General features: G+C 72.4%; 48 protein-coding genes, 2 pseudogenes and 1 riboswitch (1 of these 51 running past the window's edge). Of the genes and pseudogenes, 28 read left to right on the top strand and 22 right to left on the bottom strand.

Annotated features, from left to right (window positions below):
* Window positions 1–910 carry the 3' portion of an aspartate aminotransferase family protein gene (locus ACZ5OX_RS23965; protein WP_465632801.1) on the top strand. The gene continues 491 nt to the left of window position 1, outside the view, so only the last 910 of its 1,401 coding nucleotides appear in the window; its start codon lies off the left edge, out of view; it ends in the stop codon at window positions 908–910.
* Between the two features lie 71 nt (window positions 911–981).
* Here the strand turns inward: ACZ5OX_RS23965 and ACZ5OX_RS23960 are convergent, their stop codons facing one another.
* Window positions 982–1,254 (bottom strand): DUF6343 family protein, encoded by a 273-nt coding sequence (locus tag ACZ5OX_RS23960; protein ID WP_392875620.1) that lies wholly within the window; start codon window positions 1,252–1,254, stop codon window positions 982–984.
* 72 nt (window positions 1,255–1,326) lie between these two features.
* On the opposite strand from ACZ5OX_RS23960, the gene ACZ5OX_RS23955 reads away from it, so the two are divergent.
* Window positions 1,327–1,605, top strand: coding sequence for an I78 family peptidase inhibitor (locus ACZ5OX_RS23955; protein ID WP_465632799.1), 279 nt, complete (start codon window positions 1,327–1,329; stop codon window positions 1,603–1,605).
* Window positions 1,606–1,728: 123 nt separating this feature from the next.
* Here the strand turns inward: ACZ5OX_RS23955 and ACZ5OX_RS23950 are convergent, their stop codons facing one another.
* Together ACZ5OX_RS23950 and fabG are read right to left on the bottom strand one after the other, a co-directional pair.
* The gene (locus ACZ5OX_RS23950; RefSeq protein WP_402408551.1) at window positions 1,729–2,391 is read right to left on the bottom strand and encodes a phosphatase PAP2 family protein; all 663 of its coding nucleotides are present in this window, start codon (window positions 2,389–2,391) and stop codon (window positions 1,729–1,731) included.
* A 378-nt stretch (window positions 2,392–2,769) separates the two neighbouring features.
* A complete protein-coding gene (gene fabG, locus ACZ5OX_RS23945) occupies window positions 2,770–3,537 on the bottom strand; it encodes a 3-oxoacyl-ACP reductase FabG (RefSeq protein WP_449788742.1) in 768 nt (255 codons plus the stop codon).
* A gap of 446 nt (window positions 3,538–3,983) precedes the next feature.
* On the opposite strand from fabG, the gene ACZ5OX_RS23940 reads away from it, so the two are divergent.
* A complete protein-coding gene (locus ACZ5OX_RS23940) occupies window positions 3,984–4,808 on the top strand; it encodes a MarR family winged helix-turn-helix transcriptional regulator (RefSeq protein WP_392875632.1) in 825 nt (274 codons plus the stop codon).
* Between the two features lie 179 nt (window positions 4,809–4,987).
* On the opposite strand, the gene ACZ5OX_RS23935 is transcribed toward ACZ5OX_RS23940, so the two are convergent.
* Entirely contained in the window at window positions 4,988–5,854 is an 867-nt protein-coding gene (locus ACZ5OX_RS23935) for an aldo/keto reductase (RefSeq protein WP_465632796.1), read from the bottom strand.
* A gap of 686 nt (window positions 5,855–6,540) precedes the next feature.
* Here ACZ5OX_RS23935 and ACZ5OX_RS23930 point away from each other — a divergent pair.
* From ACZ5OX_RS23930 to ACZ5OX_RS23880, 11 genes are all read left to right on the top strand, one after another.
* Window positions 6,541–8,316, top strand: coding sequence for an ABC transporter transmembrane domain-containing protein (locus ACZ5OX_RS23930; protein ID WP_465632794.1), 1,776 nt, complete (start codon window positions 6,541–6,543; stop codon window positions 8,314–8,316).
* Window positions 8,317–8,359: 43 nt separating this feature from the next.
* Window positions 8,360–10,132, top strand: coding sequence for an ABC transporter ATP-binding protein (locus ACZ5OX_RS23925; protein WP_449788739.1), 1,773 nt, complete (start codon window positions 8,360–8,362; stop codon window positions 10,130–10,132).
* A gap of 168 nt (window positions 10,133–10,300) precedes the next feature.
* Window positions 10,301–10,546, top strand: coding sequence for a LapA family protein (locus tag ACZ5OX_RS23920; RefSeq protein ID WP_449788738.1), 246 nt, complete (start codon window positions 10,301–10,303; stop codon window positions 10,544–10,546).
* Complete coding sequence (locus ACZ5OX_RS23915; RefSeq protein ID WP_465632791.1) at window positions 10,543–11,322, top strand: amino acid ABC transporter ATP-binding protein; 780 nt, start codon at window positions 10,543–10,545, stop codon at window positions 11,320–11,322. Before ACZ5OX_RS23920 ends, ACZ5OX_RS23915 begins: the two co-directional genes overlap by 4 nt.
* A gap of 126 nt (window positions 11,323–11,448) precedes the next feature.
* Window positions 11,449–12,384, top strand: a complete 936-nt coding sequence (locus tag ACZ5OX_RS23910) for a glutamate ABC transporter substrate-binding protein (RefSeq protein ID WP_465632789.1) — start codon at window positions 11,449–11,451, stop codon at window positions 12,382–12,384.
* A gap of 11 nt (window positions 12,385–12,395) precedes the next feature.
* A complete protein-coding gene (locus ACZ5OX_RS23905; protein WP_465632787.1) occupies window positions 12,396–13,040 on the top strand; it encodes an amino acid ABC transporter permease in 645 nt (214 codons plus the stop codon).
* On the top strand, window positions 13,037–13,906 hold the full coding sequence (locus ACZ5OX_RS23900) for an amino acid ABC transporter permease (protein WP_465632785.1): 870 nt from the start codon (window positions 13,037–13,039) through the stop codon (window positions 13,904–13,906). Before ACZ5OX_RS23905 ends, ACZ5OX_RS23900 begins: the two co-directional genes overlap by 4 nt.
* A 331-nt stretch (window positions 13,907–14,237) precedes the next feature.
* Window positions 14,238–15,143: a LysR family transcriptional regulator gene (locus ACZ5OX_RS23895; protein WP_449788878.1), complete on the top strand. Its 906-nt coding sequence runs from the start codon at window positions 14,238–14,240 to the stop codon at window positions 15,141–15,143.
* Between the two features lie 89 nt (window positions 15,144–15,232).
* Complete coding sequence (locus ACZ5OX_RS23890; RefSeq protein WP_392875662.1) at window positions 15,233–15,814, top strand: cysteine dioxygenase family protein; 582 nt, start codon at window positions 15,233–15,235, stop codon at window positions 15,812–15,814.
* Between the two features lie 70 nt (window positions 15,815–15,884).
* Window positions 15,885–17,024 (top strand): YeiH family protein, encoded by a 1,140-nt coding sequence (locus tag ACZ5OX_RS23885; RefSeq protein WP_465633117.1) that lies wholly within the window; start codon window positions 15,885–15,887, stop codon window positions 17,022–17,024.
* 103 nt (window positions 17,025–17,127) lie between these two features.
* A complete protein-coding gene (locus ACZ5OX_RS23880; RefSeq protein ID WP_465632783.1) occupies window positions 17,128–17,838 on the top strand; it encodes a spermidine synthase family protein in 711 nt (236 codons plus the stop codon).
* A 188-nt stretch (window positions 17,839–18,026) separates the two neighbouring features.
* On the opposite strand, the gene ACZ5OX_RS23875 is transcribed toward ACZ5OX_RS23880, so the two are convergent.
* The 3 genes from ACZ5OX_RS23875 to ACZ5OX_RS23865 form a co-directional block, all read right to left on the bottom strand.
* Complete coding sequence (locus tag ACZ5OX_RS23875; RefSeq protein ID WP_465632781.1) at window positions 18,027–19,892, bottom strand: hypothetical protein; 1,866 nt, start codon at window positions 19,890–19,892, stop codon at window positions 18,027–18,029.
* A 230-nt stretch (window positions 19,893–20,122) separates the two neighbouring features.
* Entirely contained in the window at window positions 20,123–20,983 is an 861-nt protein-coding gene (locus ACZ5OX_RS23870; RefSeq protein ID WP_465632779.1) for a TetR/AcrR family transcriptional regulator, read from the bottom strand.
* 95 nt (window positions 20,984–21,078) lie between these two features.
* Window positions 21,079–21,618 carry an NUDIX hydrolase gene (locus ACZ5OX_RS23865; protein WP_449788730.1) on the bottom strand — a complete coding sequence of 180 codons (540 nt, stop codon included), beginning with the start codon at window positions 21,616–21,618 and terminating at the stop codon, window positions 21,079–21,081.
* Between the two features lie 121 nt (window positions 21,619–21,739).
* On the opposite strand from ACZ5OX_RS23865, the gene ACZ5OX_RS23860 reads away from it, so the two are divergent.
* Complete coding sequence (locus tag ACZ5OX_RS23860; RefSeq protein WP_465632776.1) at window positions 21,740–22,963, top strand: serine hydrolase; 1,224 nt, start codon at window positions 21,740–21,742, stop codon at window positions 22,961–22,963.
* Window positions 22,964–23,049: 86 nt separating this feature from the next.
* Here the strand turns inward: ACZ5OX_RS23860 and ACZ5OX_RS23855 are convergent, their stop codons facing one another.
* The 3 genes from ACZ5OX_RS23855 to ACZ5OX_RS23845 all read right to left on the bottom strand — a co-directional run bounded on the left by ACZ5OX_RS23855 (window position 23,050) and on the right by ACZ5OX_RS23845 (window position 26,725).
* Window positions 23,050–23,373 (bottom strand): nuclear transport factor 2-like protein, encoded by a 324-nt coding sequence (locus ACZ5OX_RS23855; protein WP_449808413.1) that lies wholly within the window; start codon window positions 23,371–23,373, stop codon window positions 23,050–23,052.
* A 311-nt stretch (window positions 23,374–23,684) separates the two neighbouring features.
* Window positions 23,685–25,208: an acetaldehyde dehydrogenase ExaC gene (gene exaC, locus ACZ5OX_RS23850; protein ID WP_392875681.1), complete on the bottom strand. Its 1,524-nt coding sequence runs from the start codon at window positions 25,206–25,208 to the stop codon at window positions 23,685–23,687.
* Window positions 25,209–25,777: 569 nt separating this feature from the next.
* Window positions 25,778–26,725: a terpene synthase family protein gene (locus ACZ5OX_RS23845; RefSeq protein WP_465632774.1), complete on the bottom strand. Its 948-nt coding sequence runs from the start codon at window positions 26,723–26,725 to the stop codon at window positions 25,778–25,780.
* Between the two features lie 310 nt (window positions 26,726–27,035).
* On the opposite strand from ACZ5OX_RS23845, the gene ACZ5OX_RS23840 reads away from it, so the two are divergent.
* Together ACZ5OX_RS23840 and ACZ5OX_RS23835 are read left to right on the top strand one after the other, a co-directional pair.
* Entirely contained in the window at window positions 27,036–30,050 is a 3,015-nt protein-coding gene (locus ACZ5OX_RS23840) for an ATP-binding protein (protein ID WP_465632772.1), read from the top strand.
* A 274-nt stretch (window positions 30,051–30,324) separates the two neighbouring features.
* Entirely contained in the window at window positions 30,325–31,392 is a 1,068-nt protein-coding gene (locus ACZ5OX_RS23835) for an aldose epimerase family protein (RefSeq protein ID WP_449788726.1), read from the top strand.
* Window positions 31,393–31,468: 76 nt separating this feature from the next.
* Here the strand turns inward: ACZ5OX_RS23835 and ACZ5OX_RS23830 are convergent, their stop codons facing one another.
* Window positions 31,469–31,972, bottom strand: coding sequence for a GNAT family N-acetyltransferase (locus ACZ5OX_RS23830; protein ID WP_465632769.1), 504 nt, complete (start codon window positions 31,970–31,972; stop codon window positions 31,469–31,471).
* 312 nt (window positions 31,973–32,284) lie between these two features.
* On the opposite strand from ACZ5OX_RS23830, the gene ACZ5OX_RS23825 reads away from it, so the two are divergent.
* From ACZ5OX_RS23825 to ACZ5OX_RS23805, 5 genes are all read left to right on the top strand, one after another.
* Window positions 32,285–33,562: an extracellular solute-binding protein gene (locus tag ACZ5OX_RS23825; RefSeq protein ID WP_465632768.1), complete on the top strand. Its 1,278-nt coding sequence runs from the start codon at window positions 32,285–32,287 to the stop codon at window positions 33,560–33,562.
* 227 nt (window positions 33,563–33,789) lie between these two features.
* A complete protein-coding gene (locus tag ACZ5OX_RS23820; protein WP_449788723.1) occupies window positions 33,790–34,791 on the top strand; it encodes a carbohydrate ABC transporter permease in 1,002 nt (333 codons plus the stop codon).
* Between the two features lie 39 nt (window positions 34,792–34,830).
* A complete protein-coding gene (locus ACZ5OX_RS23815) occupies window positions 34,831–35,736 on the top strand; it encodes a sugar ABC transporter permease (RefSeq protein WP_465632765.1) in 906 nt (301 codons plus the stop codon).
* Between the two features lie 73 nt (window positions 35,737–35,809).
* On the top strand, window positions 35,810–37,507 hold the full coding sequence (locus ACZ5OX_RS23810) for a glycoside hydrolase family 13 protein (RefSeq protein ID WP_465632763.1): 1,698 nt from the start codon (window positions 35,810–35,812) through the stop codon (window positions 37,505–37,507).
* A gap of 25 nt (window positions 37,508–37,532) precedes the next feature.
* The gene (locus tag ACZ5OX_RS23805; protein ID WP_465632762.1) at window positions 37,533–38,552 is read left to right on the top strand and encodes a LacI family DNA-binding transcriptional regulator; all 1,020 of its coding nucleotides are present in this window, start codon (window positions 37,533–37,535) and stop codon (window positions 38,550–38,552) included.
* Between the two features lie 96 nt (window positions 38,553–38,648).
* On the opposite strand, the gene ACZ5OX_RS23800 is transcribed toward ACZ5OX_RS23805, so the two are convergent.
* The 3 genes from ACZ5OX_RS23800 to ACZ5OX_RS23790 form a co-directional block, all read right to left on the bottom strand.
* On the bottom strand, window positions 38,649–38,849 hold the full coding sequence (locus ACZ5OX_RS23800) for a hypothetical protein (RefSeq protein WP_392875710.1): 201 nt from the start codon (window positions 38,847–38,849) through the stop codon (window positions 38,649–38,651).
* 230 nt (window positions 38,850–39,079) lie between these two features.
* Complete coding sequence (locus tag ACZ5OX_RS23795) at window positions 39,080–40,390, bottom strand: transglycosylase family protein (RefSeq protein ID WP_465632760.1); 1,311 nt, start codon at window positions 40,388–40,390, stop codon at window positions 39,080–39,082.
* Window positions 40,377–40,548: riboswitch (cyclic di-AMP (ydaO/yuaA leader) on the bottom strand. It overlaps the preceding gene by 14 nt.
* A gap of 583 nt (window positions 40,549–41,131) precedes the next feature.
* Window positions 41,132–42,091 (bottom strand): sirohydrochlorin chelatase, encoded by a 960-nt coding sequence (locus ACZ5OX_RS23790; protein WP_449788717.1) that lies wholly within the window; start codon window positions 42,089–42,091, stop codon window positions 41,132–41,134.
* A 558-nt stretch (window positions 42,092–42,649) separates the two neighbouring features.
* On the opposite strand from ACZ5OX_RS23790, the gene ACZ5OX_RS23785 reads away from it, so the two are divergent.
* Window positions 42,650–42,913 carry a DUF397 domain-containing protein gene (locus tag ACZ5OX_RS23785; protein WP_392875719.1) on the top strand — a complete coding sequence of 88 codons (264 nt, stop codon included), beginning with the start codon at window positions 42,650–42,652 and terminating at the stop codon, window positions 42,911–42,913.
* A 458-nt stretch (window positions 42,914–43,371) separates the two neighbouring features.
* Here ACZ5OX_RS23785 and ACZ5OX_RS23780 read toward each other — a convergent pair.
* Window positions 43,372–43,842: pseudogene (locus tag ACZ5OX_RS23780) on the bottom strand (ATP-binding protein); the annotation flags it as partial.
* Window positions 43,843–44,260: 418 nt separating this feature from the next.
* On the opposite strand from ACZ5OX_RS23780, the gene ACZ5OX_RS23775 reads away from it, so the two are divergent.
* Complete coding sequence (locus tag ACZ5OX_RS23775; protein ID WP_188297256.1) at window positions 44,261–45,127, top strand: helix-turn-helix domain-containing protein; 867 nt, start codon at window positions 44,261–44,263, stop codon at window positions 45,125–45,127.
* A gap of 79 nt (window positions 45,128–45,206) precedes the next feature.
* Here the strand turns inward: ACZ5OX_RS23775 and ACZ5OX_RS23770 are convergent, their stop codons facing one another.
* Together ACZ5OX_RS23770 and ACZ5OX_RS23765 are read right to left on the bottom strand one after the other, a co-directional pair.
* Window positions 45,207–45,812, bottom strand: a complete 606-nt coding sequence (locus ACZ5OX_RS23770) for a TetR/AcrR family transcriptional regulator (protein WP_465632758.1) — start codon at window positions 45,810–45,812, stop codon at window positions 45,207–45,209.
* Between the two features lie 245 nt (window positions 45,813–46,057).
* Window positions 46,058–47,627, bottom strand: a pseudogene (locus tag ACZ5OX_RS23765) (MFS transporter).
* Between the two features lie 85 nt (window positions 47,628–47,712).
* Here ACZ5OX_RS23765 and ACZ5OX_RS23760 point away from each other — a divergent pair.
* Entirely contained in the window at window positions 47,713–48,147 is a 435-nt protein-coding gene (locus ACZ5OX_RS23760; protein WP_465632756.1) for a MarR family winged helix-turn-helix transcriptional regulator, read from the top strand.
* A gap of 66 nt (window positions 48,148–48,213) precedes the next feature.
* Here the strand turns inward: ACZ5OX_RS23760 and ACZ5OX_RS23755 are convergent, their stop codons facing one another.
* The 5 genes from ACZ5OX_RS23755 to ACZ5OX_RS23735 form a co-directional block, all read right to left on the bottom strand.
* A complete protein-coding gene (locus tag ACZ5OX_RS23755; RefSeq protein WP_392875731.1) occupies window positions 48,214–49,161 on the bottom strand; it encodes a M56 family metallopeptidase in 948 nt (315 codons plus the stop codon).
* Window positions 49,162–49,339: 178 nt separating this feature from the next.
* Window positions 49,340–49,894: a DUF5134 domain-containing protein gene (locus ACZ5OX_RS23750; protein ID WP_465632754.1), complete on the bottom strand. Its 555-nt coding sequence runs from the start codon at window positions 49,892–49,894 to the stop codon at window positions 49,340–49,342.
* 340 nt (window positions 49,895–50,234) lie between these two features.
* Complete coding sequence (locus ACZ5OX_RS23745; protein ID WP_449788712.1) at window positions 50,235–50,993, bottom strand: amino acid ABC transporter ATP-binding protein; 759 nt, start codon at window positions 50,991–50,993, stop codon at window positions 50,235–50,237.
* Window positions 50,990–51,868, bottom strand: coding sequence for an amino acid ABC transporter permease (locus ACZ5OX_RS23740; RefSeq protein WP_465633115.1), 879 nt, complete (start codon window positions 51,866–51,868; stop codon window positions 50,990–50,992). Before ACZ5OX_RS23740 ends, ACZ5OX_RS23745 begins: the two co-directional genes overlap by 4 nt.
* A gap of 128 nt (window positions 51,869–51,996) precedes the next feature.
* Window positions 51,997–52,884 (bottom strand): ABC transporter substrate-binding protein, encoded by an 888-nt coding sequence (locus tag ACZ5OX_RS23735; protein ID WP_465632753.1) that lies wholly within the window; start codon window positions 52,882–52,884, stop codon window positions 51,997–51,999.
* 544 nt (window positions 52,885–53,428) lie between these two features.
* Here ACZ5OX_RS23735 and ACZ5OX_RS23730 point away from each other — a divergent pair.
* From ACZ5OX_RS23730 to ACZ5OX_RS23720, 3 genes are read left to right on the top strand one after another with little or no spacing between them, the layout of a single operon-like run.
* Entirely contained in the window at window positions 53,429–54,829 is a 1,401-nt protein-coding gene (locus ACZ5OX_RS23730) for a DUF6421 family protein (protein WP_465632751.1), read from the top strand.
* Window positions 54,826–55,584, top strand: a complete 759-nt coding sequence (locus tag ACZ5OX_RS23725) for an SDR family NAD(P)-dependent oxidoreductase (RefSeq protein WP_449788709.1) — start codon at window positions 54,826–54,828, stop codon at window positions 55,582–55,584. The genes ACZ5OX_RS23730 and ACZ5OX_RS23725 overlap by 4 nt, the downstream gene beginning before the upstream one ends.
* Window positions 55,581–56,657 (top strand): threonine aldolase family protein, encoded by a 1,077-nt coding sequence (locus ACZ5OX_RS23720; protein ID WP_465632749.1) that lies wholly within the window; start codon window positions 55,581–55,583, stop codon window positions 56,655–56,657. Before ACZ5OX_RS23725 ends, ACZ5OX_RS23720 begins: the two co-directional genes overlap by 4 nt.
* Window positions 56,658–56,921 lie beyond the last annotated feature (264 nt).

Here is a 56,921-nt window from a genome sequence, read left to right as displayed (position 1 = left end):
GCTCTCGGTCAACGGGGAGAGCGGCTTCCGCAAGGGCTTCGACCCGCTGCTGCCGGACACCGCCATCCCGCTCGGCGATCTCGGCGCGCTGGCCAAGGAGCTGAAGCGCGGCGACGTCGCGGGGCTGATCGTCGAGCCGATCCAGGGCAAGGGCGTCCAGGCGCCGCCGCCCGGCTGGCTGCGGGCCGCCCAGGCGCTGCTGCACGAGCACCGGGCACTGCTGATCTGCGACGAGGTGCAGACCGGCATCGGCCGCACCGGCGAGTTCTTCGCCTACCAGCACGAGGACGGCGTGCTGCCCGACCTGGTCTGCGCGGCCAAGGCGCTGTCCGGCGGGTACGTGCCGGTCGGGGCCACGCTCGGCAAGAGCTGGATCTTCGAGAAGGTGTACTCCTCGATGGACCGGGTGCTGGTGCACTCGGCCAGCTTCGGGTCCAACGCCCAGGCCATGGCGGCCGGGCTGGCGACCCTGGAGGTGATGCGCGACGAGCAGGTGGTGGAGAACGCCCGCAAGGTCGGCGACCACTTCCGCGAACGGCTGGCCGCGCTGGTCGACGAGTACGAGCTGCTCGCCGAGGTGCGCGGACGCGGGCTGATGATCGGGATCGAGTTCGGCCGGCCCAAGTCGCTCAAGCTGCGCACCGGTTGGACCGCGCTCCAGGCGGCGCGCAAGGGGCTGTTCGCGCAGATGGTGGTGGTGCCGCTGCTGCAGCGGCACCGCATCCTGACCCAGGTCTCCGGGGACCACCTGGAAGTGATCAAACTGATCCCGCCGCTGATCATCACCGAGCACGACGTGGACCGGTTCGTGGACGCATTCACCGCGATCATGGACGAGGCCCACCGGGGGAGCGGACTGATGTGGGACTTCGGGCGCACCCTGGTCAAGCAGGCCGTCGCCGGCCGCTGAGGCGGGGGCCGCGGGTGGCGCGGAGCGGGAAGCCGGCCCGGCCGGCTTCCCACTCCGTGGGAGACACCGCGTCAGAGCTCGGTCCGGCGACGCCGGATGACCACCACGAGATCGACGACGGCGAACAGGGTGAGCAGGCCGCAGGCCACCGCGAACCCCGTGAGGGTGCCCCGGCTGGGTGCGCCGGAGGCGGGCGAGGCCGCCGCCCAGAGCGCGAAGCCCACCGTGGCCAGCGCGAACAGCGGCGTGAAGGTGAGCGAGAGCAGGTAGCGGAGCTTGAGGTCGCTGCGGGCGGTGGCCGGCTCGGTGCCGCTGCGCCACCGGCGCGGGGTGGTGGTGCGCATGCCTTCACCTCCGGACCGCACGGTCGGGCTACGATTCCAGCGTACGTCCGAGGGACCAGCCGGGGAGGCGCCATGTCGGGTTCGGACGCGGGTCCGGACGAGGGTTCGGACGCGGCGGGCTCCGGCCCGGGCTCGGGCCCGGGCGCGGGTTCCGGCTCGGGTGAGGTCGGCCCGGACGGCGAGGGGTACGCGGGGCTGCGGATCGAGCGGGCCCGGGAGCTGGCCCGGCGGCACGGCTGGGCTTCGGTCCGGGTACTGGAGCCGGGGGACCTGATGACCATGGAGTACCGGCGCGGGCGGCTCAACCTCGCGGTGCGTGACGGGGTGGTCGAGCGCAGCTGGGAGGGGTAGGTCCGGGGGCGCCGGGCCGGCTGCCGTCCGGGTCGGTGCGGGCCGCTCGGGCGTAGGTCGGTGCGGGTTCGGGCGGCTCGGGCGGTTCGGGTTCGGGCGGTTCGGGTTCGGGGTGGCCGGGGTTCAGCAGGGCAGGTGGCGGCGGGCGAAGCGCCGGTGGAGCCGCTGTTCGGCGGCGGCGACCAGGGGTTCCAGCAGTGGCAGGGAGAGCAGGACGAGCAGTCCGGCGGCCCAGCCGGCCAGGACGTCGGTGACCCAGTGGGTGCCCAGGTAGACCGTGGTCAGGCCGATCGAGCAGGCGGTGGCGGCGGCGATCAGCGCGCCGGTGCGCCGCCAGCGGACGGCGAGGTAGGCGAGCACCCCCCAGGTGACCACCGCGTTGGCGGTGTGGCCGGAGGGGAAGATGGTGCCGCCGGAGAAGAGCTCGGGTGAGCCGACGTACTGGGCGTAGTGCGGGCCGAGCCGGCCGGTGACGATCTTGACCGCGCCGACGGTGACGTTGAGCAACAGCAGTGCGATGCCCATGACCAGCAGCGGGCGCACCCGGCCGAGGCGGTGGGCCCGCCAGCCGAGCCAGATGAAGGCGGCGATCGCCGAGGGGCCGCGCTGCCCGGCGACCACCCAGGTGTCGAGCAGCGGCTCCAGCCGGGGCCACCGCTCGTAGGGGCGCAGCAGCCGGACCGACCAGTCGAGGTCGACCAGCGCGGTGTTGAGCAGCACCCCGGCCAGCACCAGCAGGTAGCCGGCGAGGGTGACGGCGAGCAGGGCGGCCCGGCGGCGGCTCATCGGGGGCCAGCCGGGCTCCCGGGGCTCGGGGTGGACCGGGGCGAGGGGCCGCGAGGGGGTGGTGGGGCGTTCCCGGCGGCCGGTTTCCGCGGTGGGACGCCCCGGCCCCTGGCGCGGAATGGGAGCGGGGGTACTTCTGGATTGCACGGGGTGACCTTACCCAGCCGGACAGGGCTATTCCGGTGGTAATTGTCATTTTCCCGGGAAATCGACAATCGGGTCGAATCGGGGCGGCTCGGGGGGTGATTTCCGCTATTCCGGGATCGAATGTCAGTGTGGCCGTCGAATGCTTCTGCAAAAGCGCCGGTAAAGCAAGCGGAGTGGGAGGCCGGTGCGCCCGGCTTCCCACTCCGTGGTAACCCTGTGTAGGTTCCGTGCTCAGTCGAGGGGGCCGCCCGCGACGTAGATCACCTGGCCGGAGACGAAGCCGGCGTCCTCGCTCGCGAGGAACGAGATGGTGTGGGCGACGTCCTCAGGCCGACCGACCCGCTGGACCGGGATCTGGGAGGCCGCAGCCCGCTTGAAGTCTTCGAAGTCCATGCCGACCCGGGCGGCGGTGGCGGCTGTCATGTCCGTGGCGATGAAGCCGGGGGCGACCGCGTTGGCCGTGATGCCGAACTTGCCCAGCTCGATGGCCAAAGTCTTGGTGAAGCCCTGGAGACCGGCCTTGGCGGCCGAGTAGTTGGCCTGGCCGCGGTTGCCCTGGGCCGAGGAGGAGGACAGGTTGACGATGCGGCCGAAACCGGCGTCGACCATGTGCTTCTGCACCGCGCGGGTCATCAGGAAGGCGCCGCGGAGGTGAACGTTCATCACCGTGTCCCAGTCGGACTCGGACATCTTGAAGAGCAGGTTGTCGCGGAGCACGCCCGCGTTGTTCACCAGGACGACCGGGGCGCCGAGCTCGGCGGCCACCCGGTCGACGGCGGCCTGGACCTGCTCGGCGTCCGAGACGTCGGCGCCGACGGCCAGTGCCCGGCCGCCGGCGGCGGTGATCCGGTCGACGGTCTCCTTGCCCGCCGTCTCGTCCAGGTCCAGGACGGCGACCGCGTAGCCGTCGGCGGCCAGCCGGACGGCGGTGGCGGCGCCCAGACCGCGGGCGGCACCGGTGACGACGGCGACCCGGGGGGCGGTGCTCTGCTCGGTCATGCTCGCTCTCGTCTCTCTCGGGGTTGCCTCCCGGGGAGAGCCCCCGGAGAGGGGTGGCCACACCCTACCGGCGGGTAGGGGACACGGCCAGGGTGGAGAGACGCAGGTGACGGTGGGTAAGGACCGACCGGTCGGCTTTCTGCTGAGAACGGGTTACTGCAAGGCCTTCGCAGCCCGTAAATATGCCAATGTTGCCGAACCTGCGTCTACTATCCGCCCCTGCCTGCCAGCAAGGGCCCGCCGTTTGTATAGTGTCCGCCAGCAGCCACCGGCTGCACGGCTGGAGCGCCCTCCCTCATAGCTGGACGCCCACTCGCCGTTACTGCCCCACCCGGGTGTCCCACACACGCCGGGTGTGACATCGGGACGGATACATGGTGCTGGGGGAGATCCCGACAACCCGCGTGTCTGCGCGACTTCAGCAGTCGCCCGGACACCTCATTCGCGTGGCACAGCAGGTTCACACCCGCTTGTGGTCCGAACACGTCGGAGCCGATCTCACGGCTCCGCAGTTCGCCGTGCTGCTGGTCCTGGCCCTGGAGCCGGGTGCGGACCAGCGGACGGTCGGCGAGCGTGCCTCGCTGGACAAGGCCACGATGGCCGAGATGGTCGCGCGGCTGGTCCGCCGCGGCCTGGTGCTGCGCAGGCGCGACCCGGCCGACGGCCGGCGCAAGCTGCTGGCGCTCTCGCAGAGCGGAGCCCAGGCGGTGCGCGAGGCCACCGGTGGTGTGGTCCGCGTGCAGCGCGTCCTGTTCGAGCCGCTCACGGCGGAGGAACAGGTCGAGATCGTCCGGGTGATGGCCAAGATAGCCAGGCTGGAGCCCGCGGCGGTCGCCGTCATCACCGACGCGCGGCCGATACTGGACGCCCAACGGGCGATCGGCTACCTGATCAGGGTGAGCCAGCAGGTGCACACCAAGCTCTGGTCGGAGCACGTGGGCGTCGAGCTCACGGCTCCGCAGTACGCGGTGCTGGACGCGCTGGAGCTGGAACCGGGCGCCGACCAGCGCACGGTCGGCGAGCTCGCCTCGCTGGACAAGGCCACGATGGCCGAGATGGTCAGCCGGCTGGTGCGCCGCGGTCTGGTGCAGCGTCGGCGCGACCCCTCGGACGGACGGCGCAACCTGCTCTCGCTCTCACCAGCGGGACAGGACCTGCTGCACCGCTCGGCCGCCGGGGTGGCCGAGGTCCAGCGGCTGCTGCTGGCGCCGCTGGAGGAGGGCGAGCACGAGGCCGCGCTCGCGCTCGTCGCGAAGGCGGCCAGGCTCTAGGTCAAAACTTCGCCGCAGTAGCCAAAACGATTCGCCAAAACGCTGAGGGTCCATGTCATGGGCTTTGGCGGATCGGGGCACACCGAAGGCCGCCCGCTCCCATAGGGGTGCGGGCGGTCTTCGCGTGACCGGGCGTCAGGCGGTTCGGGGACCCGGCTGCCGGGCCCCCGGGCCGGGCGTCAGTTCCAGTCGAACTCCTGCGGGTCCGGGCCGATCCGCTTGCCGGTGGCCACGGCGGCGATCGCCGTGAGGTCCTCGGCGTCCAGCTCGAAGCCGGCGACGTCCAGGTTCTCGCGGATCCGGGACGGGGTGACCGACTTCGGGATGGCGATCACGCCGTTCTGGAGGTGCCAGCGCAGCACCACCTGGGCGACGGTGCGGCCGTGCTTCTCGGCGATCCTCACCAGCGCGGGCTCGGCGAGCAGCTCCTTGCCCTGGCCCAGCGGGCTCCACGCCTCGGTGGCGATGCCGTGCTCGGCGTGGAAGGCGCGCAGCTCCGTCTGCGGGAAGTACGGGTGCAGCTCGACCTGGTTCAGGACCGGGGCGACGGTGGCCTCGTCGAGCAGGCGGGTCAGCTGCTCGGTGCCGAAGTTGGAGACGCCGATCGACCTGACCCGGCCGTCCGCCTTCAGCTGCTCGAACGCCTTCCAGATGTTCAGGTAGCTGTCGCCGTGCATCGGGCGCGGCCAGTGGATCAGGTAGAGGTCGAGCTGCTCGAGGCCGAGCTTGGCCAGCGAGGCGTCGAACTCGCGCAGCACCGCGTCGCGGCCCTGCTCGCCGGACCAGTCGCGGGTGCCCGAGTTCCACAGCTTGGTGGTGACGTAGAGGTCCTCGCGGGCCACGCCGCCCGCCAGTGCCTCGGCGATCGCCGCGCCGGTGCCGGCCTCGTTCTCGTAGATGGCCGCCGTGTCGATGGAGCGGTAGCCCGCCTCGATCGCGGCGCGGACGGCCGGGGTGGCCTCGGCGTCCGGGACCTGCCACACGCCGAAGCCGAGCTGCGGGATCTGCGCGCCGTCGTTGAGGGTGACGGTGGGGATGGTGCTCACGGGAAGGGGTGCCCTCCTGATTGTCCTGTGGTTCCAGTGGGGGCAACTGGTGTCCCGGTGTGATTGTTCCCGTGGAACGGGCGAAACTTGAGTGAAGCTTTGCGAGGGTTTGCCCTGGGTGGCGGCCCCCGCCGGTGGCGGGGCGGAGACCGCCCTGGTGGGGGACCGTCGGGGAGCCGTGAGGACCTCCGGGGGCGTGTGGGGGCTTGTGGACTCGCGTGCGCGGAGCGTGCGGAGACTGTGCGCGGGGGCGTGCGGCCCGGCGTGCAGGGGGCGTGCGGGCCGTGGGGTGCGGCGGTGTGCGGGGTGTGGCGTGCGGGGGTTGCGCGGGCCGTGGAGTGCGGGGGTGCGGGGGTGCGGGGGTGGGAGGCCGCGGTGGAAAAACCTGTTGCGCGGATCACACGGAGCTTGGCAGGCTCGCGGGCATGACCTCCTGACTTCCGGGCCCTTCGTGCCCATTCCATCTCCGTCCGGTGTCTCCTCCGGGCGCATCGCCGATGTCGCGCCGCCGCCGTGCCGCCGCGCCGCGCATCATCCGTCCGTCGGCTCCGGCCGCCTGCCGTTCGGCCGCCGCCCGCGCTGCGCGCACGTCACCGAGGCGTTCCGCGCGCCCTGTTCCCCCGAACTCCCCGTACCCCGTGCGCCCGTGCACACCCGCACCCGCGCACCGCTCGCATCGGAGTGTCATGCTGCTCACCCCTCTGCCGCTGGCCGACCCCGGCAGTCCCGACCTCTCCTCACCCCTGGCCTTCCTGCGCTGGCTGCAGCGCAGCCAGCGGCGCGGGCAACTGCTCGCCACCTTCTGGGCGCTGATCGAGACGGGGTGCCAGGCCGCCCTGCCGGTACCGCTCGGGTTCGGCGTGCAGGCCGCCGTGGACGGCGACGCCGGCGGGATCTGGCGCTCCGGCGGGCTCCTGCTGCTGCTGGGCGCGGGTGCCTCGCTCGGGACGGTGCTGCTGCACCGTCAGGCGGTCTGGAACTGGATCCACGCGGCCACCCACGTCCGGCAGTTGGTGGCCCGGCAGGCCTCGCACCTGGGGGCCGGACTGTCCCGCCGGATCGCCACCGGCGAGGTCGTCGCGGTCGGCAGCGGGGACGTCGAGCGGATCGGCTGGTACGTCGAGCTGGTCGCCCGGGTCCGGGCCGCGGTGATCGTCTGGCTGGCCGTGAGCGTGGCGGTGCTGACGGTCGATCCGGTGCTCGGGATCGGGGTGCTGCTCGGCGTCCCGGTGCTGGCGGCCTCCGTCTGGCCGCTGATCGGCCCGTTCGAGCGGCGCTACGAGCAGCAGCGCGACCTCGGCGGCAAGGCCACCGAGTTGGCGGCCGACACCGTCGCGGGGCTGCGGGTGCTGCGCGGCATCGGCGGCGAGGAGCTGTTCCTGGAGCGGTACCGCGCCGCCTCCCAGAAGGTCCGCGCGGCGGCCGTCCGCTCGTCCCGGATCTGGTCGCTGATGCAGGCGCAGCAGGTGCTGCTGCCCGGGCTGTTCGTGGTCGGCGTCACCTGGTACGGCGCCCGGCTGGTGGCCGACGGCGAGCTCGCCGTCGGCACCCTGATCGCGGTGTACGGCGCGACGGCCTTCCTGGCCGCTCCGCTGCGCGTCCTGGGCGAGGCGGCGCACGCCTGGAGCGTGGCCCGGGTCTCCGCCGGGCGGGCCGTGCGGGTGCTCTCGCTGGCCCGGACCGCCGGCACCGCCGAGGCCTCGCTGGCCAGGCCGGACAAGGCGGACCTGCACGACCCGGCGAGCGGGCTGACCGCGCGGGCCGGCGAGCTGACCGCGGTGGTCTGCGGGGACCCGGACTTCGCCGGGTCGCTGGCCGAACGGCTGGGCGGGCACGTCCCGCTGGCCGAGGGCGAACGGGCGCAGGCCTCGGTGCGGCTCGGCGGCACGGAGCTGGACTCGGTGCCGCTGGCCGAGGCCAGGGCGGCGGTGCTGGTCCACGACAAGGAGCCGGTGCTGCTCTCCGGCACGCTGGCCGAGCTGTTCGACATCCCGTCCTCGGGGCGGGTCCCGGCCGCCGCGGCCCTGGCGGCGGCCCGGTCCGACGACGTGCTGGAAGCCCTGGTGGACGGCTCGCCCGAGTGCGGGGGCGACCCGATGCGCGCCCGGATCACCGAGCGCGGACGCTCGCTCTCCGGCGGGCAGCGCCAGCGGCTCGCGCTGGCCCGCGCCCTGCTGGCGGACCCGCCGGTGCTGGTGCTCGACGAGCCCACCAGCGCGGTGGACGCGCACACCGAGTCGCGGATCGCCACCGGGCTGCGGGACACCAGGGCGGGCCGCACCACCGTGGTGTTCGCGACCAGTCCGCTGCTGCTCGACCAGGCGGACCGGGTGGTGCTGCTGCAGGAGGGCCGGGCCGTCGCGGCCGGGCGGCACCGCGAGCTGATGCGGACCGAGCCGGCCTACCGGGCCGTGGTCACCCGCGAGGAGGAAGCGGCCCGTCCGGTGGGCGGGGCCGTATGAGGACCGCCGTCAAAATCCCTGCCACACACGCGAGGAGTACGTCATGAAGCCCCCCGTCCAGGAGGAACAGGGGCCCGTCGCCACCCTGCCGGTCGGTTCCCCGGCCGCCGTGCGCGAGTACCTGCTGCTGCTCGCGCGGCGGCACCGCGCCGGGTTCTCCGCCGTGGTGGTGCTGCACTCGACGGCCACCCTGGCCGGGCTGGTCGGGCCCTGGGTGCTCGGCCGCCTGGTCGAGTCGTTGGCCACCGGCACCGCCGGGTCCACCATCGCGGTGGCGGTCACCTGGTACCTGCTGGCACTGGTGGCCCAGGCGGCGTTCACCGGCTGGTCGCGGATGCGCGGCGCGGTGCTCGGCGAGCGGGTGCTGGCCGACCTGCGGGAGGACTTCCTGGTCCGCTCGGTGGCTCTGCCGACCGGCGTGCTGGAGCGGGCCGGCACCGGGGACCTGGTCTCCCGGGGCACCACCGACGTCGACCGGCTGGACAAGTCGGTACGCGAGGCGGTGCCCGAACTCGCCGTCGCCGTGGTGTCGTTGCTGCTGGTGCTCGGTGCGCTGCTGGTCACCTCGCCACTGCTCGCGCTGACCGCGCTGATCGGGCTGCCACTGCTGCTGGCCAGCTCCCGCTGGTACTTCCGGCGCGCGCCGCAGTCCTACCGCAGCGAGGCGGCCGGGTACGCGGCGGTGAGCAACGTGCTGGCCGAGACGGTCGACGCCGGGCGGACGGTCGAGGCGCTGCGGCTGGGCGACCAGCGGGTCCGGTTGACGGACCGCAAGCTGCGCGAGTGGCTGGCCTGGGAGCGCTACACCCTGTGGCTGCGCTCGGTCTGGTTCCCGACCATCGACGCGGTCTACACCACGGCGGTGCTCGCCACCCTGGTGCTCGGCGGGCTGTTCACCCTCCGAGGCTGGATCACCGTGGGCCAGTTGACCACCGGCGTGCTCTACGCGCAGATGCTGACCGGCCCGGTGGACCTGATCCTGCGCTGGTACGACGAGCTCCAGATCGGCCAGGCCTCGCTGGCCCGGCTGGTCGGCGTGCGCGAGGTGCCCGAGCACGAGGGGGACGAGTCCGCCCGGCCGGACGGCCGTCGGGTCGAGGCCAGGGACGTCCGCTTCGGCTACCGCGAGGGCGCCGACGTCCTGCACGGGATCAGCCTGGACGTCGCCCCGGGCAGCCGGGTCGCGCTGGTCGGGCCGTCCGGGGCGGGCAAGTCCACCCTCGGCCGGCTGCTCGCCGGGATCTACGCCCCCGGCCGCGGCAGCGTGACCCTCGGCGGGGCGGCGCTGGCGAGGATGCCGGCCGAGCGGGTGCGCGCGGAGGTCGCGCTGGTGAACCAGGAGCACCACGTCTTCGTCGGCACCCTGCGGGACAACCTGCGGCTGGCCGCGCCCGACGCGGACGACACCGAGCTGCGGGCAGCGCTGGAAGCGGTGGACGCCGGGGCCTGGGTGGACGCCCTGCCGGAGGGGCTGGACACCGAGGTCGGCTCCGGCGGCACCTCGCTGACCCCGCCGCAGGCCCAGCAGCTGGCGCTGGCCCGGCTGGTGCTGGCCGATCCGCACACCCTGGTGCTGGACGAGGCCACCTCCCTGCTGGACCCGCGGGCCGCCCGCCACCTGGAGCGCTCGCTCTCCCGGGTGCTGGAGGGCCGGACGGTCATCGCCATCGCCCACCGGCTGCACACCGCGCACGACGCGGACGTGATCGCGGTGGTCGAGGACGGGCGGATCAGCGAGTACGGCAGCCACCCGGACCTGGTCGCGGCGGGCGGTCCGTACGCGGCGCTCTGGCGGTCCTGGCGGGACGAGCGGTAGTGGGAGGTCCGGGCCGGGGAGCTTCAGGAGAGGTTCCGGGGAGCTTCCCGGGAGCTTCCCGGGAGCTTCCAAACCCGTACGGGGCTCGATTACCCCGTACGGGTTACTCCCCGGCCCGGAATGGCGCGTAATCGGGCAAATCGGCCGTACGGCCCGCAGACTGCTCCGGTGACCAAGATTTCAGACGGCTCGTCCCGCTCCTCCCGCGGTGAGATCGGTGGGATTCCCACGCGCTACATCGGGATCGGCGTCATCGTCGTCCTCGCCGTGTGGTTCCTGTTCGCCAACCTCGACAGGGTGCAGATCCAGTTCTGGGTCTTCACCGTCACCGCGCCGCTCTGGATCGCGCTGCTGGCCACGCTGATCGCGGGCGTCGTGCTGGGCTGGCTGTTGAAGGGGCGGCGCAGCAAGTGACCGCGGCCCCCGGGTCGGCCCCGACCGGTGCCTCGGCCTTCACCCCGCTGATCGAGGTGCGCGGGGTCAACAAGCACTTCGGGGACCTGCACGTCCTCCAGGACATCGACCTGACGGTCGGGCGCGGCGAGGTCGTCGTGGTCATCGGGCCGTCCGGCTCCGGCAAGTCCACCCTCTGCCGGGCGATCAACCGGCTGGAGCCGATCGAGGACGGCACCATCCTGATCGACGGCGAGCCGCTGCCCGAGGAGGGCAAGGGCCTGGCCAGGCTGCGCGCCGAGGTCGGCATGGTGTTCCAGTCCTTCAACCTGTTCGCGCACAAGACCGTGCTGCAGAACGTCTCACTCGCGCAGATCAAGGTCCGCGGGCGGCCCCGGGCCGAAGCGGACGAGAAGTCCCGCGCGCTGCTGGAGCGGGTGGGCCTCGCCTCGCACGCCGCCAAGTACCCGGCGCAGCTCTCCGGCGGGCAGCAGCAGCGGGTCGCGATCGCCCGCGCGCTGGCGATGGAGCCCAAGGCGCTGCTGTTCGACGAGCCCACCTCGGCACTCGACCCCGAGATGATCAACGAGGTGCTGGACGTCATGCGCCAGCTCGCGAGCGAGGGCATGACGATGGTCGTGGTCACCCACGAGATGGGCTTCGCCCGGGCCTCCGCCAACCGGGTGGTGTTCATGGCCGACGGCCGGATCGTCGAGGACCGCGCCCCGGAGGACTTCTTCAGCGCTCCCGAGAGCGATCGCGCCCGGGACTTCCTGTCCAAGATCCTGAAGCACTGAGGCGGCGCCGTGAACCGTGAGACGACGCCCGCGGCTCGGCCCCTGACGACGTCCGTGGCTCGGCCTCTGACGACGTCCGCGGCGCCGCCGGTCGCGAGGCCCGTGACGACGTCGGTGGCGAGGCCGATGGCGCGGGCGGGGAGACCGGTGGCGAGGCCCGCCGCGCGGGCGGGGAGGCGGGTGCTCGCCGCCGTCCTGCTGCTCACCGCGCTGCTGGCGGGCTGCGGCAAGCCCGGCACCCCGCCGCCCAAGGGCCCGCAACCCAGTGCGCTGCCCACCTACCAGGTGCAGGACGCCTCCGCGATCACCGGCTCGCCGACCCTGGACGCCGCCCGCAGCCGGGGCCACCTGGTGGTCGGCGCGAAGGAGGACCAGCCGTACCTGGGCCAGAAGAACCCGGCCACCGGCGAGTACTCCGGCTTCGACATCGAGATCGCCAAGATGGTCGGCGCCTCGCTGGGCTTCCCGCCGGACCGGATCCGGTTCAGGACCATCGCCTCTGCCAACCGCGAGACCGCCCTGCAGAACGGCCAGGTGGACTACTACGTCGGCACCTACACCATCAACGAGAACCGGAAGAAGCTGGTCGGCTTCGCCGGCCCGTACTTCATCGCCGGGCAGTCGCTGCTGGTGCGCAGGAACAACGACACCATCCACGGTCCGGAGGACCTGGACGGCAAGAAGGTCTGCTCTGCGGCCGGTTCGACGCCGTACCAGCGGATCCAGTCGCAGTTCCCGAAGGCCAAGCTGATCGGCTACGACACCTACTCGGCCTGCGTCGACAACCTGATCACCGACCAGGTCGACGCGGTGACCACGGACAACGCGATCCTGCTCGGCTACGCGGCCAAGGTGCCCGACGAGCTCAAGGTGGTCGGACCGCTGTTCTCCACCGAGCCGTACGGGATCGGGGTGCCGAAGGAGGACACCGTGCTGCGCGGCGCGATCAACGACGCACTGGAGCACCACATGCAGAACGGCGACTGGCAGAGGGCCTTCGAGGCGACCCTCGGCCTCTCCGGGGAGCCGGCGCCGACCCCGCCGAAGATCGACCGGTACTGAGAGGCCACGCCGTGAAGACGCTGACCGACAACTGGTCGACCTACTGGGAGGGCTTCCTCGGCACGCTCTCGCTGTTCGTGGTGAGCGCCGTGCTGGCGCTGGTGCTAGGCGTGCTGGTCGCGGGCTTCCGGGTCTCACCGGTCAAGCCGCTGCGGGTGTTCGGGACGCTGTGGGTGACGGTGCTGCGCAACACGCCGCTGACGCTGCTGTTCTTCATCGTGGTGCTGGGGCTGCCCCGGTTCAACATCACCCTGCCCTTCTACACCTTCGCGGTGCTGGCGCTGGGCTGCTACACCTCGGCCTTCGTCTGCGAGTCGATGCGCTCGGGCATCAACACGGTGCCGGCCGGGCAGGGCGAGGCGGCCCGCAGTCTCGGCATGAGCTTCGGGCAGACGATGGGCCAGGTGGTGCTGCCGCAGGCGTACCGCTCGGTGGTGGCACCACTCGGCAGTGTGATGATCGCACTGGCGAAGAACACGGCGATCGCCGGTTCGTTCAGCGTCACCGAACTGCTGGGCACCTACCGGACCATCAACGAGCTGGGCTACAGCATCGTCTGGACCTTCGTCTGGATCGCCGTCGGTTACCTGATCATCACCCTGGCCATCAGCGCCGTCTTCAACCTGCTGGAACGACGAGTGGCGGTGTCCCGATGACCGTTGAATCCTCGGCGCTGTACGACATCCCCGGTCCGAAGGCGCTCGCCCGGCACCGGCTGTACGGCGGGATCGCGCTGCTGCTGATCGCGGCGCTGATCGGCTGGGTCGTCTACATGATGTTCCACACACAGCAGTTCACGTACGAGAAGTGGATGGCCTTCGAGTACCGGGGCGTGCAGGAACTGCTGCTGCGCGGGCTCGGCAACACCCTCAAGGCCTTCGGCTGGACGGTGCTGTTCGCGCTGCCCTTCGGCGCGCTGTTCGCGGCCGGGCGGCTCTCCGACCACCGGGTGGTGCGCTGGTTCGCCACCCTGGTGGTGGAGTTCTTCCGGGCCATGCCGGTGCTGGTGATGATCTTCTTCATCTTCGTCGCGCTCAAGGTGCAGCCGCTCTGGGCGCTGGTGGCCGGCCTGGTGCTCTACAACGGCTCCGTGCTGGCCGAGGTGTTCCGGGCCGGTGTGCTCGCCGTGCCCAAGGGGCAGCGGGAGGCGGCGTACGCGCTCGGCATGCGCAAGACCCAGGTGATGTCCTACGTCCTGGTGCCGCAGGCCAACCGGGCGATGCTGCCGGCCATCATCAGCCAGCTGGTGGTCGCGCTCAAGGACACCTCGCTGGGGTTCCTGATCACCTACGAGGAGTTCCTGCACGCGGGCAAGCTGATCGCCACCAACCTGGACTACGACCTGCCGTTCATCCCGGTGGTCATGGTGATCGCGCCGATCTACATCGGCATGTGTCTGCTGCTCTCCTGGCTCGCCCGCTTCGTGGAGCGGCGCAGCCGGCGCAGCCCGAGCGTGCGCGGCGGGGCGCCGGTGGTCGAGGCCGGGGTGGCGATGGGGCTGCCGCCCTCGGTGCAGCAGTGACGGTGCGGTACGAGACGGTGCGGCACTGAGAACGGTGCGGTATCGGGGCGGTGCGGCACTGAGAACGGTGCGGTACCGGGGTGGTGCGGTACCGAGAAAGAGCGGTCCTGAGCAGGCCGGTTCGAGGCTGAACCATAGGTGCGGGTGGGGTCGGGGCCGATACCTCCAAATTCCTCTTATGATTCTCGGGCGCCCGGACGCGGCCGAAGCACGGCTGCGGCACAGCCGGGGCACGGCCGAAGTGCGGTATCGGCACGGCCGGAATGTGGTCGACGCGTGGCCGGAGCGGGCTGCCGAAGGTGACGAGCGGGTGGGAGGGATCATGGAGCCGGTGTTCGATTCGCGGCACATCAGGACGTTCCACGAGGTCGTCCGGGCCGGCTCCTACTCGGCCGCCGCCCGCGAACTCGGCTACACCCAGCCCGCCGTCACCCAGCAGATGAAGGCGCTCGAACGCACCGTCGGCGTTCCGCTCTTCACCCGGGCGGGGCGCGGACTGCGGCTCACCGAGGCCGGCGAGGCGCTCTCCCGGCACGCCGAGCTGATCCTCGGCAGCATGTCGGCCGCCCAACAGCAGCTCGCCGCGCTCGCCCGGCTGCGCGCCGGGCGGGTGCGGGTCTGCGCCTTCCCCAGCGCCAACGCCACCCTGATACCCCAGGCGATGGCCCGGCTGCTGGCCGAGCACCCCGGCGTGCGGGTGGAACTGCTGGAGGCCGAGCCGCCGGACTCCGTCCAGCGACTGCTGCGCGGGGAGTGCGACATCGCGCTGGCCTTCCGCTACCCGGGCGGGGCCACCGAGGTGCCGGAGGGCCTGGACGAGATCCCGCTGATGGAGGACCTGCTCACGGTGCTGCTGCCGGTCGGGCACCCGCTCGGCCGCCGGCACGCCGTACGGCTGGCCGACCTCGGCGGCGAACGCTGGATCGCCGGCTGCCCGCGCTGCCGGGCCAACCTGCTGCACGTCTGCGCGGAGGAGGGTTTCGCGCCGGACATCGTGTTCTCCACCGACGACAACCTCGCGGTGCAGTCGCTCGTCGCCGCCGGGGTCGGGATCGCGCTGATGCCGGCGCTGGTGCTCTCCTTCATGTGCCACCGCAAGGTCACCGGACGGGCCGCCGAACCGCACCTGCGGCGGCAGGTGAGCGCGTACGTGCTGCGCGAGCACCGCCGGATCCCGGCCACCGGACTGGTGCTGGACCACCTGCGGCAGGCGGCGGCGAGCCGGGTCGGGTGCTGAGCAGCCCGACCGACATATAAGCGTTGATGGGGAGGTTGCTTACAAACCCTCCTTGGACGTGATAGGTCGATCCGTTCGAACCTGTGGGGATGACACCCTCAGCCACGGTCGGCAGCGGCCGACTCACCGAGCGGATGACCGCGCTGATCAGTGAGATCCGCGCCGTCGTGGACCGCGGGCTCCCGCCGGAGCTCACCGCCTACCTGGTCGGCGAACGCCTCGCCCCGCACCTGCACGCCGACCCGGACGGGCCGGACGCGCTGCTCACCGCCGCCCAGCGCGAGGGCGACCCGCAGCGCTACCGCCAGCACGTCCTGCACGCCGAGGAGGACGGCAGCTTCTCCGTCGTCGCCCTGGTCTGGCTGCCCGGACAGCAGACCCCGATCCACGACCACGTCTCCTGGTGCGTGGCCGGCGTCCACCAGGGACAGGAGAGCGAGACCCGCTACCGGCTGGTCTCCGAGGGCCCCACCGCCCGACTGGTCGAGACCGAGCACGTGGCCGGCCCGGCCGGCACCGTGGCCGCCTTCGCCCCGCCCGGCGACATCCACCTGGTGCGCAACTCCTGTAGCAGCACGGCGATCTCCATCCACGTCTACGGCGCGGACGTCTCACGGCTCGGCACCAGCATCCGGCGGGTCTACCGGCTGCCCGCCGACCGGCAGCAGTGAGCGCGGCGTGGCACTGACTCTTCGGCAGACGCTCCGGCATCGCGCCGCCCGTACCCGTTCGCTGCCCCCGATGCGCGGGGACGCCCCCGGGCTGCTGCTCGCGGCGCTCGGAGTGGCCGCCGCTCTGGGCGTCCACGCGCTGGTACCGGCCGTGCCCGAGCTCACCGCCGCCGTCGTGCTCGGCATGGTGGCGGCGCACCTGCCGGGATTGCGCCCGGTGGTCCGCGGGATCGCCCGGCCCGGGCTGTCCATGGCCGGGAAGCGGCTGATGCGGCTCGGGATCGTCCTGCTCGGGCTCAAGCTCAGCCTGGACGACGTGCTCGGCCTCGGCTGGGCCACCGTCGCCATGGTGCTCGCCGTCGTCGCGGCCACCTTCGCGGGGACGCTCTGGCTGGGCCGGCGGCTCGGCCTGCCGGGGGACCAGCCGCTGCTGGTCGCCACCGGCTACTCGATCTGCGGGGCCTCGGCGATCGGCGCGGTCAGCCAGGCGGCGGGCAGCGAGGAGGAGGACGTCGCGGCCTCGGTGGCGCTGGTCACCCTGTGCGGGACGCTGGCGATCGCCGTGCTGCCACTGCTCCAGCATCCGCTCGGGCTCGGCGAGTTGGAGTTCGGGCGCTGGGTCGGGGCGAGCGTGCACGACGTCGGGCAGGTTGTCGCCACCGCGCAGACCGGCGGGCCGGGGGCGCTGCGGGAGGCGGTGCTGGTCAAGCTGATGCGTGTGGTGCTGCTGGCGCCGCTGGTCGCGGGGGTCGCCGTGGTGGTGCGGCGGAACCTGCGGGCGGCGCGGGTGGCGGCTTCGGTTTCGGCTTCGGCGGAGGTTCCGGTGGGGGCCTCGGTGGGGGCCCCGGCGGGGGCTTCCGCGGTCGGCGGGGCGGGCGACGGTGTGGGCGACGGCGCGGGCGGGAAGTCGGGTGAGAAGCCGGGTGGGAAGTCGGTGAAGGCCGGCAGCCGTCCGCCGATCGTGCCGCTGTTCGTGGCGGGGTTCCTCGCGATGATCGTCCTGCGGACCACCGGAGTACTGCCCGAGCGGGCGCTCGGCCTGGCCGCGGACGCCCAGGAACTGCTGCTGGCCGCCGCGCTGTTCGGTCTCGGCAGCGCGGTCCACCTGCCGACCATGGCCCGCACCGGCGGGCGGATCGCCCTGCTCGGGCTCGGATCCTGGGTGGTCGTCGCGGGCGTCTCGTACGCGGGGGTGCTGGTCACGAACTGACGGGCCCGGATGCGGACTCGGCTATTGTCGGGCGGGTGACCGCCCCGCCCCGTAACGGGGCGGCCCCGCAGCCGAGTTCACCCGAGTCCGCCAAGGAGGACGGATGACCACCGCACTGCCCGAACGCGACGGCCACGAGGCCGTTGTCACGCTCGACCGACGGGAGGGCCCGTACGGCGAGGTGGTGCTCCGGCAACGCGGTCGGGACTTCGAGATCATCGCCAACGGCTGCTTCCTGATGGACACCGCCGATGGGCGCTCGGAGCGGCTGCTCATCCAGGCGGCGCTGGACGAGCTGGACCGTACGGGCCGCGCGGCCGAGCGTCCGTCGGTGCTGATCGGGGGCCTCGGGGTCGGCTTCTCGCTGGCATACGCGGCGGCCGAGCCGCGCTGGGGGCGGATCGCCGTCGTCGAGCGGGAGACCGCGATCATCGACTGGCACCGGACCGGCCCGCTCGGCGCCTTCTCGGACGGTGCCCTGGACGACGAGCGGGTCGAGGTGCTCCACACCGACCTGCTGGAGTACCTCGCGGCGGCGGACGGCGAGCGCTACGACGCGCTGTGCCTGGACATCGACAACGGACCGGACTGGACCGTCACCGAATCCAACGACGGGCTGTACGGCGCGGACGGACTCGCGGTGCTGTGGCACCGCCTGCGGTCGGGCGGGGTGCTGGCCGTGTGGAGCGCACAGCCCTCGCCGGCCTTCGAGGATGCGCTGCGGGCGGTGGGGTTCACGGATGTGGTGACGCATGAGATTCCGGTGGCCCGGGGGGTGCCGGACGTGGTGCACCTGGCCCGGCGGGCGGCTTGAGGGTGGAGGACCACTGGTAGGTAACGGGTGACAGCTGACAGCTGACAGGTAACAGATTTCAGATTTCGTTCGCTGAAATCTGAAATCTGAACCTTGTCAGCTGTCGCCTGTCACGTGTCACCTGTCACCCGTTCGTCGCGGCGGCGCGCAGCGGCTCCCCCGCACCAGCAGCTCCCGTACCCTCCGGCTCAGCCGAACGGGCGGTTCTCCGGTGCGGCGTTGGTTTCGTCCGTCTCGTCCGCCGGCTCCGGTTCGGCCGCCGACGCGTCCGCGAAGCCGTCCATGGCGAAGGGGTTGAAGTCCGGCGGTGGGACCATCACCGGGGTGCCCTTGCGCGGGGTCGGTTCCTGGGTGTCCGCGGGCTGCCCCGAACCCTGGTCCGTCGTTTCCGCTGCGACGGGCGGGGCCTGGGCCGGGATGACGGGCGGGGTCGAGGGCGGTGGCGGGACGGCCGGGCCCTGGGCGGGCAGGGTGGTGCCGAACGGATCGGCCTTCTGCTCGGCCGCGACCGTGGTGCCGAACGGGTCGGCGATCGGAGCGGCAGCGGAGGGCTGGGTGGCGGGCGGGTCGCTCGCCACGTCCAGGCTGCCGTCCATGGCGAAGGGGTTGAAGTCCGGTGGTGGGACCATCACCGGGGTGCCCTTCGGCCTGTCCGCGGCATCCTGCGCCGTCTCGTCCCCACCGGCGGCGGGGGCCTCCGCCACCGGCGCGAAGGGGTTGAAGTCCGCGGGAGGCACCCGTACCGGCGTGCCGCGCAGGTGCACGGGCTTCTCCGCCGACTCCTCCTCGACGGCGGCGGGCTCAGGAACGGGCGCAGGAACAGGCGCGGGCTCAGGCTCGGGAAGGGGAGCCGGAGCAGGCGCCTGGGTCGGCACGGTGCCCACCGCGGTCGGCACGCCGTCCCAGCCGAACTGGATACTCTTCAGCAGCTCCGCGAACGCCTCCGTGTACAGCTCCCAGTCCTCCGGCCGCGCCGTGGACAGCTGGGCGCACAGCACCGTCCCACCGTCCGGCAGCGGGACGAAGGCCTGGACGGCCGAGGTGACCACCCAGCGACGCTGCCCGTCGGCGGCCAGCGGGCCTGGCACCGGGACGGTCCGGCCCTCGACCAGGACGGCGGCCGGCCCGGCCGGCAGCAGGACGGTCCACACCTCGGCGTGCCGCCGGACGGTGGCCAGCTCGGTGGCGAGCGCGGTGATCGGCAGCGGGTGCCGGGCGAGCGAGACGACGAGGGTGGCGTCCGAGTTGCGGCCGTCCAGCTCCAGGGCGCAGACGCCGGCGTAGACGACGCCCGCGTCGCGGATCAGGTCGGCCAGGGTGGCGGAGATCACCGCGAAGTCGCGCCGGGGCTCCGGGCCGGTGGCGCTGAACAGTTCCTCGGCGACCTCGGCCAGGTGCCGGGCCAGTTCGTCGGCGGCCGCCACGGTGGCCGGGGCGGCGCCGGTCCGGTCCGTGCCGTCGGGCAGCGGGGGCACCGCCCGGGCGGAGACGCCGGGCGGACCGTCCGGGGAGGTCAGCGAGTGGAAGCCGGGTGGCACGACCAGCCGGACCTCGGCGCCCGCGCCGGTGGGCAGTTCGACCGGCTGACGGGTCTGCTGCCCGGCCGCCAGCGCGGCCAGCGCGGGGGCGAACGGCGGACGCAGCTTGGCGTCGGCGAACTCGCCGGTGACCGGCAGCTGGAACAGCGCGGCCGAGGTGGTGCCCCGGTCGGCGATGGCGCCGCGCACCGCGCCGCCGCCGTAGCGGGTCTGGAGCGCGGCGACCACCCGGTCGGTGAGCCGTGCGCCGGTGCCGGGACGGGCGGTGCCCGCGGTGGTCACCGTGCCGAGCCGGTCGACGGCGGTGTGCACCGGGCCGTTGGGGGCGAGCGGCAGGCCGAACAGCGCCTCGCCGGCCGGGTGTTCGCCCGTCCGCAGGGCGCTCAGTGAGGCCGCCGGGTGGCGCGAGGTGTGCTCGTCGAAGAGGGCGTCGGTGAGGGTGCCGAGGGTCGCGCAGACCTGCTCCGCTGCCGCGAAGGGGTTGGCCTCCACACTGAACTGGACGTCCTGGGTCAACTGGTGAGCCCCCCGCTCTGCTCCGTCTGCTGTCGGTGGTTCGAGTGGGACCGGGCGCGCCGCGGCGGCGTGCCGTCAGATCCCTGCTCATTCCTATCAGAGCCCACCGTCAGGACCGAACCGCAGGATGACCCGATGATCACGCGGACGGCCGTCGCGGAGACGACCTCGGCCTCTCCCCGGTAACCGACCCCGCGACTGACCCGGCGACCGACCGGCGACTGCTCCGGTCACTCCGCGGCGGCTCCGGCGGCCTGCGCGGACCCGTCGTCGGGGGTGCCGGCGGCGAGCGCGGTGACCGCCTCGACGATCCCGGGCACGGCGAACAGTCCCGCGAGGTCCCGCACCAGGCGCCCGGTCGGGCCGTCCGGGCGCTCGTCGGCGAAGAAGGAGGCCAGTTCGGCGGCGAGAGCCGGCTCGCGGGCGGCGGTGAGGGTGAGCGCCGCGACGAACTCCTGCACCAGGTGCAGTTGGAGCTCCTCCAGCGGCACCGAGCGTTCGGCCAGCCACTCCAGCGACGTGATCTCGGCGTTGGCGATCCAGGCCCGGACGGTCAGCCGCAGCCCGACACTCGGCGCGGGGATCGCCAGGTGGGCCAGGATCTGCTCCTGCGCGGCCCGGCGCACCTCGTCGATCACCGCCGAGGTGCCCGCGCTGGCCGCCACCGAGCCGCCGCGCAGCAGCGCGGCGAAGCCCGGCCCGTGGCTCTGCACGAAGTCCAGGTAGCGGCCCATCACCCGGTGCAGCCGCTCCGACAACGGCCCTTCCATCGGCTCCTCGAACCGGGCCGACAGCTCCTTCCCGGCCCGCCGCAGCGACTCCTCGTACAGTGCCTGCTTGCCGGGGAAGTAGTGGTACACCAGCGGCCGGGAGGCGCCCGCGGCGGCGGCGATGTCGTCGATCGACACCTCCTCCGGCGGCCGCCGGGCGAACAGTTCCAGCGCCACGGCGATCAGTTGCTCCCGCCGCTCGTCCACGCTCAGCCGCCGGCGCGGCCGCTCGCCCGCCGGCCGGGCGGAGCCGCCGGCGCCGGCGGCTGCGGAGGTCCGTGCTGCGTGGTCGGCCGTCGGCGACGGCGTACGGGAGGCCATGAGCGCCACCCTAGTTCGTCGAGGGCCGTCCGGTGGAGCCAGGGGCCCGGCGCGACCGGCCCGGGCACGGCTCCCGGGTCCCGCGGTCGCCGGGATCAGGCGGAGCGGAGGCCCAGATAGCGGCGGTAGGCCTCGACGCCGTCGGGGACGAACGGGTCACGGGTGAGGCGGTCGGCGAGTTCGGCGGGGGTGAGCCAGGCGTGCCAGGCGACCTCGGACTCCTGGGGGGAGACCGGGCCGTCCCACTCGGCCTCGTACATGTCGCACCACCAGGAGAGCCGGTCCTGGTCGAACCCGTCCTGCTCGAACCGGTCCTGCTCGAAGAGGAACTTGAACAGCGGGCGCGGGGCGATGCCGTGGACGCCGAGCTCCTCCTCGGCCTCCCGGACGGCGGCCTCGGCGTAGGTCTCGCCGGAGCCGACCACGCCGCCGACGAACATGTCGTACGCGCCGGGGGCGAACAGCTTGGTGTCGGTGCGGCGGTGGACGAAGATCCGTCCGGCCGGGTCACGGACCAGGATGAAGACGCAGCGGTGGGTGAGCCCGCGCCGGTACACCTCGCCGCGCGCGGCGGTCCCGATCACGCGGTCGTGCTCGTCGACGACGTCCAGCAGTTCCTCGGCAGGGTTGGTCATGGGGGACAGGTTAGGGTTTCCGGGCTCGGTTCGAACGAGTTCGGTCGAATACGGTCGAATGACATCGAGAACGAGCGTGAGTGGCACGGGAAACAACGGAACTGGTCGAGGGCGGCGCGCGGTGGTGGAGATCTGGGGCGAGACGGCCGAGGGGTTCGAGCCCGTACGGGCGGCCTTCGCCCGCAACTTCGCCGACTACGGCGAGCTCGGCGCGGCCTTCGCGCTGTACGTGCGCGGCCGCAAGGTGGTCGACCTGTGGGGCGGCGACGCCCGGCCCGAGGTCGGCGGCCGTCCGGCGCCCGCGGTGCCGTGGACGGCGGACACCGCACAGGTGCTGCGCTCGGTCACCAAGGGCCTGACCGCCACCACCGCGCTGCTGCTGGCCGAGCGCGGCCTGCTCGACCTGGACGCCCCGGTCGCCTCGTACTGGCCGGAGTTCGCGGCGGCCGGCAAGGGCCGGGTACCGGTGAGCTGGCTGCTCTCGCACCAGGCCGGAGTGCCCGCGCTGGACGTGCCGCTGCGGCTGGAGGACGTGCTCACCTGGGAGCGCGCGGCCGCCGCCGTCGCCGCGCAGGCGCCCGCCTGGGAGCCCGGCACCGCGCACGGCTACCACCCGTACACCTTCGGCTGGCTGGTCGGCGAGGTGGTGCGCCGGGTGAGCGGCCGGACGATAGGCCGGTACTTCGCCGAGGAGGTCGCCCGGCCGCTGGGGCTGGACATGTGGATCGGGCTGCCGGCCGGCGCCGCGCCCAGGGTCGGCAAGCTGGTCGACCTGCCGGCCCCGGAGGCGGCCAGGACCGGTCCGAGCGGGCTGCGGCTGCGGCCCAAGCAGTCCGTCCGGGACGCCTACCAGGACCCGGCCTCGCTGACCGCCCGCTCCTTCGCCTCGGTGCTCCCCGGCGTGAACCTCAACGACCCGGCGGTGCAGGCCGCCGAGATCCCCGGCGCCGGCGGCATCGGCACGGCCCGGTCGCTGGCCCGGTTCTACGCGGCGCTGATCGGTGCGGCCGACCGCCCGGACGGCTCCGGCGCGCTGCTGCCGCCGCTGCTCGGCCCCGGGGTGCTGGCGCGCGCGGTCGGCCCGGCGGTGAGCGGTCCGGACCGGGTGCTGATCGTCAACTCCACCTTCGGCATGGGCTTCTGGCGGCACGGCCCGACCGCGCCGATGGCCTCCCCGGCGAGCTTCGGCCACCCGGGCCGGGGCGGGTCGCTCGGCTTCGCCGACCCCGACCTGGGGCTGGGCTTCGGCTACGTCACCAACGGCATGCAGCCGGGTGTCACCGGGGACGTCCGCTCGCGGAACCTGATCCGCGCGGTGCGGGGGTGCCTGGGGCTGGACCGGTAGGGCGCGTCGGACGGTCGGCGTCGCGCGCCCGGCGTCGCGCGCCCGGCGTCGGGCGCCCCGCGGGAACCGTCGGGCGCGCCTGGGGCTCAGGCCTGGCCGGTCTCGAAGCGGCTGACCTTCCCGCCGTCCACGGTGAAGCGCCAGGCGGTGCGCATCTCGCCCCAGGTGTCGTTGGTGAAGTTGGCGACCAGCGCGCGGCCGCCGTCGGACTCGGTCTGGACGTCCATCCGACCGTGGGTGGTGAAGATCTCGCGGTCGATCCAGTCCGCCAGGTTCCGGTCGGAGCCGTCGTCGGACATGGTCGCGTCCTCGGCGAGCAGCCCGACGAAGGCCTCGCGGTCGCCCGCGTTGATCGCGGTGACGGCGGCGCGGACGACGGGGTCGCTGAGCTTGGCGGTGGCGATGGTCACGGGGACTCCCGGGAGGGTGAGGGGTTGGGGGGAGTCCTGTCTACGGCGTTCGCGCGGGCTGTCCGGGCATGTCGGCGGCGCGTCGGTGAATCGGCCGCGTTCCTGTGCTTTGATCCCCTGAACAGGCGATCCGCCCCGGAGCCCGCCACGGGGAGTGGCGAGGGAGCGGGAGGCTCCGGTGGGCCTCCCGCTCCGCTTTCCCGCCTGAGCGGTCCTCCCCGGTGCGCTGTTCCTCCCGGGTCCGCTGTTCCTCCCGGGCGTACGGGCCTGAGCGTTGTCGTACGAGCCTTCCGGGGTGTCCGGGCCCCGGCCTAGAAGAAGCCGACCGCGTCGGGGGAGTAGCTGACCAGCAGGTTCTTGGTCTGCTGGTAGTGCTCCAGGAGCGCCTTGTGGTTCTCCCGCCCGATGCCCGAGTTCTTGTAGCCGCCGAAGGCCGCGTGGGCCGGGTAGGCGTGGTAGCAGTTCGTCCAGACCCGGCCCGCCTGGATGGCGCGCCCGGCCCGGTGGGCGGTGTTGAGGCTGCGGGTCCAGACGCCCGCGCCGAGCCCGTACTGGGTGTCGTTGGCGAGCGCGACGGCGTGGTCGAAGCCGTCGAAGCGGGTGACCGAGACGACCGGCCCGAAGATCTCCTCCTGGAAGACCCGCATCGAGTTGTCGCCCTCGAAGACCGTCGGCGTCACGTAGTAGCCGCCGGCCAGCGCGCCGCCGAGGTCGGCCCGCTCGCCGCCCACCAGGACCTTGGCGCCCTCGTCCCGGCCGATCTCGAAGTAGGAGAGGATCTTCTTCAGCTGCTCGACGCTGGCCTGGGCGCCGACCTGGGTCTCGGTGTCCAGCGGGTTGCCCTGGCGCATCGCGCGCACCCGCGCCAGTCCGTCGCCGAGCAGCCGCTCGTAGACCGGGGACTCGATCAGCGCGCGGCTGGGGCAGGTGCAGACCTCGCCCTGGTTGAGGGCGAACATCGCGAAGCCCTCGACGGCCTTGTCGTAGAAGGCGTCGTCGGCGGCGGCGACGTCCGAGAAGAACACGTTGGGGCTCTTGCCGCCGAGCTCCAGCGTGACCGGGATCAGATTGTCGGCCGCGGAGCGGGCGATCAGCCGGCCGGTGGTGGTCTCGCCGGTGAAGGAGATCTTGCGGACCCGGGTGCTGGCGGACAGCGGGGCGCCGGCCTCCTCGCCGAAGCCGGTGACGATGTTGACCACGCCGGGCGGCAGCAGGTCGGCGGTCAGCTCGGCGAGCAGCAGCACCGAGGCCGGAGTCTGCTCGGCGGGCTTGAGGACGACCGTGTTGCCGGCCGCGAGCGCCGGGGCGAGCTTCCAGATCGCCATCAGGATCGGGAAGTTCCACGGGATGATCTGGCCGACCACGCCCAGCGGCTCGTGGAAGTGGTACGCCACGGTGTCCTCGTCCAGCTGGGAGAGGCTGCCCTCCTGGGCGCGCAGCGCACCGGCGAAGTAGCGCAGGTGGTCGACGGCGAGCGGGAGGTCGGCGGCCAGCGTCTCGCGCACCGGCTTGCCGTTCTCCCAGCTCTCCGCGACGGCGAGCTGCTCCAGGTTCGCCTCCATCCGGTCGGCGATCCGCAGCAGGACCTGCGCGCGCTCGGCGGCCGGGGTGCGGCCCCAGGAGGGGGCGGCGGCGTGGGCCGCGTCCAGGGCGGCCTCGATGTCCTCGGCGGTGCCGCGGGCGACCTCGGTGAACACCTCGCCGGTGACCGGGGTCGGGTTGTCGAAGTACTCGCCGCGCAGCGGGGGCGTCCATCCGCCGCCGATCCAGTGCTCGTACCGGGACCGGTAGGCGACGATGCTGCCGGGGGTGCCGGGGGGTTGGTAGACCGTCATGCTGGGTGTCTCCTCGCTGCGTCGGGCACCGCCCGGTGCGGCTCGGGCCACGGGCGGTGCGCCGGGCCGCCCGGCAGGGGCGGTCCGGCGGAGGGTGCGGACACGCAATGGGACCGGCGCTCCGTCGGGGGCGCCCGTCGCGGAGCACGATAGCCGCCGGGCGCCCGGCACGGCTACGGTCCGTGCGCCGGGCGGGTACGGAGGGTGCGCCTTCCGGTCGCTCTCGGAGGTGCGCGGGCGGGAGGGGCCGGAACGGGATCACCGGGGATGCCCGGGGAGGGATCACTGCGGCTGCCCGGGGACGGATCACCGCCGCTGCCCGGGGAGGGATCACTGCGGCCGTCCCGGAACGGATCACTGCGGGGGCGCGTGTCCCGGTCGCGCCCCCGCATGCGCTGTCGCGCGCCGCCGCGTGAAGGCGGGGCCGCCCCCGTGGCGTACCGCCGCACGCCGCCGTGCGTCGGGGGGACCACCCCCGTGGCGTGCCGCCGCACGCCTCCGCGTGGCCGGGGCGGCACCCTCGGGGCGCGCCACCGCACGCCCGTCGGACGGCTCCGGGCGCGTGCCGGTCAGACCGCCTGGTACCGGCCGGTGCGGGCCTCCCAGCTGAGGTAGCCGGCCAGCCAGGTGAGCAGCCCGTCCGCGTATCGTTGGGCGATCGCCCCTTCGATCCGGGAGAGGCCCAACTCGCGGTGCACGTCCGGCAGTCTGTCGCGCAGCTCGGCGCAGCGGTCGACCATCAGCTGGGCCTCGGCGATGACCACGGCGCAGGCCTCCTCGGCCGAGCAGCGCCGCTCCCGCTGGACGATCATGACCAGGTTGTTCACGTCCCCGCGCGGCGCCTCCAGCGGGTAGGAGCGCACGTCGTTGCTGAGTGACGGTATGTCGGCCGCCAGTTGGCGGATTTGACGCAGCACCGGGTGGTGCAGGACGGCGGCCGGGACCTCGAACTGGCCCAGGCGCTCGACCATGTCGAAGATGGTCTCCATGGCCGCGGTGCCCCGTCGGAGCTCCAGGTAGCCGTCGCGGTCCGGTGGCCGGGTGGAGATCCGGCCGGCCGCCTCGGCCGGGTGACTGGCCAGGTAGTACTCCCAGTTGTAGGCGGCGCGGGCCTGCCAGCGGGCCGGCATGCCCTGCACGCTGCGGTTCCACAGGTCGGCGAAGGCGGTCTCGACCGGGGACCCCTGGTCGGGGCGGGCGCCGTGCAGGACGGCGATCAGCCGCTCGCAGATCGGGGCCACCTCGGCGGGGCGGCGGCCGAGCGGGCCGTCGAACTGGTCGTCGAAGAGGAAGTAGAAACCCATCAGGTCGGCGGCCAGGGCGAGTTCGTCCGGACCGGCGTCCGGGTAGCCGAGCGCGGCGAGGTCCACCACCTCCCAGTGCGCGTAGCCGGGGTGGTCGACGTCGGGCAGCAGCGGATGGCGGATCAGCCAGTCCCGGTGCAGTTCGGTGGCGCGCTGGCCGTGCGGACTGCGGCGGTGCGGGAACGGAATCTGAAGTGAAGTGTCGTCAGACATCGGACTCCCGGTGCAGCGGAGGGTGGGGGCGCTTCTTATTCGAGCACTGTCGGTGTGGGGAGTTGACGCGGAGGGGCGCGAGTGCTGGGGGCGGATTTCGCAAGATCATCTGCGCCTCGAAGGCCGTAGGGTATCTGATGCAATGATCGGACGTTAGGGATATAGGGCGATTGCCCTCGACGGTACGCCCGAACCCCCACCGTCCGCCCCAGCCTGCACGAATGCCCCACGGGAAGGTCCGTGCGGCGCTAACCTCGGCTCCACGCAGTGATGGAGCTGTGACGCGAGCGGGCGAGGCGGAGGCGCGAGGGTGACCGAGCAGGAGAACGCAATTGGGGCGGGTGCTGGTTCCGCCCCCGACGGCGACGTCACCGCGCCCCGGGTCCGGCTGCGAGACCGCGACGCCGAACTGCGCTCGGTGGAGGCCGCCGTCGACCGGCTCTGCCGCGGCTTCGCCGCCGGCGGCACCGAGATCGGTGACCTGCTCACCTTCTCCGGCCGCCCCGGCATCGGCAAGACCAGTCTGCTGCACGAGGTCCGGCGGCTCGCCAAGGTCCGCGACGGCGCCACCGTGCTGTTCGCCCGAGGCGGCGAACGGCAGTTCAAGGAGCCGTACCACGTGCTGCGCCAGCTGCTCCAGCCCGTGCTCACCGACCTGAAGCCCGACGTGTTCAGCCAGGTCATGGGCACCTGGGAGGAGGTCGTCGGGCCGGCCATGGGTCTGAAGCAGCCCAAGGTCGGCGCCCGCCGCCTCGACCCGCAGGGCGTGCGCGACGGCCTCGACTACGTCATCACCCAGCTCGCGCCGCGCCGCGCCCCGATGGTGATGATCGTCGACGACCTGCACTGGGCGGACGGGGAGTCACTCTCCTGGCTGACCAAGTTCGCCATCCGATCGAGTGAACTTCCCGTCCTGCTCGTCTTCGCCTTCCGGGAGGACGAGAACGACTGGCCCGCCGAGACCCAGGACTTCCGCCGGGACGTCCTCGCGCTCAAGGGCCGCAAGCACGAACTCAACCGGCTCTCCCTCAACTCCGTCACCGACATGATCCGCGCCGAGCTCGGCGACAAGGCCGAGGACGCCTTCTGCTACGAGTTCTGGAACGTCGTCAACGGCAACCCGTTCGAGGCCAACACCCTGCTCGACCAGGTCCGCGAGCAGGAGCTCGAACCCGTCGAGGAGAACTCCCGGCAGCTGCGCGAACTCGCCGTCGACGCCGCCGGGATGACCCTCAAGAGCTGGCTGGACCGGCTCGGCGCCAGCACCCTGCGCTTCGCCTGGGCCTGCGCGATGCTGGGCACCGACATCCGGGTCGACCTCGCCACCCGGATCTCCACCCTGAGCACCGAGGGCGCCCGCGAGGCCATCAAGCAACTGCGCAAGCAGCGCGTGCTGACCCAGACCCCCAACGGGAACCTGGAGTTCGTCCACCCGCTGATCGCCAGCTCCATCTACAACACCATGCCGGACGCCACCCGCCTCGGGATGCACGGCATCGCCGCCGCCGAGATCGAGAACGCCGGACTCGGCCTGCTCGCCGCCTCCCGCCACCTGGTCGAGACCCACTCCGGCGAGGGCGACGACCGGATCGTCAAGAAGCTCCGCCGCGCCGCCGTCGAACACCAGCTGATCGGCGCCCCCGAGGCCGCCCAGCGCTGTCTGCACCGCGCGCTCAACGAGCCGCCCGCCGACGAGATCAAGGCCGAGGTGCTGTACGAACTCGGCTGCTCCGCACTGCTCACCGACCCCGTCGCCACCGTGAACCAGCTCAAGCTGGCCCTCGACCCCGACGAGGTGCCGCTGCGCCCCGCACTGCGCGTGGACGCCACCTTCCGGCTCTCCGAGGTGCTCGCCCACGCCGGTGAGCTGGGCCAGGCCGCCGTGGTCTGCCAGGACGAGGCCGAGCGCACCGCCGACCCGGCCGCGCGCCAGCGGCTCCAGGCCGCCTCGTTCATGTGGCACGCCTTCCGCAAGTCCGAGGAGGACGGCCCCGGCCGCTCCGCCCGGCTCGGCGAGATGTGCCGCAACCTGGGCGGCCGGGAGGCGGCCGACCGGGCCGTGCTCGCCATGCGCGCCTGGGACCTCACCCTGCGCGGCGCCCCCTCCGCCGAGGCGCTCGCGCTCGCCGACGAGGTCCTCGACGTCGGCCGACTCCCCAAGGGCCTCGGCTGGACCGACACCACCTGGGGCTTCGAACTGCCCTCGATGCTCGGCCTGACGTACATCTACAACGACCGCATCGCCCAGGCCGAGAGGCTGGCCGCGGACGCCATCATCCAGTTCGAGATCGCCGGTTGGAGCGGTGCCCACCGGGGCTTCGCCTACTTCCTGATGGGCCTGGCCCGGTTCCGCCGCGGCCTGCTCGCCGAGGCCGAGGACTTCCTGCGCCGGGCGTACCGCATCTCCGAGCGGATCGGGGAGAAGCTTCCGCTGGCCTGGGACGCGATCGGTGTGCTGGTCGACACCCTGATCGCCCGCGGCCGGGTCGACGAGGCCTGGAACCTGGCCAACGAGTTCGGCTTCCACCCGCCGTACCACTCGACGGCCATGGTGCTGCCGGACGCCGCCTCGCTGTACGGCAAGCTGCTGGTCGCCAAGGACAAGTACGCGGGCGCGGCCGCCGCGCTCACCGAGGCCGGCGCCCAACTGGAGGTCCGCGGCTGGCGCAACACCGTCTGGGCGCCCTGGGCCGGCCACCTCGCCATCGCGATCGCGCGCGACGAGCCCGAGCGGGCCCGCGAGTACGCCCAACAGGCGGTCATGGACGCCCGCGCCTTCGGCACCGCCTCGGCGATCGGCAGCGCGCTGCGCCTGCAGGCCAGGATCGAGGACGGCCAGGCGGCGGTCGAGCTGCTGGAGGACGCCGTGACGTACCTCGGGCAGTCCCCGGCCGGCTACGAGCACGCCGTCGCGCTGGTCGACCTCGGCGCCGCGCTGCGCCGGGTCGGACGGTTGGACGACGCCCAGGAGTACCTGTACCAGGGCATCGAACTGGCCCAGCACTGCTCCGCGGAGGGGCTGGTCGACCGGGCCCGGCGGGAGCTGGCCAACTACGGCCTGCGGCCCAACCGGCTGGGGCTGCGCGACTTCCGGGAGACCATCGACACGCTCAGCAGCGCGGAGTGGGAGGTCGCCAAGCGGGCCGTGCAGGGCGTGCCGCCGCAGCGGATCGCCGACGAGCTCGGGGTGCCGATCGGCCTGGTCAACCGTCGGCTGGCGGCGGTCTACCGCAAGGCGGGCAGCGGGCCGGACGGGCTGGCCTCGGCGCTCGGGCTGCCGCAGCAGCAGCGGGACGCGGGCTGGTTGGAGGACCTGGACGACTAGGAGCGGGTGGCGCGTGGCGGTCGGTGGCGGGCGAGGTCTCGAGCGGCGGGGTCTCGGGCGGCGGTGCCTGACGGGTCGTAGCCGGTGCCTGACGGGTGCCCAGGGGCCCAAGTGGTGGACGGTGGCGCGCGCGGCGGCGCGTGGGCGCGCGGAAGCGCCTGCGCCGCGCCCGCCGTCGCTAGGCTGACCGAGACGGGGCTGCCGCGGTGCCCCCTCGACGGACCCGGAACCGGGCGGCCGCGGTGCGACCGGGCCGCCAGTGAGGAGCAGGCCAATGGCGAGCGAGGCCACCAGCGTGCGGCAGGAACCCCTGGAGCCCTCGGGCGCCGGCGCCGCGATCGGGCGCTGGACGCTCACGGCCGGCCCGTACGAGGCGAGCGTGCTCACCCTCGGCGCGACGCTGCACACCCTGAGCGCGCCGGACCGTGCCGGCCGCTCCGCCCAACTACTGCTGTCCACCGACCGGTTGGCCGAGATCCTCGGCCCGGCCCGGCACTACGGCACGGTGGTGGGCCGGTACGCCAACCGGATCGACCGCTCGTCGGTCACCATCGACGGCGAGGAGCACCAGCTCGCCGGGACCGGTGGCGGCATGACCATCCACGGCGGTCCGGACGGCTTCGCGCACCGGATGTGGGAGGCCGAGCAGGTCGAGGGCGGGGTGCGGCTGGCACTTCACAGCCCGGACGGGGACCAGGGCTTCCCGGGGGCGATGGACGTCACCGTCACGTACACCCTGGCCGCCTCCGGTGAGCTGGTGATCGCCTACCGCGCCGTCACCGGCAAGCCGACCGTCGTCAACCTGACCAACCACGCGTACTTCAACCTCTCGGGTGAAGGCAGCGGCGACGTCCTCGGCCACCTGCTCACCCTGGACGCCGACGCCTACACCCCGGCCGACGAGCGGCAGATCCCGTACGGCAGGACCGAGCCGGTGGCCGGCACGCCGTTCGACTTCACGCTGGCCACGCCGGTCGGCAAGTCGGTGCACGACGAGCACCCCCAGCTGACCGGGCCGGGGGGCTACGACCACAACTGGGTGTTGCGCGCCCGGCCGGCGGACGGCAGCCCGGCGCGGGCGGCGCGACTGGAGGACCCGGTCAGCGGCCGCACCCTGGAGGTGCTGACCACCGAGCCGGGCATCCAGGTCTACACGGCGAACAAGTTCCAGGGCACGGTCACCGGCGCGAGGGGCGTCCCGTACGGGCCGTTCGCCGGGATCGCGCTGGAGACCCAGCACTTCCCGGACTCCCCGCACCACCCGGCGTTCCCCAGTACGGAGCTGCGGCCGGGGGAGGAGTTCCGTTCGACGACCGTGCTCCGGCTGGGGACCGACCGGTAGGGGCCGATCGGTGGGGGCGGACCGGGTGGGGGCCGATCGGTGGGTCGGGCCCTATCGGTCGACCGGTGGTTCGGTCCTACGACCGCAGGTCCCGGCGCATGCAGAGCCGGGGCCAGCGGTCCAGACCGTGCTCGGCCTCCTTGCGGCGGATCTCGCGCAGGCCGGGGGTGAGTTCCTCCCCGGCCAGCGGGCGGAAGCCGCAGCGGGCGTAGTAGGGGGCGTTCCAGGGCACCTCGGCGAAGGTGGTGAGGGTGAGCGCGGGGGCGTCGGCGGTCTCGGCGAGGTGCTCGATCAGCGCCCGGCCGATGCCGCGGCGGGCGTGGTCGGGGTGTACTGAGACCTGTTCGATGTGGAGCGCGCCGTCCACCGGCTCGGCCAGCAGGTAGGCGGCGACGGTTCCGTCGGGGGCCTCGGCGACCAGGGCGACGCCCCGGTCCAGATAGTGCGCCAGCTCCTGCGGCGCGGGGGGTTCGTCCTCGGCGATCTCGGGCATGCCGATCGCGGCGAAGGGTGCGCCGGCGGCCCGCTCCAGCTCGGTGAGCAGCGGAAGTTCGTCCCTGGTGACGGCTCTGATTCGCATGCGTCCAGTCTGCTGCAGGCCGCTTTCGGCCACGGACGGTGGTTTCGTCAGCCAGTCCACAGCGGGGCGAATCGGACGAATTCGGGCAATCGGTGCTGCCATCAACTACCGTGCGGCAACGTCAAGGACACGCGGGCGTAACGATCGCGGTTTCTTGCAGAAACTTGCTGCAAGGACTTTCCGTCCTTCTTGTGCCGCTGTTAACTTCCTTCCCGAGCCCGACGGCAGCAACGGTGCGGTCGGTACGAGGCAGCCACATTATGCGCCTGTCTCCGAACATCTCGGGCACCCCCACCCTCCCAAGGAGTTCTCATGCGGCGTGGCATCGCGGCCTCTGCCCTCGTTGTGGCCCTCGCGGTCTCGATGGCTGCCTGTAGCAGCAGCGGCTCCAGCTCCGACGGCAAGGCCGACGGGCCGGTCACCCTCACGTACTGGGACACGTCGAACGCCACCAACGAGGCGCCGAACTACCAGGAGCTCGTCAAGAAGTTCGAGGCTGCGAACCCGAACATCAAGGTCGACTTCGTCAACGTCCCGTTCGACCAGGCGCAGAACAAGCTGCAGACCGCCATGGGGGCCAAGGGCGCTCCGGACGTGTTCCGCTCCGAGGTCGGCTGGACCGCCGCCTTCGCCAAGGCCGGCTACCTCGAGCCGCTGGACGGCACCCCGGCCGCCGCCGACACCTCCGCCTTCCAGCCGAGCCTGGTCCAGCAGGCCAAGTACGAGGGCAAGCTGTACGGCGTCCCGCTGGTGACCGACACCCTCGGCCTGATGTACAACAAGGAGCTGTTCGCCAAGGCGGGCATCACCGAGGCGCCGAAGACCTGGGACGAGCTGAAGACCGACGCCGCCGCCGTCAAGGACAAGGCCGGCGTGGACGGCTTCTGGCTGAAGGCCGCGGACGGCTACTACGCGCTGCCGTTCCTGTTCGGCGAGGGCACCGACACCGTCGACGCCGCCGGCAAGAAGATCACCATCACCTCGCCGGAGGCCGTCAAGGCCGTCGAGACCTACAAGACGATGTTCACCTCGCCCGGCACCGCCAAGGCCGACGTGACCACCGACGCCTACGCGCACATGATGGACGCCTTCAACAGCGGCAAGGTCGCGGCGATCATCCAGGGCCCCTGGGAGATCACCAACGTCTACAAGGGCTCGGCCTTCGCGGACAAGAGCAACCTCGGCATCGCAGCCGTCCCGGGCGGCTCCGCCGGCAAGAGCGGCGCCCCGACCGGTGGCCACAACATCTCCGTCTACGCGGGCGCCGACAAGGCCCACAAGGCCGCCGCGGAGAAGTTCGCCGCCTTCATGACCTCGGCCGAGAGCCAGGCGTTCATCGCGCAGAAGAACGCCACCCTGCCGACCCGCTCCGACGCCTTCACCGCCGACGTCAAGGCCGACCCGGGCATCGCCGGCTTCCAGGCCGTGCTGAGCAGCGCCAAGCCGCGCCCCGAACTGCCCGAGTACAGCTCGCTGCTGGCCTCGCTGAACACCAACCTGGGCAAGGTCGTCCAGGGCACGAGCACCCAGGACGCGCTGAACACCGTCGCCACCGACTACGCCAAGCTCCTGCCGGGCTTCGCCAAGTAGTCCCTGCGCCCGGCCCGCCGGCCGACGGGTGACGGGTGACCGTGGACGGGTGACGGCGGACGCGGGACGGCGAACGAACAACAGAGAACAGATTTCATCATCTGTCAGTTGTCATCTGTTCGCTGTCCGTCGTCCGCTGTCTCCCGCCACCGCCACCGCCACCCGTCACCCCTCCGGCGGGCCGGGCCGTCGGCTCCCCCGAGAATCCCCCCGAGAAGGTGCAAACGATGTCAGTCGCCGTGCAGGGCGCCACCGACAAGGGCAGCCGGGAGCGCGAGCAGCGTCCGGGCCTGCTGGAACGCGTGAAGCGCTCCTACTCCAAGCACTGGTACGCCTACGCGATGATCGCGCCGGTCGTGCTGGTGCTCGGCGTGCTGGTGCTCTACCCGCTCGCCGAGGGCATCTGGCTCACGCTCACCGACGCCAACAGCCTCAACGTGGCCCGCAAGATCGGCGTCAACGAGATCCCGGCGAGCTACGAGTTCGTCGGCTTCCACAACTACGCCGACATCCTGTGGGGTCCCGGCTCGTACGACCGCTTCTGGTCGCACTTCGTCTGGACCATCGCCTGGACGGCGGTCTGCGTCTTCCTGCACTACACCCTCGGCCTCGGTCTCGCGCTGCTGCTCAACCAGAAGATGCGCGGCCGCGCCGCCTACCGGATGCTGCTCATCCTGCCCTGGGCCGTACCGACCTTCGTGACCGTCTTCTCCTGGCGCCTGATGCTCGCCGACGGCGGCGTCGTCAACGGCATCCTCTCCTTCCTGCACCTGCCCGAGCCGGGCTGGCTCACCGATCCGTGGGCGCAGAAGGCGGCCGCGATCATGGTGAACACCTGGGCCGGCGTGCCGTTCATGATGATCTCGCTGCTCGGCGGCCTCCAGTCGATCCCGGCCGAGCTGTACGAGGCCGCCGAGATGGACGGCGCCAGCGCCTGGCAGCGCTTCCGGTACGTCACCCTGCCCGGGCTGCGCTCCGTCTCCTCCACGGTCGTGCTGCTCGGCGTGATCTGGACGTTCAACCAGTTCAACGTGATCTTCCTGCTGTTCGGCACCGGCGCCCCCGACGCCCAGCTGCTGGTCACCTGGGCGTACCGGCTCGGCTTCGGCCAGATCCCCCGGGACTACGCGCAGTCCGCCGCCTACGGCGTGATCCTGCTGTCCATCCTGATCGTCTTCACCGCCTTCTACCGGCGTTGGCTCGCTCGCAACGAGCAGGCCAACGGCTGAGGCCCCGGACCCAGTTGACCCACGAAGGCAGGTAACCCGATGAGCACCACCACCGAACTCCCGGCCCGCGCTGGGGCCCCGGCCCCGGCCGCCCGGCCCGCCAAGGCCCGCCGCCGCGGCGAGCGCAGCCCGCTGGCCCGGGCGCTGTCCCACGGCACCCTGATCCTGGCCGGCCTGATCGCGCTGTTCCCGGTCGCGTGGATCCTGTTCGTCTCGCTCGGCCCGGACAAGACCGACTACCTCCACCCCGGCCAGATCTTCGACAAGCTGACGCTGTCGAACTACCAGCACGTGCTGTCCGACACCGACTTCTTCACCTGGTTCGGCAACGCCCTGCTGGTCTCCGGCATCACCACCGTGTTCGGCGTGATGCTCGCCGCCACCACCGGCTACGCCGTGTCCCGGATGAAGTTCCCCGGGCACAAGCCGCTGATGTGGTCGCTGCTGGTCACCCAGATGTTCCCGATCGCGGTGCTGATCGTGCCGATGTACACGATGCTCTCCGAACTCGGCCTGCTGGACAGCTACACCGGCCTGATCCTGGTCTACTCGACCACCACCGTGCCGTACTGCGCCTGGCTGCTGAAGGGCTACTTCGACACCATCCCGGTCGAGATCGACGAGGCCGGCCGGGTCGACGGGCTCAGCCCGTTCGGCACCTTCTGGCGCCTGGTGCTGCCGCTCGCCCGCCCGGGCCTGGCGGTGGCGGCCTTCTACTCCTTCCTCACCTACTGGGCCGAGGTGCCGTTCGCCTCCACGTTCATGCTCAGCTCCGACAAGTACACGTTGGCCGTGGGCCTCCAGACCTTCGTCAGCGAGCACGACGCCCAGTGGAACCTGATGGCCGCGACCGCCGTGCTGATCGCGATCCCCTCCGCGGCCTTCTTCTACCTGGTGCAGCGCCACCTGGTCACCGGACTGACCGCCGGTGCCTCCAAGTCGTAGCGCGCCGCCGCGTCGTCACGCGCCTCCACATCCCAGCGCCTTCCGCTCCTCTAGTCCCCAAGGGATACCGTCCATGACCCAGAACCTGGCCGACACCTCCCGGCCTGCCGCCGACACCGCTCACGAGGCGAACGTCAGCGCGTCCAGAGGCTGGTGGCGGGACGCGGTCATCTACCAGGTGTACCCGCGCAGCTTCGCCGACTCCAACGGCGACGGCATGGGCGACCTGCCCGGCATCCGCAGCCGCCTGCCCTACCTGCGCAACCTCGGGGTGGACGCGGTCTGGCTCTCGCCGTTCTACGCCTCGCCGCAGGCGGACGCCGGCTACGACGTCGCCGACTACCGCGCGGTGGACCCGATGTTCGGCACCCTGCTGGACGCCGACGCCCTTATCCGGGACGCCCACGACCTGGGCCTGCGGATCATCGTCGACCTCGTCCCCAACCACTCCTCGGACCAGCACGAGTGGTTCCAGCGCGCGCTGCGCGAGGGCCCCGGATCCCCGCTGCGCGAGCGCTACCACTTCCGCCCCGGCAAGGGCGAGCAGGGCGAACTGCCGCCCAACGACTGGGAGTCCATCTTCGGCGGCCCGGCCTGGACCCGCACCGAGAACCCGGACGGCACCCCCGGCGACTGGTACCTGCACCTGTTCGCCCCGGAACAGCCCGACTTCAACTGGGAGAACCCGGCCGTCGCCGACGAGTTCCGCTCGATCCTGCGGTTCTGGCTCGACATGGGCGTGGACGGCTTCCGCATCGACGTCGCCCACGGCCTGGTCAAGGCCCCCGGCCTGCCCGACCTCGGCGGCTCCGACCAGCTCAAGCTGCTCGGCAACGACGTCATGCCGTTCTTCGACCAGGACGGCGTGCACGAGATCTACCGCAGCTGGCGCAGGATCCTCGACGAGTACCCGGGCCAGCGGATCGGCGTCGCCGAGGCCTGGACCCCGACCGTCCAGCGCACCGCCAACTACGTCCGCCCGGACGAGCTGCACCAGGCCTTCAACTTCCAGTACCTGGGCACCGACTGGGACGCCGCCGCGCTGCGCGAGGTGATCGACCTCTCGCTCGACTCGATGCGCCCGGTCGACGCCCCCACCACCTGGGTGCTGTCCAACCACGACGTCACCCGGCACGCCACCCGGTTCGCCAACGAGCCCGGCCTGGGCACCCAGATCCGCACCCCCGGCGACCGCGAACTCGGCCTGCGCCGCGCCCGCGCCGCCACCCTGCTGATGCTCGCGCTGCCCGGCTCGGCGTACGTCTACCAGGGCGAGGAGCTCGGCCTGCCGGACGTCACCGACCTGCCCGACGAGGTCCGCCAGGACCCGTCGTTCTTCCGCCAGGCCGGCCAGGACGGCTACCGCGACGGCTGCCGCGTCCCGATCCCGTGGTCCGGCACCGAGGCCCCGTACGGCTTCGGCCCGGTGGCCGGCGGACCGTCCTGGCTGCCGCAGCCGGCCGAGTGGGCCGGGCTGAGCGTCGAGGCGCAGACCGGCGACCCGACCTCCACCCTGGAGCTCTACCGCAGTGCGCTGGCCGTCCGCCGGGCCCAGCCCGACCTCGGCGCCGGCACCGGGGTCGAGTGGCTGGAGAGCCCCGAGGGCACCCTGGCGTTCCGCCGCGGCGCCTTCGTCTGCACCGTGAACACCACCGGCGAGCCGGTGCGGATCGCGGCCCCGGGCGCGCTGCTGCTCGCCTCGGCCGACCTCGTGGTGGACGGCGGCGAGACGGTGCTCGCACCGGACAGCACCGGCTGGTGGGCGGTCTGACGTGGTTGGAATAGGCTCTGGGACCGTGACTACGGCGCGACTCTCAGACATCGCGGCGCAGGCGGGGGTCAGCGAAGCCACCGTCTCCCGCGTGCTCAACGGCAAGGCGAACGTTTCCGCCGCCACCCGGCAGACCGTTCTGGCGGCGCTGGACGTGCTCGGGTACGAGCGGCCGACCCGCCTGCGCCAGCGCAGCGCCGGGCTGATCGGTCTGATCACGCCGGAGCTGAGCAACCCGATCTTCCCGGCGCTGGCCCAGGTGATCGAGCAGGTGCTCAGCCGGCACGGCTACACCCCGGTGCTGTGCACCCAGACGCCGGGCGGGTCCACCGAGGACGAACTCGTGGACATGCTGGTGGACCGGGGAGTGGCGGGCATCGTCTTCGTCTCCGGGCTGCACGCCGACAGCACCGCCGACCACGACCGCTACGCCCGGCTGGCCGGGCGCGGGGTGCCGTTCGTGCTGATCAACGGCTACAGCGAGAAGATCGACGCGCCGTTCATCTCGCCGGACGACCGGGCCGCGATGTGGATGGCCGTCCAGCACCTGGCCGAACTCGGGCACGAGCGGATCGGGTTGGCCGTCGGGCAGCGCCGGTACGTGCCGGTGCTGCGCAAGATCGAGGGCTTCACGGCGGCGATGCGCGAGGTACTCGGGCACAGCGGGGAGGCGGCCGAGAACCTCGTCCACCACACGCTGTTCAGCGTGGAGGGCGGGCACGCGGCGGCCGGTGCGCTGCTCGACAAGGGCTGCACGGCGATCGTCTGCGGGAGCGACATGATGGCGCTCGGGGCGATCCGGGCGGTGCGCCAGCGCGGGCTGTCGGTGCCGCAGGACGTGTCGGTGGTCGGGTTCGACGACTCGCCGCTGATCGCCTTCACCGAGCCGCCGCTGACCACGATCCGCCAGCCGGTCGAGGCGATGGCCACGGCGGCGGTCGACGCGCTGCTGGAGGAGGTCGGCGGAAACGCCGTCCAGCGGGGCGAGTTCATGTTCCAGCCGGAGCTGGTGATGCGCGGGTCCACCGGGGCCTGCGCGCGCTGAGCCCCGGCGGCCGCGGCCGACGCGCGGGCCCCGGAGGGCGGTTGCCCTCCGGGGCCCTTCGGCGTGCGCGCGGCCGGTCGTGGCGGCCGGGGGTGGTCAGCCCTCCTGGGTGGTCGGCCGGTCGGCGGTCAGGCGGTGCCCGTCGGCCGCGTCGCCGGTCCGGGTCTCGGTGCGGCGGCCGCGGGCCAGGTAGTCGCGCAGGACCAGTTCGACGGCGTCCTGGGGGTTCTTGGTGCCGGAGAGCATCATCACGTCGATCGCGAGGTTCGCGTCGAGGGTGACGGTGACCTGGGCCATGTGGACTCCTCCTCGGGTGTCCTCGGGTGCAGAGCAGCAGCATGCCCGTCGGAGCGGGGATCCACCACGGGGATATGGCCGGAGGTACGCCGGAACCCCCGGGGAGAGCGACCAGACTCTCCCCGGGGGCGGTGGGTGGTCAGCGTTCGGGCGACAGCTGACAGATGATGAAATCTGTTACCTGTCACCTGTCACCTGAGGCCCGTCGGCTGTCCGACTGCGCGCCGTTCTCAGACCCGGCCGGCGAAGTCCGGGGCCCAGTTGGCGATGCTCTGCTCGCGGACGCCCGAGCTCGGGTTGGCGGCCTCGACATACTTGCCGTTGCCGACGTAGATCGCGACGTGGTAGACGCCGGAGTCCTTGCCGTTGTTGGACCAGAACAGCAGGTCGCCCGGCTTGAGGCTGTCCAGCGAGACGTGGGTGCTGGCGGCGGCCTGGTCGGCGGCGACGCGCGGGACGGAGATGCCCGCGGCGCGCAGCGCGGCCTGGGTGAGGCCGGAGCAGTCCCAGCCGCCGTTGCCGGTGCCGCCGTAGACGTACGCCTGACCGACCTTCGACTCGGCGAAGGCGACCGCGGCGGCCATGCTGCCGGTGGCGGCCGGAGCCTGGGTCTGGGTCTGGGCCTGCGGCGCGGGCTTGGCGGCGGGCTTGGCGGCCGGGGCCGGGGTCTGCGCGGTCGGCTGGGCGTTCACGGCACCGCCGTTCGCGGACTGGCCGGACTTCTGGGAGCGGTCGGACCCGGTGGAGTCCGAGCCGGTCGCACCGCTGAAGGACAGCTGCTGGCCCGGGTAGATGGTGTCCGGGCCCTCGGTCAGGGTGCCGCGGTTGAGCTCGTACAGCCGCTGCCAGCCGCCCTGCACGTTGTGCTGGTCGGCGATCGAGGACAGCCAGTCGCCCTCGACCACGGTGTAGTCGCCGCCCTGGGCCTGCTGCTGACGCTTCTGGACCCAGTCGCCGCGGCTGCCGGAGGCGGTGGAGCCGGCGGTGGCCTGCGCGCCGTCCTGGGCGGGCGCGGCGGGCTTCGTGGCGGGGGCCTGGGGCGTCGCGGCCGGAGTGGCCGGCTTGGCGCTCTGGACGGGCGCGGCGGGCTTGGAGGCGGTCGAGCCCGTGGCCGAGCCCGCCGAGGTGTCGACGGCGGCCGGGGTGCCGCCCTTGGTCAGGCCGGCCTTGACGGAGCAGACGGGCCAGGCGCCCGGGCCCTGCGAGGCGAGGACCTTCTCGGCGATCGCGATCTGCTGGTCCTTGGTGGCCAGGTCGGCGCGCGCCGCGTAGGCGGTGCCGCCGAAGGCGGACCAGGTGCTGGAGGTGAACTGGAGGCCGCCGTAGAAGCCGTTGCCGGTGTTGATGCTCCAGTTGCCGCCGCTCTCGCACTGGGCGACCTTGTCCCAGGTGGCGACGGAGGCGGCCGAGGCGGTGCCCGAGGTGAGGCAGGGGACGGTGAGGCCGACGCCCGCGACGCCGAGGGCGGCGATCACGCGGCGGGTGCGGCTGGGCAGGCTGGTGCCGTTGGTGGGCAGCATGAAGACGGAGTCCTCTCCCACGCCTGCGAGGTGAGCTGTCGGATTCGGGCTGGAGTTGCCCGGCCGCGCTGGTGGGCGCGGCTTCACCCCTAGCCCTGGACCGTTCCGCAGACCGGTCCGGGGCGACTTACCTGTGGGTCCCCCGCTCCTGCCGTGGTGCGTTTTCGCGCTGCCAGGACATCCGACGGCAGGACTCGGCGTTGCGGATGAACCGGGTTCGTGTGGTCACGAACGGGGAGCACGTTAATCAGACTCTAGTTCAAACTGCAAACCACTGTGATGCGCATCACGGTTTAGTGGGAACTGCCAAAATTGCCGCCACCCATGATCGTGAATGATCGTTTTCTGGCAATGTCGTTGCTGAAGTCGACAACTGGCTCCACCTCAGGGCTGATGTGACGGTGCGCCGAGTCGCGGAGTCGGCGCACCCTGGCGGTGGGGGAGTAGTCGCGATTCGAACACCTGGGCCCGCGCTCCCTATTTCCTTTCAAATGCCGCCAGAACGGACATTCCGCGCTATTTTTCGCGTCATCGTCGTCATTGCCGTCCGCATCCGGGCGGGAGGGTGACGCGGGAGGGGCGATCCGGGAGGGACGACGCGCGGGCAGTGGGGAGGGGCGATGCGCGGGCAGTGGGGAGGGACGACGCGCGGGCAGTGGGGAGGGACGACGCACGGGCAGTGGGGAGGGGGTAGAGCGAAGGGCCCGGAACGCAAGCCGTTCCGGGCCCTTCGGAGCGCGCTGAGCGGCGCGCGGAGTCGAACTACTGCCCGGCGGGCGCCTCGGCGGCCGCGTGAGCGCCGCGAGCACCCTCCACGACCCCCTCGGCCTCGGCGGCGGCAGCCGCCTCCGCCTCGGCCCGCGCCAGGTCCTCCGGGGACGGCGTGGGCAGCGCGGCCAGGTACGTGGAGGCGATCAGCTGGCCGACCGACGGGTACGAGCCCAGCGGCGCGGCCGACGGGCAGCCGGTCTCCTCGGCGGCGGTGGCGAGCAGCTCGGAGTCCGCCTCCGGGCCGATCACCAGCGGGGCCAGCGCCGGGCGCTGCGAGCCGGTTTCCTTGAGGTGGTTGACGGCCGCGGCCACCGAGCCGGGCACGTCGAGCGCGGCGGCGACCACCGGCACGGCCAGTCGCGCGGCCAGCAGCACGCCGGTGATGCCGGCCGCGGCGGCAGCGTCCTCGCCGCCGACGGTGGTCAGCACCACGCCGTCCGCGGCGGTCGCGATGGCGAACAGCCGGGCGCGGTCGGCCCGGGCCAGCCCGGCCTCGGACAGCCGGACGTGCACGGCCTCGGCCAGCAGCGGGTGCGGGCCCAGCGGGTCGGTGACGGGCGCGCCGTACTCGGCGGCGAGCGCGTGAAGCTCGGTCAGGAAGGTGTGCGGGCCGGGCACCAGCGGCACCAGGACGGGCATCGGCAGCCCGGCCTCGGCGGCCAGGGTCAGCAGCTCGGCCACGGTGCGGTCCTCGCCGTCCGCGCCCTCGGTGCCGTCACCCGGGAGGTAGCCGACCGCGGTCTGGACGCCGTTCTGCTCGGTGCGGACGATCGAGAGCAGCTCCTCGACGACCGAGCGGGACTCGGGCCCGGCGGTCGCGGGCACGGCGAGCACCAGGGCCGGGGCGCCGGCCGGGATCTCGGGGCGCTCGGGACGACGGTGGCGCCCCCGCGCACGGGAGCCTGGAGTGCGGACGGGCAGTGGCGCGCCCGGGATGGCTGCGGTGCTCATGCCGGAGATCGTAGGACATCTGCCCGTCAGGCTTGCAGTCGGCTGCCGTGCGGGATTCACGCGAGCGCGGTGCGGACCCGGCGCGTCCTCGGCGCCGGTCCGGGCGCTTTGCCTACAATCCGGACATTCTTCACCCAACCCCCGTACGGTCGCCGGTGGTTGCCTCGACGTGATCCGAGGGGCGGGCGTTGCACCCGGGGCGCGTGAGATGTCTCACAGCATGGGGGTGGTTTGACTGAGGGTCACGGGCGTGCGACTCCCGGCATTCGAAGATCAACATTCGGCGGGGAAGCGCTCACGGCCGGTTATCGCTAACTCGGCGATTCCATCGGCTATGTCCGTTTACGTACCGTCAGGAGAAGGGTCCGTGAAGAGTTCGCGCCTGCGAATAAAAGGCCTCGTGCACCTGCAATGTCTCGTGCTGATGCACGTGCACTGCAGCTATCATCGCGTCAAGTGAGGCGTTGTGCCGGACCGGTACGGGGCCGGTCCGTTCGTTTCGGCGGTGCCGGGGGCGCCGCGCTGGACGACAACTCCGGAGCTCTTCGGGAGACTTCTATGCACGACTCGCAGGACACGCACGGTTCGTACGACACCTACAACGGGATGGCCGCCGCCGATCTCCAGGGGGTGGTCTGGCAGAAGAGCCTGCACAGCAACTCCCAGGGCAACTGCGTCGAATTCGCGGCCCTCCCGGGCGGCGACGTGGCGATGCGCAACTCGCGCTTCCCGGACGGACCGGCCCTCATCTACACCCGGGCCGAGATCGCCGCCCTGCTGCTGGGGGCGAAGGACGGGGAGTTCGACCACCTGGCGGTCTGACCGGCCGCAGTGCTCCACCATCGGGGGGCCGTCGTGGGTGCCGACACCACGACGGCCTTTGTCTTTGCCCTCTCCGGGTGACCCCTTCTCCGGAAGGCCCCTTCTACGAACGACCCCCTCTGCGAAGCCCTCGTCCGGCGGCGTCCCAAGGAGCCGTGCGGCCGTCCCGCCGCCCCGGGCCGCTCGCGGGTCGGCGGCTCCGGAAGGTCTCGGCGGAGCCTGGTGGAAGGGCCCGGGGTGTGGTCCTCCCGGGGCTTCCCGCGACCGGCCACATGCCGTCAGGCGCAGGGGCCCGTCCCGGGTGGCGGGGCCCGTCCCGGGTGCACGGGTCCGTTCCGCCTGCGCGGGCCGTCCTAGGCCGAGCGCCGATGCCGTCCGCCGACCTCGACGGGCCCGTCGAGCGGTGAGCGGCCGCCGAGCCCGGGGTGTCCGTCCAGCGGACAGCCGCCGACCGTCTCCGCCTCGAACATCGCCCAGACCACCTTGCCGCTGCCCAGCGGGTGCCAGCCCCAGGAGCGGCTGAACGACTCCACCAGGTGCAGCCCGCGGCCCGACTCGGCGACGAAGTCGGCCTCCCGGGCGACCGGGCCGGTGCTGCTCGGATCGCTCACCGCGCAGACCACCTGGGGTGCGCGGTGCACGAGGCTTATTCGGATCGGGAGCCGGCCGTCCGCGGTCGGCTGTATGGGAAAGTCGTACTCGCCCTGGGCGCCGCCCGACGGGTCGGGCCGTGCGCCGATCGCATGCCGGAGCGCGTTGGTCACGAGTTCCGAGGCCACCAGCGCGACGTCGTCGAACAGCTCCGTCAGGCCCCAGCGCTGGAGCGTGGTCCGAGCGAAGTCGCGCGCGGTTCTGACGGCTTCGAAGCGAGGAGCGAGCGTGCAGGTGACCACAAGGGGGTCAACCGCCAAGGCCGTACCGGTGCTCATGAAGAGCTCCTCCCATAAGGGGGCGGACACGGCTGGACCCGCCGGGGTCATGCCGGTCACCTCCGACTCGCTCGGCCGCTCGGCCGCCCCCTCGACCAGGCGCGCGCGCACTCGAACGCCCGATGACGCGGGGGACGCCGTCGGGTCGGTGCACGGAGTCGCGCGTGGGGTCGACGCGGAGCCCGCGGGATTGCCAGGGATGTGCAGGTGCACGTGCACCATGGTGGTGTGCGCTCACTGCAGATGCAAGAGTCGATTCACGTGCAGTCGCACTATTGGCATATGCAAGCGCCGAATGCACGTGCATCCTGGTGTGTGGAGCGTAGAACTGATAGGAACATCCGTCAGTATCGGCACCGTGAGCGCTCAACTGATGGCAGACTGTGCGCTGTTTGCCCTAGGTGGAGGTTTCGACCGCATGACCACAGTTCAGCCGGGCGGCGGCTCGATGGTCCGCCGGATCCTCCTCGGCTCGCAGCTGCGCCGCCTGCGCGAGGCGCGCGGCATCACCCGCGAGGACGCGGGCTACGCGATCCGGGCCTCCGAGTCCAAGATCAGCCGCATGGAACTCGGCCGCGTCAGCTTCAAGGAGCGCGACGTCGCCGACCTGCTCAGCCTGTACGGCGTGGACGACGGCATCGAGCGGGAAGCCCTGCTCGGCCTCGTCCGCGAGGCCAACAAGTCCGGCTGGTGGCACAGCTTCAACGACGTGCTGCCGGGCTGGTTCCAGACCTACGTCGGCCTGGAGGAGGCCGCCCAGCTGATCCGCACCTACGAGGTGCAGTTCATCCCCGGGCTACTCCAGTCCGAGGAGTACGCACGGGCGGTTTTCGGCCAGAGTCGGCCGGTCATCAGCGAGGAGGAGGTCGAACGGCGGGTCAGCCTCCGGCTGCGCCGCCAGAAGCTGCTGGCCGAGGGCGCCAGCCCGCGCCTGTGGGCGGTCATCGACGAGGCCGCGCTGCGCCGGCCGGTCGGCGGGCCCAAGGTGATGCGCGGTCAGGTGCAGTACCTGATCGACGTCGCCGAGCAGGCCAACGTGGTGATCCAGGTCATGCCGTTCCGGTTCGGCGCGCACGCGGGTGAGTCCGGGGCTTTCACGATCCTGCGCTTCCCGGAGCAGGACCTCGCGGACGTGGTCTACCTGGAGCAGCTCACCAGCGCGCTCTACCTGGACAAGCGCGACGACGTCGACGCCTACATCCAGGTCATGGAACGGCTCTGCGTGGACAGTCTCACGCCGGAGCGCACGATCGACCTGCTCGCCTCGATCCTGAAGGAACGCTGAGTCGCTGCCGTCCGGGGCCTGGGAACCCCCTCTCTCACGAGGCCCCCCGGCAGTCGGTCGCCAGGCCGCCCACCCGCGGTCAGCCGCGGGCCGGCGGCCGTTCGCGTTCCGGCGGCGACGGCTGCGGAGGGCGGCCCAGCTCCCAGAGCAGGTCGTAGCGGCGAAAGAGGTCGGCCCGGATCGGTGCCAGCGGGATCTCGGCGCCCGGCAGCAGCACCCCGATGCAACCGCCCATCAGCGCGCTGCGCAGCACCGCGTGCTCGGCGACCGGGTCGGGTGCGCCCCAGTCCCGCAGCAGCCCCTGGAGGATCGCGCCGAGCTGTTGCTGCTCGGGGTCCTGGACGAAGGCGCCGGTGTCCGGGTCGAGGATCAGTGCCAGGTGGGAGCGCATCACCCGGGGGTGGTCCAGTGCCAGTCCGAGCACGGCGTCGATCGCCCGGGCCAGCCGGGCGTCGGGGGAGGAGTCGGGGGCCAGTTCCGCCAGCGCGCCGGCCAGCGCCTGGTGCATCATCCGGTGCGTCGCGGACTGCATCAGCAGCCGTTTTCCGTCGAAGTAGTAGGAGAGCAGCCCGCGGGCGAGCCCGGCCCGCTCGGCGATGTCGGTCAGCGTGGTGCCCGCGTAGCCGCGCTGGTCGACCAGCTCGACGGTGGCCCGCATGATGCGGCGGCGGGAGCGCTGCCGCATCTCCTCATTGACCGAATCCCCGCGAGGTGCCATCGTGTCTGCTCCGAACGTTCATTGGTTTCGAGCCAATATACTTGCGGAGCCGAAAGCCGCACCGAGGAACCGTGCCCCGAGGGGCGTGGTCCGGGCGGCCGCCACGAAGACGGCCGGCTCCACCGACACGGGGGTTTGGTGGAGCCGGCTCCATGGCCCCGCGGCCCGGATGCCGACCGCGCGGGGCCGGGGGGTCAGTGCCCGGTCAGGGGTCAGTGCCCGGTCAGGACTTCGGTCCTGGCCTCGGTCGACCCGACCGGCGCGCTCACGGGGTCAAGGGCGCTCGCGGGGTCAGGCGCGGTCACGGGGTTCGGCTTGGTCACGGTGTTCGGCTCGGTCACGGGAGTCGACGCGCGGCGCCGGTCGACCACGGCGCCCACCGCCGCGACCACCAGGCCGAGGAGTGCGACCGCCGTGACGAACAGCAGCGCCGGCCGGTAGCCGTCCAGCTGGGCCTGCGGACTGTCGCCGCCCGCGCTGCCGGCCGTGATCATCGCCGTCGCTCCGGCCAGCACCACCGCGGTGCCGACCTGGATGGCGGTGTTCACCAGGCCCGAGGCCAGGCCCTGCTCCTCGTCGGCCACGCCGGCGGTGGCGGCGATGTTCACCGAGGGGAAGGCGAACGCGAAGCCCACGCCGAGCAGCAGCATCGAGGGCAGCACCAGGCCCGGGTACGAGCTGTGCTCGTCCAGCCGCAGGAACAGCGCGAACGCGGCGACCAGCGAGAACACGCCGATCGGCAGCAGCCGCCCGGTGCCGAAGCGGTCCATGATCGGGCCCATGAAGGGGGCCGAGAGCGCGATGATGGCCCCGGCGGGGAGCAACCCGAGGGCCATCTCCAGGGCCGACCAGCCGAGCAGGTGCTGGAGGTAGAGGGTGACCACGAACTGGAACCCGCCGTACGCGCCGGTCATCGCGAAGGCGACCACGTTGGCCCGGGCGACCGAGCCGTTGCGGAAGATGCCGAGCCGGACCAGCGGGTGCGCGGTGCGGCTCTCCACCCGGAGGAAGGCGGCGGCCAGCACGGCGACGACGAGCAGCGAGCCGAGGGTGCGCGGGCTCAGCCAGCCGGCGCCCTGGGCCTCGGTGACGGTGAAGACCAGCAGCAGAACGGTCGCGGTGCCGGTGATCGCGCCCAGCGCGTCGTAGCCGCCCTTGGCGCGCTCCTCGACCGGCCGGGGGAGCAGCCGGACGGCGAAGAGCAGGGCGAGCAGCGCGACCGGGACGGGCATCAGGAAGGTCCAGCGCCAGCCGACCGAGGTGAGCAGGCCGCTGAGCACCAGTCCGAGCGAGAAGCCGCTGGCGCCGCAGGTTGTGTAGATCGACAGCGCGCGGTTGCGGGCCGGGCCCTCCGCGAAGGTCGTGGTGATGATCGACAGGCCGGCCGGGGCGGTGAAGGCGGCGCTGACGCCCTTGAGGAAGCGGGCCGCGATCAGGAGGCCGCCGTCGTCGACCAGGCCGCCGACCGAGCGAGGCGGCGGCGAACACGCCCAGGGCCACCAGGAACACCCGGCGGCGGCCGAGCAGGTCGGCGGCGCGGCCGCCGAGCAGCAGCAGGCCGCCGTAGCCGAGTACGTAGCCGGAGACCACCCACTGCAGGGCGGAGGTGGACAGGTGCAGGTCGGCGCCGATGGACGGCAGGGCGACGCCCACCATGGAGACGTCCAGGGCGTCCAGGAACATGGCGGCGCAGAGCACGATCAGGGTGCCCCAGAGGCGGGGAGTCCAGTGTGGCCCGCTGGTTGACGGGGCGTCGGGTGACGTGACGGTCGCGGTGGTCATGGGGAGGACAGTACATGCACATGCATTGAATGCAAGAGCATTAAATGTAGCTGCAACAATTGCCTGTGCATGCTAAAGTGGCGGGGTGGCTGAACTCGACTCCCCGGCGGAGGCCGGTCTCGTCGCGCAGTGGCGCGAGCTGCTGGCCCGGCAGGCCGCCACGGCCTGCGCGCTCGACCGCGAGCTGGGCGACCGGTACGGGCTGGGCATGAGTGAGTTCGAGGTGCTGGAGCGCCTCGTCGAGGAGTGCGGCGGCGGCAGGCCCGCGGTGCGGGTGAGCGAGCTCGCCCACACCGTCCACCTGAGTCAGAGCGCGCTCTCTCGGCTGATCGCCCGCCTGGAGAAGGCCGGGCTGGTCACCAGGGCGATGTGCGAACGCGACCGGCGAGGTGTCCTGCTCACCCTCACGGAGGCCGGTCGGGAGCGCTACGAGCAGGCCAGGCCGTTCCACCGCCGGGTGCTGGAGCAGACCCTCGGTGATGGGCCAGGCACCTCCTGCGCGCCACCCCCTGCTGGCTGACTGCCCGTCAGGGATGCTTCGCCGGGGCGGAGTCGGCCCCGAGGCCCCGCGGCGGCGCTCGGCGCCTCAGAGCAGTGAGTGAAGTCCCGGCGCCGCGGCCAGCAGGAGAACCACGGCGGGCGCGGCGAGTGCCGCCAGGGTGAGCCGCAGCCGGTGCGGGACGGAGAGCCGCGGACGGCCCGCGAGCAGCCGGTCCACCCGCTTCGGGGACTGCGCCAGGCCGGGCGGGCAGGAGCCGAACACCCCGCGGTCCAGGTTGAGTTCGGCCAGCGCGAGGGCGGTGGTGTGCCGGCCGTGCCGACGGGCGGCCCGGTCGTCGGCGGCCAGCTCGACCAGCTCCGCGACCTGGTCCCGGAACGCCCTGAACACGCCGACCCCGGGGAAACCGGAGGCGAGCGCCTGGGCGAACTGCTGGAGCCAGTGGTGCCGCGCCCGGACGTGGCCCCGCTCATGGCTCAGCACCGCCGCCAGCTCCCGGTCGGTCAGCTGCTGGAGGGCGCCGGTGGTGACCACCAGCCGGGAGTCCGGCCCGGGCAGCGACCACGCCTCCGGGCGGACGTTCTCCAGCACCACCAGCCGCTCCCGGCGGCTCCGCGCGGCCTCGATGGTGTCCGGCAACTCCGGTGAACGGGTCGACAGTTGGGCGTGCCGGCGATCGCGCAGCGCCTTGGCCGTACGGACCTCCCGGGTGAGCGCCAGCACCGTCTGCACCCCGCCCGCGGCCAGTACCGCGGCGCAGAGCCGTCCCCAGCCCTCGCCGTCCTGGAGGGCGTACGCGGCTTCCACGCCGTGCGGTGCGCCCGCGAACACCAGCGCGCGCAGTTCCGGCAGGGCGGCGGAGGCGGCCAGCAGCAGGCCCAGCGCGCAGCAGAGCAGCACGGCCACCACCAGGCACTGCCACACCAGCAGGGCCAGCACCGGTTCGCGCTCCGCCCAGCGGGCCCGGGACAACAGCCGGGGCGCGACGGTCGAGAGCAGCAGGCCGAGCAGCAGCAGGCCGATCAGGGCAGGCATCGATGGGCTCCCCGAGTACGCACGGAACGCGACAACGCGCTCCCTGCCAACCTATGCGCTGGCGACGCCCGGTGGAACGGCTTTCGACGGGCCAGTGACCAACGCCACGCCAGCGCGGGGGCCTTGGGGTGTCGGCGACAGGGGCGGCGGGCGGGGCGGCGGGCCTGGTGTGCGGTCGTCACATGGTCAGGAGCATGGCGAACATGCCGATCCCCATGGTGAGTCGACAGGCCTGCGGGAGTCCGGAGGTGCCGACCGCGAGGGTGCCCGCCGGCGTGCGCAGCAACCGGCTTCCGGTCCAGATCGTGTAGCCGCCGAAGTAGAGGAGGAGCGCGCCGGTCAGCACCGGAAGGCCCAGGGTGGCGGCGTGCCGGTGGCCGTGGCCGGAGGCGGTCGCCATCGCGAGGCCCATGTATGTCATGGCGAGCGCGCCGACCGCGTGGTGCAGCCGGTGTGCCCGGCCGGCCGGGGCGTGGGCGGCGGCGAGCAGGAAGGCGGCGGTGGGGAGGCCGAAGAGTCCGGCCCAGACGGCGGGCGGGACGGTGGTGCCGGTGATGGCCATCGCGGCCATGCCGAGCCCCATCAGGGCCTCGGCGGCGTCGGACTCCCGGGCGAGCGGTCGGTGCGTGCCGCCCGGGGCACAGGGGGAGTGGCGCAGCCGGGTCAGGCAGGAGGTGCCAGCCCCGGCGGCGAGGAGGGCGAGGAGCCAGTTGACCAGGGTGGGTCCGTGCAACGGCGGCCTCCCGGGGCGGTGGGCGACGGGGGCGGCGTACAGACGGCAGCGGACAGATGACAGACGACAGACGACAGCCGACGACGAGCAGCGTTCAGCGAACAGATGATGAAATCTGTCAGCTGTCACTTGTCATCTGTCATCCGTCGTCCGTCAGCTGTCGACTGTTCGCCGACCCCCGTGCGCGGCGACGGACGTCCGGTCCACGATCACCGCATCCGGCAGCGCGCGGCCAGAGCGCGTACGGGGCGCACAGTGGTACCCACCGTTGTGAAAGCCCCGGCCGCACACCTGCCGCACACCCGGCCGCACCCCAAGGCCGCCTCCGGCGCGAGGGGGCTCAGCCCTGGAGCCGCCCCGAGGCGACCACCCGGCTGAGGAACCGCCGGGTCCGCTCCTCCTGTGGATCGCCGAACACCTGCTCCGGCGGCCCCTGTTCGAGCACCACCCCGCCGTCCAGGAAACAGACCTGGTCGGCGACCTCGCGGGCGAACCCCATCTCGTGGGTGGAGAGGACCATCGTCATCCCCTGGTCCTTGAGGTCCCGCACCACCGACAGCACCTCGCCGACCAGCACCGGGTCGAGCGCCGCGGTGATCTCGTCCAGGAGCAGCAGCCGCGGCCCGGTGGCCAGCGCGCGCACGATGGCGACGCGCTGCTGCTGCCCGCCCGAGAGCCGGTCCGGGTACTCCTTGGCCTTGGCCGCCAGCCCGAGCCGGTCGAGCAGTTCCAGCGCCCGCGTCTGCGCCTCGGCCCGGGCGACCCGGTGCACCCGGCGCGGCGCGAGCGTGATGTTCTCCAGCACTGTCAGATGGGGGAAGAGGTTGTACGACTGGAACACCACGCCGATCCGGCGCCGCACGGCGTCCTCGTCCGTGCGCGGATCGGTGATCTCCTCGCCGTCCAGGAAGATCGCCCCGTCGTCGATCCCCTCCAGCAGGTTGACGCAGCGCATCAGCGTGGACTTGCCGGAGCCGGAGGCCCCGATCAGCGCCGTCACCGAGTGCTCGGCCACGGTGATGTCCACGTCGCGCAGCACCACCTGACCGCCGAAGGTCTTGCGCACCGACTCCAGCCGGAGCACCTCGCTCGACGTCACACCGCACCTCCCTGCGTCTGGCGGCGGTTCATCCGGGCGGTCAGCCAGTCGGCGAACCGGGTCAGCGGAATGGTCAGCACGATGAACACCAGCCCCGCCACCAGGTACGGCGTGAAGTTGAACGACCGGGCCGCGATGATCTTCGCCGCGTACACCGCGTCGATCGCGCCGCCGATCGAGACCAGCCCGGTGTCCTTCTGGAGGCTCACCAGGTTGTTGAGCAGCGGCGGCACCACGCGCCGGACGGCCTGCGGCAGCACCACGTACCGCATCGTCTGCGCGTTGGTCAGCCCGAGCGACCGGGCCGCGGCCCGCTGGCTGGAGTGCACCGACTCGATGCCGGAGCGGAACACCTCCGACACGTACGCCGAGTACGTCAGCACCAGCGCCGCACCGCCCAGCAGCAGCGGATCGGTGGTCACCCCGGTCAGCCGCAGCGCCGGCACCCCGGTGATCATCACCAGCAGGCAGATGATCATCGGCAGCCCGAGGAAGAAGTCCACGTACGCGGTGGCCAGCAGCCGCACCGGCAGGAAGACCGGCCCGCGCAGCGTCCGCAGCACCGCCAGCAGCAGCCCGAACAGCAGGATCAGCGCCCCGCAGCCGAGCATCAGCTCCAGGTTCAGCCGCAGCCCGCGCAACACCTCGGGCAGCGCCTGGCGAGCGTAGTCGAGGTTGAAGAAGGTCCGCCGAGTCACCTCCCAGCCGGGGGAGTTGACGACCAGCAGGTACAGCACCACGGCCGTCACCAGGGTCGACGCGGTGGCGATCAACGCCGAGCGGCGGGCCCGGGAACGCCGGTACGCCTCGTGCGCCAGCCGGCGCTCGGACGGGCGGTAGCCGTCCTCGACGGCCGGCGCCTTGGCGAGCTTCACCGAACCCGCGCCGCCCGAACCCGCGCCGCCCGAACCCGCGCCGCCCGAACTCGCACCACCGGAGGCCGAGCCGCCGGAACCTGCGCGGCCGGAGGACCCCCCGCCCAGTTCGGGGCTCAGATCAGCGCTCACTTCAGCACCGGTGCCGAGACGGCGTCGGAGAGCCACTGCTTCTCCAGCTTCGCCAGCGTGCCGTCGGCGCGCAGCGCATCCACCGCCTGCGAGACGCAGCCGGTCAGCCTGGAGCCCTTGTCCAGCACCAGGCCGAACTGCTCGGCCTTCGCGGTCGCCTCGAACTGGCCGACCACCTGGGCCTCGGGCACCTCGGCACCGGTGATGTAGAAGGCCGTCGGCAGGTCCACCACGAGGGCCTCGATCTGGCCGTTCTTGAGCGCGGCCTTGGCCAGGTCGTTGGAGTCGAAGACGGCCGGCTGGATGCTCGGCTTGATGGTGTCGGTGATGGTTTCCAGGCTCGTGGTGCCGACCTGCGCGCCCAGCTTGGTGCCCTTGAGGTCGGCGATGCTCTTCGCGCCCGCCGCCTTGGAGTTCTTCAGCGCGATGACGGTCTGGCGCACGTCGTAGTAGCCGGAGGAGAAGTCCACCGCCTGCTTGCGCTCGTCGCTGACGGACACCTGGTTGATGTCGAAGTCGAAGTCCTTGGCGCCCGGCGCGGTCGCCTTGTTGAACGGCGCGACCACCCAGCTGACCTTCTCCTTCGGGTAGCCGAGCTTCTCGGCGACCGCGTAGGCCACGGCGGACTCGAAGCCCTTGCCGTTCTCCGGCTTGTCCTCGGAGAACCACGGGTCGTACGCGGGCTTGTCGGTGCCGACGGTCAGCGTCCCGGCGGTGCGCGTCGCCAGCGCCCCCGGCGCGCAGCCCGCCGCGGAACCGGCCGCGCCCGAGGCACCGGAGGCGGTGTCGGACTTCGAGTCCTGCGGCGCGCAGGCGGTCAGCACGGCCGCGGCGGCGACCAGCGCGGCGACGGGCAGTACGGCGGACGGCTTGCGGAGGGTCATGACGGGGCTCCAGGGACGGACCAGCGGGGGGACGGGAACGAGGAGGGCACGGGAGGGCGCGACGGGCGGCCCGCATCCCGGCGGGTCACTTCCCCCCGGTGGCGGCGCCGGAACACACGCGGCATGGTCGGCGTACGGGCGCGCGTCCGCGGCGCCCCCCGAGCCGGACCGGCGGCAGCCGGGTCGGCGGCAAACCGGTCAACAACAGCGGCGACAGCGGCAGCGCAGGCCGCGCGCGCGACGGCGACGGCAGACGTGCCGACCGAGGACGTGCCGACGGGAGGGCGCCCGGAAGGGGCCGTCGTGGCTTTCGGCCACCGTGATCACCGCCGGGAGCATGCCGGGAGGTTCGCATCAGATCGGCACGTCTGTCCAGAACATCCAGATCACAGTCCACATTCCGGACAACCCGCTTCCCGCCGAAGGTTTCGACGCCGGAGCGGCAGTGCACCGGAGTTTTGTCGGTCCTGCCCCCCTTGAACAGGAGAACCTTTCGTACTTATGGTGTGCTCGTTGAAATAACTCCTGTCGAAGTGAGTCCACGATGCAGAATCTTTCGCCAAGGCTCGCTGTGGCGGCCGACGCCCCGGTCTCGACTCTCGCCGGCCACCCGGCCTGGCTGCGCCTGAAGGAGGCGGTCGAGACGCTGCGCCCGCTCCAGTCGAAGGACGGCTCGATCGACCTGTCCGCCGTCCAGCGGCACACGGTCGACCCGCTGGTCGCCACCGTCCGCGCCGCCGTCGAGGAGCTCGCCCCGAACTTCCCGCACGACGCCGCCTACCTCGCCGCCGTCGACGCGGACCTCGCCAAGTGGGCCGACACCGGCTACCGCGAGCCCGACTTCCTGGACTCGCTGCTCGCCTTCCACCCCGCGGACCAGCGCGAGGACGGGCTCGAGCACCTGGTCGTCTTCCCGATGTACACCCAGAACGGCAACCCGGACCGCAACCTGGAAGCCGTCCTGCTGCGCGTCGTGTGGCCCGACTGGCTGGCCGAGCTGGAGCGCACCCGCTTCGACAACCCGATGTTCGTGCCGATCACCTTCACGGACTTCACCGCCGGCTACGACACCAACTCCGCCGTGCTCTTCCCCGAGACGGTCGCCGTGCGCAAGGCGCCGGAACGTTTCACCTGGGGTGGCATCTTCTGCGACCGCGAGGCGGCCCGCTTCCGCGCCGTCTCCACCAGCGCCGTCCAGCAGCTCGGCCTGGAGATCCCGGCCGACGCCGAGGGCCTGCTCGAGGACCAGCAGCGCGCGCAGGAGACCTTCGTCCTGTGGGACCTCATCCACGACCGCACCCACAGCCACGGCGACCTGCCGTTCGACCCCTTCATGATCAAGCAGCGCAGCCCGTTCTGGATGTACGGCCTGGAGGAGCTCCGCTGCGACCTCACCACCTTCAAGGAGGCGGTGCAGCTGGAGGCCGAGGGCAACCCGCACGCCCGCGACGTCCAGTACGCGGTCCTCTTCGACCGCCTGTTCCGCTTCCCGGTCTCCGGCGACCGGGTGCGCAACTACGACGGCATGGGCGGCCAGCTGCTCTTCGCCTACCTGCACAAGCACGACGCGCTGAGCTGGCGCGACAACCGCCTCAGCATCGACTGGGAGCGCGCCCAGCAGGTCACCAACGCGCTCTGCGCCGAGATCGAGACCCTCTACCGCGACGGCATCGACCGGCCCAAGTCGGCCCACTGGATCGCCGCCTACGAGCTGGTCTCCCGCTACCTCACCCCGCACCCGGCCTCCACCTGGGCGAAGGGTACCGAGGCCCTGCCGCTCGACATCACCGATGGCAAGGCCCTCAACAAGGCCCTGTGCGACGCCGTGCTCCCGGACGAGTTCCCGCTGAGCATGTTCTACGAGGCCCTCAACAAGAAGCTGAGCGGCATCATCGCCGCCACCGCCGGCATCACCGGCGCCGGGATCCAGGGAGCCGCCGCGTGACCACCTCCACCAACGCCCCGCTGGCCGGCAAGGTCATCGCCGTCGCCGGAGCCAGTGGCCCGGCCGGCCGCGCGGTGCTGCGCCGCCTCACCGCCGACGGCGCCACCGTCATCGGCGCCGACATCGACGCCCAGCGGCTGGAGTCCGCCCTGGACGCCACCCGGGTGGCCGTCCGCGGAGCCAAGGTCAGCGGCCAGGTGATCGACCTGCTCGACCCGCAGGAGGTCCACGACTGGGCCGACCACCTCGAGTCCGAGCACGGCCACGTCGACGGCCTGTTCCACCTGGTCGGCGGCTGGCGCGGCAGCAAGACCTTCTTCGACACCCGGCTGGACGACTGGGACTTCCTGCACGACACCGTCGTGCGCACCCTCCAGCACACCTCGCTGGCCTTCCAGCCCGCGCTGGTCCGCAGCACCGCCGGCCGCTACGCCATGATCTCCGCCTCGGCCGCGCACAAGCCCACCGCCGGTGGCGCCGCCTACGCGGCCGCCAAGGCCGCCACCGAGGCGTGGACCCTCGCCATGGCCGACTCCTTCAAGAAGGAGACCACCGACCCCGACGGCGAGCCCACCGCGGCGGCTGCGATCCTGGTCATCAAGGCGCTGGTCAGCCCCGAGATGCGGGCCGAGAAGCCGGAGGCGAAGTTCGCCGGCTTCACCGACACCGCCGACCTCGCCGGACACCTCGCGGGCCTCTGGGACCGCCCCGCAGCAGAACTGAACGGACAGCACCTGTGGTTGACCCCACGATGACCGACCCCACCCGTACGGACGCGGTACGGCGGCACGACCCCGCCGTCCGGGGCTTCGCCAGCGACAACTACGCCGGCGTCCACCCGGAGATCCTCGCCGCGATCGCCCTCGCCAACGGCGGCCACCAGGTCGCCTACGGCGAGGACGACTACACGGAGCACCTCCAGGAGGTCTTCCGCCGCCACTTCGGCGAGAAGGCCGAGGCCTACCCCGTCTTCAACGGCACCGGTGCCAACGTGGTCGCCCTCCAGTCGCTGCTCCCGCGCTGGGGCGCGGTGATCTGTGCCGAGACCGCCCACATCAACGTGGACGAGGGCGGCGCGCCGGAGAAGATGGGCGGCATCAAGCTGCTCACCGTCCCCACCCCGGACGGCAAGCTCACCCCCGAGCTGCTCGACCAGCAGGCCTGGGGCTTCGGCGACGAGCACCGCGCGCAGCCGCTCGCGGTCTCCATCACCCAGAGCACCGAGCTCGGCACCCTCTACACCGCCGACGAGATCCGCGCGATCACCGAGCACGCCCACCAGCTGGGCATGCTCGTCCACGTGGACGGCTCCCGCCTGGCCAACGCCGCCGCCTCGCTCGACCTGCCGCTGCGCGCCTTCACCACGGACGTGGGCGTCGACGTGCTCTCCTTCGGCGGGACGAAGAACGGTCTGCTGTTCGGCGAGGTCGTGGTGGTGCTCAACCCGGAGCGGGTGCGCAACATCAAGTACCTGCGCAAGACCTCGATGCAGCTCGCCTCGAAGATGCGCTTCGTCTCCGTCCAGTTCGAGGCGCTGCTCTCCGGCGACCTCTACCTCCGCAACGCCGGCCACGCCAACGCGATGGCCCGCCGCCTGGAGGCCGCGGTCCGGAAGATCGACGGCGTCGAGGTCGTCCGCCCGGTCCAGGCGAACGCGGTGTACGCGATCCTCCCGCGTGAGGTGAGCGAGCGGCTCCAGAAGCGCTACCGCTTCTACTTCTGGAACGAGCACACCGGCGAGGTCCGCTGGATGTGCGCCTTCGACACCACGGAGGCCGACATCGATGCCTTCGCGGCGGCCATCGTCGAGGAGATGGGCCGCGCCTGACGGCGCTCGAACGACGGATCGTCCCGTCCCGCGACAGCGGGGCGGGACGATTTGCATGTGGCGGGCCCGTCCCCGTACAGTTCCGGAGTCGCCGCGGGAGACCGGGGCGGCAAAGCGGAAAGCGAATCCGATGAATGAAACTCCGGAAAATGGAGCGGAAAACATCTGATAAGCTGGAAACACGAAAGAACGAAGCCCGGAGGGCCCGCTGGAAGGCGGTCCGAAGGAAGCGTCCGTTCCTTGAGAACTCAACAGCGTGCCAAA

Source organism: Kitasatospora sp. NPDC032121 (genome assembly GCF_055580145.1).
This window is presented reverse-complemented; position numbering and strand designations above follow the sequence as displayed.

Coding starts and splice junctions, on each gene's coding strand:
- ACZ5OX_RS23960 (WP_392875620.1), bottom strand. CDS start 1,254: ATGCGCACCACCACCCCGCGCCGGTGGCGCAGCGGCACCGAGCCGGCC.
- ACZ5OX_RS23955 (WP_465632799.1), top strand. CDS start 1,327: ATGTCGGGTTCGGACGCGGGTCCGGACGAGGGTTCGGACGCGGCGGGC.
- ACZ5OX_RS23950 (WP_402408551.1), bottom strand. CDS start 2,391: ATGAGCCGCCGCCGGGCCGCCCTGCTCGCCGTCACCCTCGCCGGCTAC.
- fabG (WP_449788742.1), bottom strand. CDS start 3,537: ATGACCGAGCAGAGCACCGCCCCCCGGGTCGCCGTCGTCACCGGTGCC.
- ACZ5OX_RS23930 (WP_465632794.1), top strand. CDS start 6,541: ATGCTGCTCACCCCTCTGCCGCTGGCCGACCCCGGCAGTCCCGACCTC.
- ACZ5OX_RS23925 (WP_449788739.1), top strand. CDS start 8,360: ATGAAGCCCCCCGTCCAGGAGGAACAGGGGCCCGTCGCCACCCTGCCG.
- ACZ5OX_RS23910 (WP_465632789.1), top strand. CDS start 11,449: ATGGCGCGGGCGGGGAGACCGGTGGCGAGGCCCGCCGCGCGGGCGGGG.
- ACZ5OX_RS23900 (WP_465632785.1), top strand. CDS start 13,037: ATGACCGTTGAATCCTCGGCGCTGTACGACATCCCCGGTCCGAAGGCG.
- ACZ5OX_RS23890 (WP_392875662.1), top strand. CDS start 15,233: ATGACACCCTCAGCCACGGTCGGCAGCGGCCGACTCACCGAGCGGATG.
- ACZ5OX_RS23885 (WP_465633117.1), top strand. CDS start 15,885: ATGCGCGGGGACGCCCCCGGGCTGCTGCTCGCGGCGCTCGGAGTGGCC.
- ACZ5OX_RS23880 (WP_465632783.1), top strand. CDS start 17,128: ATGACCACCGCACTGCCCGAACGCGACGGCCACGAGGCCGTTGTCACG.
- ACZ5OX_RS23870 (WP_465632779.1), bottom strand. CDS start 20,983: ATGGCCTCCCGTACGCCGTCGCCGACGGCCGACCACGCAGCACGGACC.
- ACZ5OX_RS23865 (WP_449788730.1), bottom strand. CDS start 21,618: ATGACCAACCCTGCCGAGGAACTGCTGGACGTCGTCGACGAGCACGAC.
- exaC (WP_392875681.1), bottom strand. CDS start 25,208: ATGACGGTCTACCAACCCCCCGGCACCCCCGGCAGCATCGTCGCCTAC.
- ACZ5OX_RS23845 (WP_465632774.1), bottom strand. CDS start 26,725: ATGTCTGACGACACTTCACTTCAGATTCCGTTCCCGCACCGCCGCAGT.
- ACZ5OX_RS23835 (WP_449788726.1), top strand. CDS start 30,325: ATGGCGAGCGAGGCCACCAGCGTGCGGCAGGAACCCCTGGAGCCCTCG.
- ACZ5OX_RS23830 (WP_465632769.1), bottom strand. CDS start 31,972: ATGCGAATCAGAGCCGTCACCAGGGACGAACTTCCGCTGCTCACCGAG.
- ACZ5OX_RS23825 (WP_465632768.1), top strand. CDS start 32,285: ATGCGGCGTGGCATCGCGGCCTCTGCCCTCGTTGTGGCCCTCGCGGTC.
- ACZ5OX_RS23820 (WP_449788723.1), top strand. CDS start 33,790: ATGTCAGTCGCCGTGCAGGGCGCCACCGACAAGGGCAGCCGGGAGCGC.
- ACZ5OX_RS23815 (WP_465632765.1), top strand. CDS start 34,831: ATGAGCACCACCACCGAACTCCCGGCCCGCGCTGGGGCCCCGGCCCCG.
- ACZ5OX_RS23810 (WP_465632763.1), top strand. CDS start 35,810: ATGACCCAGAACCTGGCCGACACCTCCCGGCCTGCCGCCGACACCGCT.
- ACZ5OX_RS23800 (WP_392875710.1), bottom strand. CDS start 38,849: ATGGCCCAGGTCACCGTCACCCTCGACGCGAACCTCGCGATCGACGTG.
- ACZ5OX_RS23790 (WP_449788717.1), bottom strand. CDS start 42,091: ATGAGCACCGCAGCCATCCCGGGCGCGCCACTGCCCGTCCGCACTCCA.
- ACZ5OX_RS23785 (WP_392875719.1), top strand. CDS start 42,650: ATGCACGACTCGCAGGACACGCACGGTTCGTACGACACCTACAACGGG.
- ACZ5OX_RS23775 (WP_188297256.1), top strand. CDS start 44,261: ATGACCACAGTTCAGCCGGGCGGCGGCTCGATGGTCCGCCGGATCCTC.
- ACZ5OX_RS23770 (WP_465632758.1), bottom strand. CDS start 45,812: ATGCGGCAGCGCTCCCGCCGCCGCATCATGCGGGCCACCGTCGAGCTG.
- ACZ5OX_RS23755 (WP_392875731.1), bottom strand. CDS start 49,161: ATGCCTGCCCTGATCGGCCTGCTGCTGCTCGGCCTGCTGCTCTCGACC.
- ACZ5OX_RS23735 (WP_465632753.1), bottom strand. CDS start 52,884: ATGACCCTCCGCAAGCCGTCCGCCGTACTGCCCGTCGCCGCGCTGGTC.
- ACZ5OX_RS23730 (WP_465632751.1), top strand. CDS start 53,429: ATGCAGAATCTTTCGCCAAGGCTCGCTGTGGCGGCCGACGCCCCGGTC.
- ACZ5OX_RS23720 (WP_465632749.1), top strand. CDS start 55,581: ATGACCGACCCCACCCGTACGGACGCGGTACGGCGGCACGACCCCGCC.